This is a genomic window from Halomonas sp. GT (assembly GCF_002082565.1).
GTDB lineage: Bacteria > Pseudomonadota > Gammaproteobacteria > Pseudomonadales > Halomonadaceae > Vreelandella.
The window spans coordinates 1,951,774-2,008,863 of record NZ_CP020562.1; the positions used below are offsets into that span (position 1 = coordinate 1,951,774).

Here is a 57,090-nt window from a genome sequence, read left to right on the forward strand (position 1 = left end):
TAATCGGTTCTTCCGAACAAACAAGCCCTCCTTCTTCGCGACGTACACAGAAAGGTGAGAGTTGTGCTTGGCCGTTAGCAAGGTTGTAACGAATATCAAGAGGGGCTTCTAAACGTAGGTTGCCAAACTCGGAGTCAATTTCCAGTGGTGTTAGTTGGCCCTGATACTGCTGAGCTTGCTGATCAAAACGACCATCTAGTGTTAAAAGCGCACGGCTTAGCATGTTATCGGCTTGGCCGTCGACACTAACAGAGAGTGCATGTTGAGATAGGCGACCGTTAAGCTCAAGGGTAATACTTGAAAATGCCTGCCCACCTGCATTGACTTGCTGCAAACCGAGGTTAATGTCTAGCGATGGATCTTCTATTCCTTCGATATTACTGGTTAGTGATAACGCTTCAATACGGTTTTCGGCAAACCGCAAATCGCGGCCAGTAACGTTGGCTTCTACACTCGGTTGGCTAATGCTACCTCTAGCAAGAATATTGCCTGTTAATGTACCCGCTAAGTCTGGATGCAGCGTCTGTAATTGTCGCAATGCAATCTCGGTATCTAGCGACATTGCTTGCTCACTAACTTGACCAGAGGCCGTTAATCGGTTGTCTCCCTGAGTGAAAAGTAGTTCTTGGATATCCACTTCAAGCGCACTGTTAGCCTCTAAGGAGGCTTGTAGCGCCAAGGGATACTCCTGGAGCTCCCCAGTAATATCGAGGACTGGCAGACTGACTTCCCACAGGTCGCCGGTTTGACGCACACTAGCGGTAATGTCGCCATTGAGATTGCCGTTGAGCTGTTCGACAAAGTGTGAGGGATCGAATTGATCCAGCCTGATGGTGGTATCAACGCGAAGTGACGAAGCCCAATTCACTTCCCCTTCACTGCTAAGCGAACTGTCATTAATCGTTAGGGTTAGCGGCGTCCAGCGGAACGATGAAAGATCTCCGTCGCCACTTAGTCGAATATCGGTGGCCGGCACTTGAGGGCCTTGAGCGTTTAAGGAAAGCGTTGTCTGGTACGCTTCCAAATTGCCGCTAACAACGATGTCTATATCTTCCGCAATATAGGGTTCTAGCGTTGCCTCGTCACTACTAGGTTGCGTGAGTGGCCACTGTAGTCGGTTACTCTGCAGTCGTATATCGAAGGGTAGCGTCGGTGCCAGTGCATCGACTTGAGCCTCCAGTGTTGCATTAACGACACCAGATGCCCCTAAACTGGCTGTCAGCTCATCTAGGGATCCCGACAGCTCCAAAACAAGCTCTTCCCCACTTAGCTCAGTAAATATCTCAGGTAAAAACAAGGTTGACGTTAATCGAGCATCTATCGGATAACTGCCTGATAAGGTGGCGTTGGCTGTTAAGTTTGCCTCGGCATCTGGCGTGAGCAACTCTAATGACCGGAGAGCAATTTGGTTGCTTTCGGCACTTGCAACGATGGCTAATCGTTCGACTTGGTAATCAACGGCTCCGCTGACAGTGACGTCAGTCACGGTGAAGGATGCTAAGTCGATATCAATGGGAAGCATTATTTCAGGTAGCTCAATTCGCTCCCGTGCTGTTAACGCCTCTACCGCTTGATCAGGTTCTGCTATGACCTGTTGGGTAGCCATAACAGCACCATCTATGCCAGATGCCTTTAACGGCGTCTGAATACCTTCTGTCAGTTGAATGCCTGCAGAGGGAGGTAAATACAGTGTTGGACGCATGAGCGTGGTGGGCGCGATACTGACAAGATGCTGCTGCGCGGTGATCGCGGTTGAAAACGATTCCCAGCCGACGCGAGTTCCATCAGCTAGCTGCAGTTGAACGTTATTGAACTCAACCGAACGTAGCTCAACAGGAAAAGGAAGTTGGATGCTAGGCATCCCATCTGATTCTGGTGATTCAGGGCCCGGATCAGCGCTTTCCCCTAAACGTATATCTGCACCCTCTACATGAAATTTATCCAAGCAAAGCTTGCCTGAAAGCACGCAATCCTCAGCCCAGGCTAGCTCTAGCCTGTCGACGTTGACGCGTGTTTCACCGAGCGATAGTTGAAAACCGCGCAATGCAAACTGGTCAAGCAGTGCGCCTTCTTGGTGTTCATACGTAAAGAGCCCCCGTTGCTCGCCTTGAGAAAACAGTTGTCCTGTTCCCCAAGGGGAGAGAGCAACGCCTAGTAGCAGAGCGACCAAACCAAATAGCCAGAGTGGCAGCACAATGGCTAACCGTACAAGACTCCACAAAAACAACCCGATGCGATGTTTAACTGAGAGCGGTTGACGCTTGATAGATGCCGCTGTTACAACCTTAGCCAAAATGCTCTCCTAAAATTCCGGTCCGATGGAAAAATGCAGGCGCCAATCGTCTTCATCGTCAAATGGGTGTGCTACATCAAGTCGGATAGGACCCACAGGGGAAATCCAGCGTACGCCAACCCCTGCGCCCGTTTTTAATTCTTCTGGCCCCCAATTATCGAAGGCATCTCCAGTATCGACAAAAGTGGCTCCCCACCAGTCGCCAGAGACTCGACGCTGATACTCTAGGGTCGAGGTCAACATTTGCTGGCCGCCACGTAAGCGCCCTTCTTCATTTCGTGGGGATAGGCTTTCGTAAGAGTAACCCCGAACGCTTCGGTCGCCCCCTGCAAAAAATCGCAACGAGGGTGGTAGCTTATCGAAATTATCCGTTTCGATAGCACCAATGCTTAGCCTTGCAGAGAAGCGGTTGTCATCGCCGATGGTGCGAATCCATTCAGTATCGCCTGTTACGCGTGCGAATTGGGCGTCTGAACCCCAAAGAGTGTCTGAGTACTCAATCGATAATTGTTGCCTATCTCCCCAAAGCGGAAACCGCTGGGGGCGCGTTCTTGTTCGAGACCACTGAATGCCTGGATAAAACAGTAATACTTCATCTGACACTCCCCCTTGGGTGAAGTCTTCGTAAGTAGTGCGGAAGTAAAGTGTTTGCACCCAGCGGTTTTCAAACTCCCATCGACGAGCAATTTCTACGGTGCCTTCTAACGATTGGGTATCACCGTCATCCAGGTTACGCACACCATATTGAAGGCGGTAGCTGTCACGTAGGGGATCTTCTAATGGAATATTGTAGGTTCCGGTGAAGCGCTGGTCGGGTGCTGAAACATACAGATCATGATTTAAACTATGACCAAAACGATTGATCCATGGCTGCTTCCAGCCAAATCGCATGCGTGGTCCCACGTCAGTTGCAAAACCAACCCCGACTTCAAACTGATGACGATCAGCAGGCTCTACACTGACGTCAATAGGCAGGCTGGTATCATCTCGCTTAGTTATACTAAGTGCGCTGGCAAACGCTGCGCTGGAAAGTCTGGGACGCTGGGGTTGTGATGCCGTTGCTTCATCCCACCATGGCGATCCACCTGTTGGAGGCGATAGTGTCAGTTCGCGAGCTGTCTCTAAACGTGGTCGAACCGTCACAGAGCTGAACCATCCTGTTTCAGCTAAACGTTGATTATAACGGGCTACCGATTCCGCTAGATAAGGCTCCCCTGCCGAAAAGGTCTGCATTTGAAGTAAACGCTCAGGTTCAATATGACTGCCTACAATAGTCGTATTGCCAAATTGATAGCGCGGGCCACTGTCAAAATCCATATAGAGTCGAGCGCTTTCAAGATATGGCCTTATTTCCATTCTGCGATCAGTAAACCCCCAGTCAAAATAACCACGCTCCAGGGCTAAGCCTGAAAACTGGTTGCGCAGGCGATCCCATGGGGCATGGCGTAATGTATCGCCTTCCTTCAAGGGAAATGCATCGAGGGCCTCCTGAAATGGAGGATCATTGCTCGCTTCACCAGCGATATTGACAGAAAGCACATCGATTTTGACTTGCGAGCCGGGTTCAATGCGAAGTGTGATGGGGGAACTATCAACGTCAACCGTAATGTCAGGTTCGTAATAGCCAAAAACGCGCATGGCTTCTCGCGTACGTTTCCTTACCTCACCTTCTAACCTGACATCGGTGTACTGCTCTTCGTCAATATTTTGTAGGTAAGCATCAATATTGGCCTCAACTTCACTGCTAACACCATTGATAGAAGCATTGAGTGCCCATAAAGGAGCTGACCACGTTATAAGAAGTGGTAAAACCACACCACAAGTCGCTTTTTTAACGGTAGGCCATCGCCGTTTTCTTTCCATGCAATTCATCCCTAACCAAATCAGCGACTCGGTGGCTTTTTTACTCATTGCCCTGTGCTGCCGGCAATCCTTAACGGTGTATTTCTAGCGGAGCATCTCCATCTGAGCACTGAATGCCAGTTGGGCTTGCCGCACCTGACGGATATCACTTTCTAAGGTGTTTAACCGTTGTATCCATTGCTGCTCGAGCGCTTCTAACGCTTCCTGAGTAGCTGGGGTATCAGTACTGCTTAGTGTTTCGAGAGTTGAGTTTACCTCAGTAAAGCGCTGATCAACCTCTTCTTGCCATGCCGTAACTTTTGTTGCCAATTCGCTGCTTTCATTTTCTAGCTGAGCAACCTCATCTAACCGACTTGCCGTCGCAGATAAACGTTGTGACAGCATTTCTTCGAGGTAAGTTACTTCTTCTGCTAAATTTTGCCGCCCAGACATGCCCGCTTGCTCTAGTGAATCAAGTGATGTGCGTATTGCAGCAAGCTGCTGGTCACGCAACGCTGCTTGTTCTTCCAACTGACTAATACGGTCAGCAATGCTGCTCAGTGCATCACCATTAACGAGCTCTTCGTTTGACGTCAAGAGCCCGTATAGCTCTTCACGTGTGCTTGTCACCGTAACGGCTAATTGCTCTTGCTCTTGGAACAGTGTTGTCATCTGTGCTTGTACAAAGGCTATCGCATCTTGTGCATCCGTGTCACCTGAGTCGAGCCTTGCATGAAGATTGGACACTTCTCCACTAACGCGATGCACCTCATCTAATAAGCGCTCTCTTTCATACCAAAGGCCCACCGCTGCAGCGCCCAGCGAAATGATAATAAGCACCATGATTAGCCATAAGGGCCATAGTGTTGGCCCCTTGCGGTGACGCAAGTGTTGTGCGGTCAAGCTTTGGTCCACATCGGGAACAATGCGAGAAGACGCAGTGCTGTTGGGCATGTTTTTTCCTCAATACGTTGTAGGATCGGCTCGACGTCCGATTCCTCTATACCGTAAGCCACAGCTAGCCACGAAGGCTGGGTCATAAATATTTCGTCCATCCAACACCAACTTAGCGTTCAACAACGAGGCTAAACGATGCCAGTCAGGGTTCCAATAAATTTTCCACTCGGTCACCAGCATCAGTGCGTCGGCTCCTTCGCATGCCAGGTAGGGGTCACTGGTAAACGTGGTTAGATCGTCTCGGTCACCTACGGCGTTGAGCAGCGCCGGTGTTGCGGCTGGATCATGAAGATTCACCTTAACGCCTTGTGCCCATAAGGCGGCAAGGAGTGTCAGCACTGGCGCGTGATCAATTCGTGTGGTTCCAGGTTTAAAAGCAGCCCCCCAAATCGCAATCGTTTTACCTGTTAAATCACCTTCAAAGAACGTCCATAGCTTCCTGAATAAGGTCTCTTTTTTCTGCTCATTAATATCCATCACTTGCTCTAGTAACGCAGAATTACGACCACTGGCTGACTGAACGTCAGCTAAGCGCATTAGGTCGCGAGAGAAATTAGGGCCACCAAAGCCGCAGCCAGGATATAAATATTCATAGCCAATTCGTGTATCAGCGCCCATGCCCTGGCGTACATGTTCAACGTCAACTCCGAGTGTGTCTGCAAGCCCTGCAATCTCGTTCATATAGCTAATACGTGTTGCCAACATGCCATTAATAGCTAGCTTAGTCAGCTCGGCAGCTCTACATGGCATACGCTGGAACACATCATTGCGGCGATTAAAGGCACGTAAAAGCTCACGCGCCACCTGTTCGCCTGTTGCATCGTCACAGCCGAGTAGCCAGCGTGAAGGACGTGTGAAGGAGAGCCAAGCCCGCCCTTCTTCCAGGGTGTCGGGTAAGGCAACGCTACTGTGTTGAGTTCCCATAAGCGCGTGTAGCTGTTCTGTTTCACCCACTGGGAATGTTGAATTATTAATTAATACAGCACCACTGTGATGCTCAAATATAGGTGATTCAAGTAGCGCTTTGGCCGCCTGCCGCTGATCGGGTGATAGAGCCAGCCAAACCACATCAGGTGAATGAGCCTGCGCTGGCGCTTCAATAATTCGCAGTGTTCCGCTAGCTAACGCTTGCTCAATATGGGGCATTAATTCAGGTTCGCCACGCAGCCAGTCAGCTTTTAAAAGCTGTGACCATGGCGCGCTTTCATGCAGCAGCCACTCAACATGGTGCCCAACCCAGGCTAACGCAGCGGCGGCGGTGGCGGCACTTAGTTCACTTCCATGGAGTAATACTCGCATTCATCACGCTCCCTGAGAAAATAAAAGTCGCGAAAATAGGGGGTTAAGAGTCACGTCGCGTTCCTTTTCATGCGTTCCTTTCCAGGAGTGGTTAGAATGACATAATACTGGACGACTAGTTGGATGCCACCATCATGCCAACTTACCGACAACGGGAGTTAAAATATGCAAGCGATATCTCAGGATAGCACTACTCAACGCAACCACGACAATGTGGACGCAGCGGAAGTTGCGAAATTTGAAGCACTTGCTAGTCGTTGGTGGAACTCGAAGGGAGAGTTCAAGCCGCTGCACGATATTAACCCCTTGCGCCTTGACTTTATTGATGCTCGGGCAGGCTTAGCAGGGAAAAAAGTGCTTGATGTCGGTTGTGGTGGAGGGATTTTAAGCGAATCGATGGCCCATCGCGGTGCTGATGTTACTGGCATTGACCTTGGAGACGCGCCTCTCAATGTTGCTCGACTTCATGCAACAGAAAGCGGTGTATCCGTGGACTATCGATTGATAAGTGTTGAATCCCTCGCAGTAGAGCAGCCGGGGCATTATGACGTCGTAACTTGTATGGAAATGCTTGAGCATGTGCCGGATCCAGCATCGGTCATTCGTGCTTGCAGTGAGCTGGTCCGCCCTGGGGGCTACGTTTTTTTCTCGACCCTAAATCGCACCCCTAAATCGTATGCTTTTGCGATTTTAGGTGCTGAATACGTGCTTAAGCTATTACCGCGCGGCACTCATGATTATGCAAAATTTATACGCCCTTCTGAGATGGCCGCATGGGCAAGAGCCTCAGATCTTGAGATTAACGAACAAACGGGGCTGACCTACAATCCGTTGACTCGTCACTACCGCTTGGTAGCAAATGATGTATCGGTCAATTACATGATGTATTGCCGAAAAGCGAGCCAGTAAATGTCACCGACAACACCTGAAGCTATACTGTTTGATTTAGACGGAACTCTCGTCGATACAGCCCCAGACCTTGCTGAGGCAACGAATGCACTGAGGCGACACCATGGGCTTACACCACTAAATTATAGGCAAATACGTGGTCAGGTTTCTAACGGTGGCAGTGCTTTGGTTACCCTAGCGATTGGCATTGAAAGTGGTTCTAAAGAGCATGACACGGCGCGACAATATTTGTTAGATACCTATGAACAAGCCGTCGCTGTTCACAGCCGGTTATTTGAACCCCTTGATCAATGGCTAGCCCGCTGGCATTCCGAATCACGCCTGTGGGGAATCGTAACGAACAAGCCAAGACGTTATACCCTTCCGCTGCTTGATGCACTGGCGCTAACACCAGGAGCGCTTTTGTGTGCGGATGATCTGGCGGTAAAAAAACCAGCTCCGGAACCTCTTTGGGAAGCTGCGCGCAGGCTTAACGTGGCGCCATACGCTTGTTGGTACGTCGGGGATCATATCCGTGATATTCAGGCGGCAAAAGCCGCGGGAATGACGGCGGTCGCCGTTGGCTACGGGTATATCAGTGAAGAGGACGATTATCAGCAATGGCCAGCTGACCTATGGTTTGAAACGTGCAAAGACTTAGTCGATGCTCTAACTGCTTTTCACCGATAGCGTTATTAGATAACCACTACTTGATGAAAATACCTAGAACATCGACAAGCGTCGCGTCAACACACTAGGGACAGGCTATGCTCATGCACGTGGTGGTTGAGCATCAAATTTCTGGCCACTGATGCCTGTACTGTCTGGCCCCATAAGCCATAAGTAGGTAGGCATGATTTCTTCAGGGGTACGTAGCGTCAATGGATCTTCACCTGGATAGGCAGTGCGACGCATTTGGGTACGTGTTGCCCCTGGGTTTAACGTATTAACTCGAAGAGTTGACTGGTTTTCAAGTTCGTCAGCAAGCACTTCCACAAAACCTTCGGTGGCGAACTTTGAAACCGAATATGCCCCCCAGTAGGCCCGGCCTTTTCTTCCGACGCTTGATGAGGTGAAAATCACAGACGCGTCTGTTGACTGCTTAAGCAGGGGTAACAACGCCTGGGTCATCCAAATAGGCCCATTGATATTGACCTGCATTACCTGTTCCCATAATTCTGGATTGTATTGCTCAAAAGGCGTAATCCTGCCTAGCAAGCCAGCGTTATGAAGCAATCCATCTAAGCGGCCAAATTCTTTGTCCAGTGTTTCAGCCATATCGTGAAAATCTTTGAGCGTTGCGCCCTCAAAATTAAGCGGAAAAATGGCCGGCTGAGGCCCTCCCTCTGCTTCAATTTCATCGTAGACGCGCTCAAGCTTAGCAATAGTTCGGCCAAGCAGTATCACAGTTGCCCCATGGCGGGCGTAGGTAAGTGCAGCAGCACGTCCAATTCCATCACCCGCACCGGTTACCAACACGACGCGGTTTTCCAAAAGATTGGACGCTGGTTGATAGTCGATTTTGCAGCTCATGAGGTTTCCTTGATGCAAAAGTATAAACAGACGTTATCCTGCAGACTGGCGCAAAAAGTCGTTTGCAAGTCCTGCAGCGCTACTCTGCGGATAGTCATCACGTACTTGTTCTAGCAATTCGCGACTGCGTTCGGCCTCGCCCTGCCGCGCTTTTACTAATCCTAGCTTATAAAGCGCATCAGGTACTTTACTGCTACCACTGTACTGCTCAATAACGCGGCTAAATGATTCATCAGCCGCGCCAAGTTCGCCTTCAGCAGCATAAAGCTCACCCAGCCAGTAGTATCCGTTCGCGGTCAGACTGCTGTCAGGATGATCAGTGACAAAAGCGTTAAACGCATTGATCGCATCTTCAAATTGACGTGCTTGGACGTGGGCAAACGCTGCTTGATAATCTGCCTGAGCGTCTTCACTTACGTTTCGAGCAGAAGGTGCGTTAGCAACTTGCTCTGCTGCCTCGGGCTCAACTGCCGGGGTAGATTGTTCAATTTGACTAGGACCGCTATTCATCAAACGATCTTCAATGTCCAGGTATTGCTGCTGTGATTGCCGGCGAAGTTGCTCTAGCTGGTGCCGAAGCTCTTCGATTTGACCACGTAGCTGCTGAATCTCTTGCTGATGTTCTTGCACTTGGTTAAAGAGCACCAAGTTCCCACCAGATGATTCCTGGCGTTGCGTTTGCTGATAAAAACCACTCGACCCGCTTGATAAGTCTTGAACGAGGGGCTGCTGACCAAAGGCCGTCAAGGGCAATACGGACAGCGGGAGCACTATGGCTCCCGCACCGCACAGCCTCTCAAAATAGCGTTTGAGACTGTGATTCATGATGACTCCAATCATTACTTAGTTAGCGTACCTACGCCGAATAACAGTACTTAATTCAAGGTGCTTGATACATGGCACTTAATATTCAGCACTTAGGTACGCAACTGCCATCAGTAGTTAAAGACGACGCGACGGTTTTGAGAGTAGGCACTTTCACCCTGTCCGCTAGCTGCCGGACGCTCTTCACCATAGCTCACTACGCTCATTTGTGAGGGAGATACGCCTTGAATATTTAAGAACCGTTGTACAGCACCGGCACGACGCTCACCAAGGGCCATGTTGTATTCGCGTGTGCCACGTTCGTCGGTGTGGCCATGCAGAACAACTTGAGCGCTGGGGTTAGCACGCAAATAGCGAGCGTGAGCCATGACGACTGATTCGTACTCGCCCTTGATCGTGTCGCGGTCAAAGTCAAAATAGATAGTACGGACTTCTGGAATGCGAGAGTCAGCTTGTTGACCAGCGCCCGCGCCTGAACCAGACGTAGAGCCGTACTGGCCACCAGTGCCAGCACCTGAGGTGCTAGTTCCTGTGCTGCTGCCATCCTGGCTCCCATAAGAGTCACCGTCCTGGGTTCCGCCGGTGCTGGAACAGCCAGCGATAACTACGATAGATAGCGCTACTGCCAATGAGCGAGCCAACGGTTTAAGTTGCATAATCAGACTCCTTGCCTGAAAACAAAAAATTAAAACTTTTCGTCAATCAATTTAAAAAAGGTGACCACGCGGGATCGCGGACATCACCCTGCGCTGCGGGTAATCTAAATGACGAGCGGCCATCCGCTGAAACGGCACTTAACACCCCATTACTACCCTGCTGGGTAGCGAAGATTACCATGGTCCCGTTCGGCGCAACACTAGGAGATTCATCTCTTGTTGTTTCACTTATGACAACAAGGCGTCCTCCATCACGATCCTGCCGCGCAACTTGGTATCCCCGGCTGGATCGGTGAATCAAAAAGATCTGCTCACCGTCAGGGGAATAGCGCGCACGAGCATTGTAGTTACCGGTAAACGTGATGCGATTTGCTTCACCACTACCTAGCGAGTACTCATAAATTTGCGGTCCTCCGCTACGGTCAGAGGTAAATAACAGGCTACGACCATCGGGTGCCCAAGCGGGCTCGGTATCAATGCTACTATTTTGTGTGATCCGTTCTACTGAGCGATTATTGATATCCAAGATATAAATTTCTGGCTGTCCGTCTTTGGACAATGACATCGCGATGCGGCGGCCATCTGGCGACCATGTCGGGGCACCATTGATACCGTCGAAAGAAGTTGCCTGTATCCGTTGTCCAGTTGAAACATCTTGAATATAGATAGCAGGACGCTCTGTTTCAAAAGATACGTACGCCAGCTTTCGACCATCGGGAGACCATGCAGGTGACATGATTGGTTGGTCGGAGGTAAGCACTTGTTGGCTGTTACGCCCATCCGCATCGGCCACATACAGACCAAATTGCATATTGTCGCCCAAACCTTGAGCGGTTACGTACGCAATTTGAGTTGAGAAAGCCCCTCGGATATCGGTAATTTCTTCAAAAATTTGGTCGCTAATATAATGAGCAGCACCACGCAAATCATTTGCACTCGCAGTGACCGTTTCACCAATCATGCGGCGCTGCCCACTGATATCCATTAACTCAAATTGAATCTGATAACCGCTATCTGTCTGTTGCGCTCGGCCTACCACTAAATATCGCACGTCCAGCGAACGCCAAGTGCCAAATTCAACGTCATCAGCCTGGTTTGGCCTATCAAACATGGCACTGCGTTCCAAAGGCGCAAAAAAACCACTGCGTTCGAGATTGTCCTGGATAATTTGAGCAACATCTTCAGGCATGCTCTCGCCACCTGCAAAGGGGACAATACCAATCGGTAAGGCTTGGTCGCTCCCTCGCGTTATTTCGATCGTTAGGTTTGCATTTGCAGTTGCATAACTACTGACAAATAGCAGTACGCAAAACAGCCACACTTTGCTTATGGTTTGCATCAGCGAACATCCCCCGGGGTAAATCGCAGATTAAATTGACGTAAGTTACGCTGCTGCTCTGCGGGCAAATCCCTCAGCTCGCTGAAAGGAGCAGCGTGTTCAACAGCCTGCATTGCAGACCGGTCAAAGGCACTATCACCGCTGGATGAGGCGATAGTCGTTAAAAGTACCTCCCCTGATGGGCCAAGCCTTACTTGAATCGTAGCACTCATCGCGTCACTGGCGCCTGCTGGAATTAACCATGCCTGCTCTACCGCACGACGCACAATATTAATAAAACTATTCGCAGCTTGCTGTGCCTGCTGTGCGTTAGCAGCAGCCTGGGCTTCTCCCTCAAGCTGACGCTGCATGGCCGCCTCGGCTTCGCGTTGGCGTTGTGCTTCTGCCTCGGCTTCGCGCTGGCGTTGTGCTTCTGCCTCGGCTTCGCGCTGGCGTTGTGCTTCTGCCTCGGCTTCGCGCTGGCGTTGTGCTTCTGCCTCGGCTTCGCGCTGGCGCTGGGCTTCTGCCTCGGCTTCGCGCTGGCGCTGGGCTTCTGCCTCGGCTTCGCGCTGGCGTTGTGCTTCTGCCTCGGCTTCGCGCTGGCGTTGTGCTTCTGCCTCGGCTTCGCGCTGGCGTTGTGCTTCTGCCTCGGCTTCGCGCTGGCGTTGTGCTTCTGCCTCGGCTTCGCGCTGGCGTTGTGCTTCTGCCTCGGCTTCGCGCTGGCGTTGTGCTTCTGCCTCGGCTTCGCGCTGGCGTTGTGCTTCTGCCTCGGCTTCGCGCTGGCGCTGGGCTTCTGCCTCGGCTTCGCGTTGAGCGTCTTCCCGAGCTTGAGCTTCTACCTCTTGTTGTTCGGCTAGGCGCTGGGCTTCTTCTGCCCTTCGCTGCGCTTCAGCTTCGGCCTGAGCTTGAGCCTCTTGCAGCTCGCGTGCTTGCTCTTCTGCCTGCGCTTGAGCTTCTTCTCTAGCAGCGGCTTCATCTGCCTGCTGCTGCAATGCTTCTTGCTCACTTGCATCAGGCTCCGGTTCCGGCGCTGGTTCAGCCTCATCGGGGTCGGTTGAGCTATTAAGGGCTGCTTGCTGCTCAGTTGTTTGCTGGGCTTGATCAGTAAATGTCTCAGTGCTGACGAAAGTGGCTTGGACAATAGAGGATGAGTCTGGCTCTGCCGTTGAGCTTGGCAGACTGACCAAACTGAAAAACACAACCAATAGATGCACCATAACCGCCAGAACGGTTGGCCACGTATAGCCAACATCCTGAGGATCACGGGGTGGTTTGATTGCCGTTTGCGCGCTACGTTTAACCATCGTTTGGCGGCTCAGATAACAGACCTACATTAGCGACACCCGAGCGTTGCAGTGTGCTCATCAATAAGACTATTTGTCCGTACGGAACATTACGATCGCCGCGTACCATGACAGGCGTGCCGGGACGACGCTGTAGTATCGCCATTACCCTTTCTGACATTTGTTCAAGAGAAACAGACGTTGAGTCTTCACCAAGCGTAATGAAGTAGCCGCCGTCTCGGTCGACAGAAATAATGATAGGATCACTTTCGTCCTGGCTTTCGATAGGCTCTGATGTGACTTGAGGCAGATCGACTTGTACCCCCTGAGTCAGCATTGGTGCGGTAATCATAAAGATCACCAGCAAGACCAGCATGACATCAATAAATGGCACTACGTTGATTTCAGCCATCGGCTTTTTATTGCCGCTACGGTTAAACGGGCCTTGCATAGCGTACTCCCTTAGCTAGCACTGGACTTGCTTTCACGGCCTTGCAAATTACGGTGCAAGATAGCGTGAAACTCCTCGGCAAAGTCTTCGTACTTGCCCAACAAACGAGCGGCGTCATTCGATAGACGGTTATAGAAAATTACCGCGGGTATCGCGGCAAACAAGCCCATAGCTGTTGCAATTAATGCTTCAGCAATCCAAGGGGCAACGGTTGCCAATGTTGCTTGTTGTGTCATAGAAAGGGATTGGAAAGAACCCATAATCCCCCAAACCGTGCCGAATAAGCCAATATAGGGGCTCGCTGATGCCACGGTGGCTAGAAATACCAAGTGCTGGGTTAGGCGATCCTCTTCCCGAGACCAGGCGACGCGCATACTCCGTTGTACACCTTCTAAGATTGTGTCGGGGTTCCGTGTTTTTGGCATTAGGCGATTAAATTCGCGAAAACCCGCCTGGAAAATATGCTCTGCGCCATAGTGTGGGTCATCAGCGGGAATTTCTCGGTACAACTCGTTTAAATCGACACCCGACCAAAAGGATTCTTCAAATTGGTTGTATTCCTGTTTTGCCCTGCGAAGGGCAATGCTGCGTTGGAAAATAACCACCCATGAGAGGATTGACCCCACCACTAGCAGCAACATCACCAGCTGTACAACCGTGCTGGCACTCATTATCAAGTGGGGAATGGACATGGTGTTATCGTTCACAGTTACCCTCATCAAGCTGTTAACGTCGGAAGTTCCGAACAGTGGTGGTATTTAAAGGTAATGAAGTACAGACGCTACATCGCGCTAACTACTCCATAGGTTTATATATGCCATAGATTTATGCGTGTTTTCAGCGTTCACCTAAAACTAATCAAACAAGCGCTTCCAGTGTTTTTGGCCACGGTTTTGGCCGCATCTTATGCGCACACAAGCAGGCTATCTCGACTGTAGCAGCGCATAAGAGTTCCTCATCTCGCTGTACCTGCTGCAAAAAAGTCATGCGGCATCGACCAACGCTATCAACATTTGTACTGACGATAAGCGAGTCATCTAAGCGTGCTGGCTTACTGTAGTGACAGGCCAAGCGATATACCACTAGCTGGGTGCCATCGTCTAGTAAAGAGTGTTGATTAAGGCCTAGTGTACGTAACCACTCGCTACGGGCTCGCTCCATAAACTTCAAATAGTTAACGTAGTAGACGATCCCACCAGCGTCAGTATCTTCCATATAAACGCGCACCGGCATCGTGAACCCATTGCTCATGGGCGTCGTTCTCCTTCTGGATCAATAGCATGCTCATGAGGCGTTTTATTGAAATGTAACCACGCTTGCCGCGTCACTACGCGCCCTCTAGGTGTGCGCATCATTAACCCTTGCTGAATTAAGTAAGGTTCGATGACATCTTCAATGGTGCCGCGCTCTTCGCTGATAGCCACCGAAATCGAATCTACCCCGACAGGGCCGCCATCAAATTTATCGATCATTGCCAGCAAAAGGCGCCGATCCATATGATCCAGCCCATGGTGGTCGACATTTAGCATATTAAGGGCTGCATCGGCGAGCGTTACATCAACGATGCCATTGCCCTTTATTTCCGCATAATCACGCACACGACGCAGCAGTCTATTTGCAATACGCGGGGTACCTCTGGAGCGCTTAGCAACTTCCACTGCGCCTTCATGGCTTGTTTCAACACCTAGCAAGCGTGCTGAGCGAGTAACAATTTCAGTAAGCTCTTCAAGGTTGTAAAACTCCAGGCGCTGCACAATGCCAAAGCGATCTCGTAATGGAGAGGTTAGCAAGCCTGCACGGGTTGTTGCACCTACCAAGGTAAAGCGAGGCAAATCTAGCTTTATTGAGCGGGCAGCGGGCCCTTCACCGATCATTATATCTAGCTGGAAATCCTCCATTGCCGGATAAAGCACTTCTTCTACCATGGGTGACAGTCGGTGTATTTCATCAATAAACAGCACATCACCTGGCTCTAGGTTCGTCAGCATGGCTGCTAAATCACCTGCACGCTCAAGCACTGGGCCAGACGTTGATTTCAGCCCTACCCCCATCTCGGTAGCAATAATATTCGCAAGCGTTGTTTTACCAAGCCCTGGGGGCCCAAATACCAAGGTATGATCTAGGCTTTCCTGACGCAGCTTTGCGGCCCCCATGAAAATTTCAAGCTGCTCGCGCACCCGCGGTTGCCCAATATAATCCTTTAGATGTTTGGGGCGAATAGCATGATCAATACGCCCTTCCCCTTGCTCGGGCTCAGCCGCGATTAGTCGGTCATGTTCTAACATAAAGTGCGCACTATCAGTCGTTCCATGAAATAACCCACATTGTTACCCTGTCATGCGTTTTGTCAGCGCGGCTTTAATAATCGCCTCTGTTGACTGCTTTGGATCAATGTCAGCCAGCATTTTTGAGGCTTCAGTGAGTTTATAGCCCAAGCTCACCAGAGCAGCCTCCGCATCTGCCAACGTGTCACGGGGGGTAGGTTCACCATTGGCCGCTTCTAACGCGAGGGGCGCATCCGCCGCGTTCTCCCACTCAGGGAAACGGTCACGCATTTCAATAATTAACCGCTCGGCGGTTTTTTTACCAACGCCCGGGAGTTTCGTCAGTGCTTTGCTATCGTCGTCACGGACGCAGCGCATAAAGGCGGCTTCGTCCATTCCAGAAAGGATGGCTAGCGCTAGTTTTGGCCCTACGCCGTTGACTTTGATTAGAGCACGAAAAAGTGCGCGCTCTTGTTCACGGCCAAAGCCGTAGAGCAAATGGGCGTCATCACGAATCGTAAGATGCGTATACATGGATACGCTCTCTCCTACCGCTGGAAGTGCCACTAGGGTATTCATAGAGGCTTCAAGCTCGTAACCGACACCATGCACATCAACCACAATCCAAGGGGGGTGTTTTTCTAACAAAAAACCATTAATACGACCGATCATGTGTATGCTCGCAATAATAAAAAGCTGTCATTTACTATAAAGATACTCTGTACAAATGACCAGTAAGCAGCTAAAGCCGCCACCGCCCTGTGCTGCGCTGGCGACGTCCCTTAGAGGGTGCAGCAAGCAAGCCATGTCCTGCATACGCATGGGTAAGTGCGATAGCTAGTGCATCCGCAGCATCAGCCTGTGGCGTCGAAGAAAGCTTCAGAATAGCAGTGACCATATGCTGCACCTGACTTTTCTCCGCACCTCCCTGGCCAGTAACAGCTTGCTTGATCTGCCTTGCTGCGTACTCTGCAATGTTCAAACCGTGATTCGCGATGCAGACGAGAGCCGTGCCCCGCGCTTGACCAAGCTTCAGCGCTGAATCGGGGTTTTTAGCCATAAAAACTCGCTCAATGGCAACTGCATCGGGCCGATGCAGCCCCACTACTTCACTTAAACCTGCATAAATTTGCGCCAAACGCTGCTCTAAAGGGCCATCGGTCGTCCTAATGCAGCCACTGGCGACATAATGAGGCTTAACACCCATTAAATCGATGACACCATAGCCCGTAATACGCGAACCTGGGTCGATACCCAAAATCCTAATTACAGGAGCGGGCTTTTTTTCATCCATGGCACCTGTCCTATTGGTAGCGAGCGGTTCAAACAAAAACACCGACGCCTAAACGTCGGTGCTGAACTACTTGTTTCCGAGCTTCCCGTTGCTGAACGACAAAGCAGCGCTGAGCGATTATTCGCTGGCGGTCTCTGCTTTCGCTTTTTGGCGCAGACGGATGTTTAAGTCTTTCAACTGATCTGAGCTGACTTCACCTGGTGCATCCGTCATTAAACAGCCGGCACTTTGGGTTTTCGGGAAGGCAATTACTTCACGAATTGTCTTAGCTCCAGCCATCAGCATCACTAAACGATCTAAACCGAACGCTAAGCCGCCATGGGGAGGCGCGCCGTATTGCAGTGCATCCAGCAGGAAGCCAAATTTTTCTTGTGCTTCCTCTTGACCAATGCCCAAAATTTCAAAGACAGTGCTTTGCATGGTTTGATCGTGAATACGAATGGAACCACCCCCTAGCTCGGTTCCGTTAAGCACCATATCGTAAGCACGTGACAAGGCCTTTGCTGGATCAGTTTTTAGCGCTTCTGGCGAGCAAGAAGGTGCGGTAAACGGGTGATGTAATGGGCTGAGGCGACCGTTGTCGTCCGCTTCAAACATCGGGAAATCGACAACCCATAACGGCGCCCACGCCTGGGTGTAAAGCTCAAGGTCGGCACCTAACTTGACGCGCAATGCACCAATGGCCTCATTGACGATGCGCGCTTTATCCGCACCAAAGAAAATGATATCGCCATCTTCAGCGCCTACGCGATCAAGCAGCTCTTCAACCACATTTTCCATGAACTTAACAATGGGGGATTGAAGACCTTCAAGCCCTTTGGCGCGCTCATTGACTTTAATCCACGCCAGTCCTTTTGCACCGTAAATGCCAACAAATTTAGTATATTCGTCGATTTCTTTACGAGACAGTTTGGCGCCGCCCGGCACTTTCAACGCCGCAACGCGACCATCCTCCGCACTTGCAGGGCCTGAGAAGACCTTGAAATCAACCTGCTGCATCAAGTCATCGACATCGGTCAATTCTAACGGAATGCGCAGATCGGGCTTATCAGAGCCAAAGCGATCCATTGCTTCTTGCCAAGTCATCCGTGGGAACTCAGGAAGCTCAACGCTTAGCACTTCCTGGAAGAGTTGACGAATCATGGCTTCGGTAATACCCATGATGTCGTCTTCTTCAACAAAAGACGCCTCGATATCGATTTGCGTAAACTCAGGCTGGCGATCAGCCCGCAGATCTTCATCACGGAAGCATTTAGCAATCTGGTAGTAGCGATCAAAACCGGCCACCATTAACAGCTGCTTAAATAGCTGAGGCGACTGAGGTAGTGCAAAGAAGCTACCGGCATGTGTTCGGCTAGGAACGAGGTAGTCGCGGGCACCTTCCGGCGTTGCGCGAGTCAATACCGGCGTTTCAATATCCAGGAAACCTTGATTTTCCAAATAGGCGCGAACGTTATGAGAAATACGCGAACGCAAGCGTAGCTTTTCAATCATATCCGGACGACGAAGATCAATATAGCGGTGCTTCAAGCGAACTTCTTCACCTACTTTATTATGCTCATCTAGCTGAAAAGGGGGTGTGGCAGCGGTGTTGAGCACCTCCACCTCTTTAGCTAATACCTCAATCATGCCTGTTGGCATGTTGGGGTTTTGCGTTCCTTCGGGGCGCAACCGAACACGGCCAGTAATACGAAGCACGTACTCACTGCGAGCACGGTCAGCATTAGCAAATGCCTCGGCGGTATCTGGGTCGACAACGAACTGAGCGATGCCATCGCGATCGCGCATATCCAAAAAGATGACCCCACCATGATCACGGCGGCGATGAACCCAACCGCAGACAGTGACCGTTTGTTCCACCAAAGTTTCGTTAAGCTGGCCGCAATAATGGCTGCGCATGTCTAATCCTGTTCTGTTACGTGGCAATGAGATTGTCGTGGGCCGTTCTGACCCTGACAACCGCGGCTAAGCCGCGGCGCCCTTTTTCGTTGATGCGCTACTGGTATCGCTTGTGGCACCAGTGCTAGAAGTAGATTGGCCTTCTGCTGCCAAGTTTTTCTTACTTCCTGTTTTAAAATCGGTTTCATACCAACCGCCACCAGCAAGGCGGAAACCAGCAGCTGAGACCAAGCGTTCAAGACTGGCTCGCTGGCACGCGGGGCAATCCTTCAGTGGATCTGCGCTAATTTTCTGCAATTTTTCCATGCGATGACCGCAGGCCTTGCACTCGTACTCATAGATGGGCATGTTGATAACTCCTGAAAAGCTCAACTCCGACAGGCTAAGTTTGTATAAACTAGTGGCAAATCCAACGCTTGCCAGGCAAAGAATATGTGGCCTGCTGGGATAAATTCCAAGACTGCGGTTGATAGAGCAACACATTATACCCTTTTGTGCCCCCTGCTGAGCAAGGCCAAGTGCCTTTCGGCAGATAATGGAGAAAAGAAAAATGCCCAATGCGGTAATGCTGGATGCCGAGAGCTTAGGCGCGGATATCAATCTAACAGCAATTCGAGACCTTGTTAGTCATTTAGAGGTGTATCAGCAAAGCACTGCCGAACAGGCAAGTGAGCGCTTGTCAGATGCGGACATAGCGATCGTCAACAAGGTTGTAATGAACGCAGAAACACTATCAGCCTTGCCTAAACTCAAGCTTATATGTGTGTTGGCTACTGGGCTTAACAATATTGATCTCGACACAGCTAAAGCCCAAAACATTATTGTAAAGAACGTCACCGCCTACGGAACAGCTAGCGTTTCTCAGCACACATTAATGTTAATGCTGACACTGGCAAACCGATTGCCACGTTACCAAGCCGATATCGCTCGCGGCGAATGGCAGCGCAGCGATTTCTTTTGCTTACAAGCTCACTCAACATTGCAGCTTTCCAATAAGCATCTGGTGATGGTGGGGCAAGGTGAGCTTGGCTCAGAAGTGGCACGTTTAGCTGAAGCGTTTGGGATGAAGGTTACATTTGCTGCTCGTCCTGGCAATGAATCAAACGACAAGCGGCCCTCTCTCGACGATTTATTACCGACGGCAGATATTATTAGCTTGCATTGCCCGCTTAACGAAACAACTAAGCACCTTATTAATCGCACACGATTGGCAAACGCTAAGTCATCACTGCTACTCGTCAATTGTGCTCGGGGCGGCATCATCGATGAAGAGGCTGCGCTTGAGGCGCTTCGTGCTGGCAAGATTGGAGGGTTAGCGGTTGATGTGCTCCCCACTGAGCCGCCGAAAGAAGGACATCCTCTATTAACCTCGTTAGCAGAAGGTGAGGCACTTAATTTGATCGTGACCCCACACAATGCTTGGATTACACCTGAGGCTCGTCAGAACATCGTGGCACTCACTGCAGATAATATTAAGCAATGGCAAACTGAAACAAACGTATTAAGCGCCGATTAGTAGGTCGCAAAATGATCGGGAGCGCGGTGGCCATCCAGCACTTCAATAGTGACATGGGTTACCTGCGCTCCTTTCGGGCCCTGCCATAACCATTCAGTAAGCGAAGCTACGGCAGTTGAATTACCGCATAGCACCACTTCTACCCGCCCATCAGCTAAATTTTTTGCGTAACCTGTTAGCCCTCGTTGAAGCGCTTGTTCGTGTGTTGAACGCCGAAACCATACTCCCTGCACTTTCCCCGTTACATAGGCACGCACACAACAAGTCGACATAAACTGTCCTCTCAGTGTTTGTAAAAATAGTACTTACAAGATAGTGCTTATAGGATTCAGCTTGTACATTTCTCAAGCTGAATCCTGTTGATACTCGCGCTTTTTAAACACGCTCTCTTCAGAATTATCTATCCATCTTTTTTTAACAACTTTCGTTTTATACCAATTCGCGCTTCACTAGCACTGCACTATTGCGTGGCACTAATGGCCGTCCACGACGGAGTAGCAAGGAGCGAGTAAAAGCAGCGCCAAATAGTAAAATTAGCGAACTGTAATATACCCATAACAAAATCATCACAACAGACCCCGCTGCGCCATAGGTCGACGCTGTGGCGGTATAAGCCAAATAAACAGCAATAACGCTGCGCCCAATTGTAAACAGCACAGCGGTTACTACCGCGCCAATCAGCACATCTTGCCAACGGAGAACAACATCAGGCAATACTTTGAAAATAGTCGCGAATAATAACGCCACCATCGCCAGTGAAATTAATGATTCAAGCGATGTAGTTAATAAGCTGGCATAGGGTAATAAATTGCCAGCTCCGTGGAGCATACCCCGTAAGATAACCCCCAACACTAACGATACCAGTAGGATGAAGCCAATAGACAAAACAACCGTTAAGGAAAGTAAACGATTCTTTATAAAGATAAGGGCGCTATTGGAGGTGGGCTTTGCAGTGACGCCCCATATGGTATTGAGCGAAAATTGCATCTGAGCAAACACGGTCGTGGCCCCAACCAACAAGGCTACAAAACCAAGTATTGTTGGCAAGATACCTGACTCTTCGATACGTGATTGGGCAACGGCCTGCTCAATCGCAAGTGCAGCGTCAGCGCCTAACGTGTCCTGAAGCTGAGCAACAATTTGGCCTTGAGCAGCATCTTCACCCAGCACAACACCTATCACTGTTACCGCGATAATAACGGTAGGCGCCAAAGAGAATAGCGTGTAAAACGCTAACGATCCTGCATAGCTGAAGGCATTTCGCTCAAGCCATAACGCCGTTGCATCTTGAACCACATTCCACCAAAAAGTGATCGTTTTTTTCAGCATATTCATTCCCTTAACAGAAGAGTGTCCCTATCAAGCACTAGCGCAAGATACATCTTACAATCATACCGAACTAAAACGTTGAGCGCAGGCGGAGACACATTGCGCACCTTAACTGCCCACTTCATAATGATCCCCCTTTTCTTTCCTACTTTCTCACCTACGACCAAGGAAGCGTTATGAATTCGGATGCTGTCAAATCTGATACGGCTTACGACTTTGATTGCTTGGTGTTTATTGGTCGTTTTCAGCCTCCCCACCTTGGCCACCTTGCCATTATCCGAGAGGCGTTAAAACAGGCCCGTCAAGTCATCGTATTAGTTGGCTCTGCTTGGCAGGCACGTTCTTTGCGCAACCCGTGGAAGTTTGATGAGCGACAAGCAATGATTCGTTCTGGGTTTGATGAGCAAGACAATCAACGCCTGGAAATTACTCCTCTACTTGATGCGCTTTACAACGATGATGTGTGGGTACGTGATGTACAGCGAAAAGTGCGTGATTTGACCTCCCCTGCAAACGCTCGCTTACCTCGTATCGGTTTGATTGGCGCAAGCAGGGGGCAATCAAGCTATTATTTGTCGCTATTCCCTCAATGGGAATCCGTCAGTGTTCCGCTTGTTGAGGGAATTTCAGCGAGTCAAATACGTGAACGGCTGTTTCGCTCCCCAGGCTCTACCGATGACTATTTGAGCACAGGCGCTTACCACGATTTACCACCTGAAGTCGTCAAAAGCGTTGATAAGTTTTGCAAAGGTATTGCTTATCATTGCCTGCTTGAAGAGCAGCAACTACTCGATCAATATAAGCAGGCTTGGGCACAAGCCCCCTACCCGCCAATTTTTGTGACCGTTAATGCGGTTGTTGTCCAATCGGGCCATATTTTGTTAGTGAAGCGCACGGCTGCGCCAGGTAAAGGACTTTTTGCATTACCCGGAGGTTTCATTAACCCCCATGAGCGTCTATTGGATGCTTGTTTAAGGGAGCTTCGTGAGCGTTTAAGACTTAAAGTACCCGAGCCCGTTTTAAAGGGTTCGTTACGCGGACAACGTTTGTTTGATGAACCTCATCGCAGTTGGCGTGGACGAACGCTAGCCGAAGCTTTTTATTTTGCTCTCAGGCCTGATCAGCAGTTGCCCCGCTTGAAGCCAGTCAAAGGCGGTGACCATGCCCGCTGGGTCGCGCTTGCTGACCTAGAGCCTGAAAGTTTATTTGAAGATCACTTTTTTATTATTCAAAACTTCCTTGGATTACCGGCAGATTTAGGCACATTTTAAAATCTAGGTTATTTTCTAACTTTCCTGCATTTTCTGCAGGCTATGCCTGCAGAAAATCGCGAGGCAACTTCATCATTTGACGCCAAAGACGCTCTACACCGGGCTTATGGACTAACGAGCATCGGTAAAGTCTAATTTCTAGAGGAATATCCCAGTTTTCGTCGCCAGCCCTGACTAATTTGCCGGTTTTGAGCTCTTCACGAATACAAAAATCAGGAATCCAAGCAACGCCGACCCCTTGAAGTACCATGCCTTTTAATCCTTCTGCCATGGCCGTTTCATAAACCGTGCGCAGTTTCAGTCGTAATGGATCGTTTTTGAGCAGCATGCGTACGCTTCGCCCCAGAAATGCACCCTGCGTATAAGCTAAATAGGGAATTGAGCTGTCATTTTGAATCGAGAAAAGCGGTTTGCCGTCTTCATCAGGCAGTGAAACTGGCAACATTTTCACTTGGCCAATAGAGAAAGAGGGAAAAACTTCTGCGTCCAGCTGCATAGTGGCAAAGGGGTCATAATATGCCAACATCAGATCACAGTTACCTTCGCGCAAAACATGGATAGCCTCTCCAACGTTCATAGCGACCAATCGAGTAGGCAGTTCACCCAAGCCTTTTTGCAATCGAGAAATCCAGGGCGGGTAAAAGCTTAAAGCGAGTGAATGAGCCGCGACAATATCAAGCGCTTCATTCGCAATAGAAACTCCTCGGAGATGGCTTAATGACTCGTTCAATTGCTCCACTAGGTTGCGTGCGGTGATCAAAAACAACTGGCCCTCTGAGGTGAGGCCAATCGGTGTTGTGGAACGATCTACTAAGATGACCCCTACCGCTTGTTCAAGTGCACGAATACGGCGGCTGAAGGCAGGCTGAGTAACATGGCGCTGCCTGGCAGATGCCGAAAAACTTCGTGTATTCGCTAACGCAACGAAATCCTCGAGCCATTTTGTTTCTAAATTCACCCAAAACTCCTTGTGCCTAATCGTTGTTAGCGGCGTGCAGGGTTATTATTGATTACTGAATAGGTGCGGTTAAATATGCCGCACGGGAAATCACTTTCTTCCACATTGGGCGCTGGCTAATTTCATCAATTGTAACGCGTCTACACTGAGCAAAGTCTTGCTCCAGCATGGCATGTACTTGATTAGCAAACGCTGTGCTAGGTATGAAAGCTGTTATTTCAAAGTTAAGCCTAAAAGACCGATTATCCAGGTTTATTGTGCCGACGGTTGCAGCATTGCTGTCAATAAGCATGACCTTTTGGTGTAAAAACCCAGGAAGATAACGGTATATTTTCACGCCTGCCCTCAACATATCAGGCAGAAATGAAAATGCAGATAGAAAAACCAGTAGATGATCAGGGCGCTCAGGAATCATGACTCGCACATCTACTCCCCGCATGGCAGCCAGTCTGAGTGCATCCTGTACTCCTTGATCTGGTACGAAGTATGGGCTAGTTACCCAGAATCTTTCATTAGCACTATGAATTAACTGCTGGATTAAAAGGCTAGCTGTGTCCTGTTTATCGGCCGGGCCGGATGGCACAATAACGACATGGTGATCATCTTGCGGATGGCTTTCCGCATGCCAATTTAGGGTAATGACCTCCCCCGTTGCCCAATGCCAATCTTCCCAAAAAGCCTCCTGTAGACCTAAAACACACGGTCCACTAAGCGCTAAATGGGTATCACGCCAGGGGCCATGACGTGGATTTTGCCCAAGGTATTCTACACCAACATTAAAACCACCTACCCAGCCCTGCTTACCATCCACGACTGCTATTTTGCGATGATTGCGAAAATTAAGCTGAAAGCGATGTTTGAAACCACGAGAAGAACGAAATGCTTTTACTTCTATGCCTTCTTTCATCATCTCATTTAAAAAGCCGTCGTTGAGTTTTCGACTACCCACTTCATCGTATAGAAAATATATACGCACACCTCGTTGTGCAGCTTTAATCAAATGATGCTGCAAACGTTTGCCTAAAGCATCGTTACGCACAATGAAAAACTGCAGCAGCAGATAATCTTTTGCCTGATCAATACCTTCAAAAAGGCTTGTGAAGGTAGCTTCACCATCAATCAACAAGTCGGCACTATTGCCTTTTGTCAACGGCATCATTGCCAACTGCTCAACTGCCTGAATATCGGTGCTTGTCGGCGATGAAAGATGCGGCTTAATGTTGTGTCGATAGCGTACCAGTACTCGGCGTAGTACGTTATCTCGTGCCCCTCTTGCTGTTACATAGCCATAAAAACGTGGGCGACCGAAAAACCAATACGCAGGCAGCGCCACATAAGGAAACGTTAATAGTGAAATAATCCAGGCGACAGCCCCCTGAGACGTTCTGCTCGACATAAGCGCCATGACCGCTGACACAATACCTAATAGATGTATCAACATAATGCCGGTCCCTAGCAACCATGAGGTCATTGCCTATTCCTCGCTATGAAGTGAGCTGTTTATCAGATTATTTCACTGCTAATGCACAAAAGCCCCGCGTGAGACGGGGCTTATTTGTCACTGATTGCGGTTGTACGCCATCAGTATGCTACGCCTTTTGAGCGATGATCTCCTTCCATTTGGCAGGACCTGTCTGGTGGACGGAGGTTCCTTGACTGTCGACAGCGACAGTGACCGGCATATCTTCCACTTCAAATTCGTAGATCGCTTCCATTCCTAGATCTTCAAAACCAACGACACGTGACTTCTTAATTGCCTGGGCAACAAGGTAGGCAGAGCCACCAACTGCCATCAAATAAACTGCTTGGTTATCTCGAATAGCATCAATAGCGGTCTGTCCACGCTCCGCTTTACCAACCATGCCAAGCAAGCCTGTCTCTTCAAGCATTGTGCGGGTAAATTTATCCATTCGAGTGGCAGTGGTCGGCCCAGCGGGGCCAACAACTTCGTCACCTACAGGATCAACAGGACCCACGTAGTAAATAAAGCGGCCTCTCATATCAACCGGTAACGGCTCGCCTTTGGCGATCATATCCACCATACGTTTATGCGCTGCGTCACGGCCTGTTAATAGCTTACCATTAAGCAATAGCGTATCGCCCGGCTGCCACGTTTTTACTTCTTCAGGAGTAACCGTATCAAGATTAACGCGTTTAACGTTGTCACCAGCTTCCCGAGTAATTTCTGGCCAATCTTCAAGTGTAGGAGCAGGTAGTGCCACTGGACCACTGCCATCGAGCGTGAAATGGGCATGACGCGTGGCTGCGCAGTTGGGAATAATTGCCACAGGCTTATTGGCCGCATGAGTTGGGTAGTCTTTAACCTTGATATCCAGCACGGTGGTTAAGCCGCCTAACCCTTGAGCACCAATACCGCTCTTATTCACTTTATCGAACAGTTCCAGGCGCAGCTCTTCGGCGCGATTGCTGGGCCCGCGTGCCTGCAGCTCTTGAATATCAATAGGGTCGAGTAGCGCTTCTTTGGCAATCATCATCGCTTTTTCAGCGGTACCGCCGATACCAATACCCAGCATACCCGGAGGACACCAACCTGCGCCCATTTTAGGTAACTGCTCCATCACCCAGTCCACAACACTATCGGATGGGTTTAGCATCGCAAACTTAGATTTGGCTTCGCTACCACCGCCCTTTGCGGCTACATGGATATCAACCTTATCGCCAGGCACAATCGAATGGTGAATAATCGCGGGTGTATTGTCTTTAGTATTGGCTCGCTTACCGTCGGGATCAGCGAGAACAGAAGCACGCAGCACGTTATCAGGCAACTGATACGCGCGGCGCACGCCTTCATTAATCATGTCATCAAGACTTAGCTCGGCGTCCCAGGTAACGTTCATACCAACGTGAACGAACACCGTCACAATGCCCGTATCTTGGCAAATTGGGCGATGTCCAGTAGCACACATTCTTGAGTTAATTAAGATTTGTGCAATCGCATCTTTCGCAGCGGGATTCTCTTCACGCTCGTAAGCGGCTGACATTGCATCAATGAAATCTTTAGGGTGGTAGTAAGAGATGTACTGCAGAGCATCGGCAACGCTCTGAATGACGTCGTCCTGGCGAATCACGGTCATGGACAAACAGCTCCTCGGTTATCGTCTTGGCTGCGGCCTTTATATCGGCCGTCTAGATGTAGGGTAAGTATACCGTATTGCCCTTTATGCGGCAGCCACAACCACGGTTAACCTACCTCTGGTTACTAGGGCATTAGTCTGATGTTGATTCTGATAGATAGGATAACGGTATAAGTTATTGGGCTAAAGATTGGCATGTCGGACATAAATATAAACGGCGAGAACCGACCATAATGCGTTCGATAACCGAACCACAGCGGTGGCAGGAAAGGCCAGCGCGTTCAAATACGCTAAAACGCCATTGTCGGCGTGGCTCACCAGCGGCAATAGCCTGTTTAATCCATGCCTTGCGATTAGTAACTCCCGCTTCTAAATACGCCTGATGGGTCGTTTCCACGATCATAGTGGCGAGCAGGTCTAACTGATTTTCCGTTAAGTCAACGGGGCGCTTCTTAGGGTGCACGTTAGATAAAAAAAGAATTTCTGACCGCAAGTAATTTCCTAACCCTGCGACAAGCCCTTGATCAAGCAACAACGCACCAAGGCTTCTGCGCATGAACACGGGATCAGTCAGACGTTGTTTCACATCATTAGGAGATATATTTTGACTTAATAAATCAGGCCCAAGGCGCGACAAGAAAGGATGGTGGTTTAGCTCGCTCTCATGCCACAGCGAAATATCAGATGCACTGTAAAGACTGGCCACCCTGCCCTCAGCAACCAGCCGAACACGTAACGATCTTTTCGTGCTTGGCAGCTTATTTTCGCTATGCAGCTTCCATACGCCATAAAGCTGATTGTGAGAATACAGCACACGATGGTCTGCAAAACGGATGAGCATGGCTTTGCCCCACGTGTCGACTGCCTGAACCCGCTGACCAATTAATGAAGCCGTTTGTACGGCGAGTTCAGGAAATGCAAACCACGCATCGTCAAGATGTTTGCCACCTATCTGCTTCTCAATTCTATCTGCTGCACGGCGGATTTCAGGGCCTTCAGGCATCGTTTACCCCAGCGCCAGCTGTTTTTCTTGCATTTTATGAAGCTGATCACGAAGCCTCGCCGCTTCTTCAAATTCCAGGTTTTGCGCAGCTTCAAACATGGCGTCTTCTAGCTTACTAATGGCCTCCAACAGATCTTGTTTGCTCATCGTGGCCACATCATATTCAGCAGCACTCTCCGCGACTTTCCGCTCGTTACCACGGCGACGGCTACTCTTCTTGCCTGGTGCCTGGGCGGCCTCAAGAATATCTGCTACAGAGCGCGTCACGGTAGTTGGCGTGATACCGTGCTCTTCGTTATGGGCGGTTTGCTTGGCGCGGCGACGTTCGGTTTCATCAATTGCTTTTCGCATTGAATCGGTGATTTTGTCACCGTATAGAATAGCTTTACCATGGGCATTACGGGCTGCACGACCAATAGTTTGAATCAGTGAGCGCTCAGCGCGTAAAAAACCTTCTTTATCCGCATCCAAGATGGCAACAAGCGACACTTCAGGAATATCTAAGCCTTCTCTAAGTAAGTTGATCCCCACTAAAACATCGAACTTACCAAGACGCAGGTCGCGGATAATTTCTACGCGCTCAACGGTATCAATATCCGAATGTAAATAACGCACGCGGATACCGTGCTCATCAAAGTATTCGGTCAAATCTTCTGCCATGCGTTTGGTTAGCGTCGTCACCAGAACACGCTCACCTACGGCGGTGCGTAAGCCAATTTCAGAGAGCAGGTCATCAACCTGAGTACTGGCGGGGCGAACTTCTATCTCCGGGTCTAATAATCCCGTTGGGCGCACCACCTGTTCGACAATTTGACTGGCATGCTCTGCTTCATACTTACCTGGCGTTGCCGATACAAAGATGGTTTGTGGCGAAATAGATTCCCACTCTTCAAATTTCATTGGGCGGTTATCTAGCGCTGAGGGTAGCCGAAAGCCATATTCAACCAGGGTCTCTTTTCTAGAACGGTCGCCCTTATACATACCGCCAACCTGGGGAACACTCACATGAGACTCATCAATAAACAGCAACGCGTCATCCGGCAGATAGTCAAAGAACGTTGGGGGTGGCTCGCCAGGCGCGCGTCCTGAAAGATAGCGTGAGTAGTTCTCAATGCCATTGCAGTAGCCAAGCTCTAGCATCATTTCAATATCGTAAAGGGTTCGTTGCTCTAAGCGCTGCGCTTCAACTAAACGCTCATGCTTACGCATCCACTCAAGGCGCTCCTTGAGCTCCTCCTTGATCGCATCAATAGCGCCTAAAATAGTTTCTCGTGGAGTGACATAGTGAGATTTAGGATAAATGGTCATGCGAGGCACATGGGTACGCACCTCGCCAGTTAATGGATCAAATAGGCGAATAGAATCAACCTCGTTGTCAAACAACTCGACCCTCACCGCTTCCTCGTCAGAGTCCGCAGGAAAAATATCAATGACATCACCACGTACCCGATAAGTACCTCGACGAAAATCCATATCGTTGCGGGTATATTGCAGCTCGGCTAAGCGGCGTAAAAATGCACGCTGGTCAATTAGCTCACCACGGGTAAAGTGCAGCCGCATCTTGAGATACTGATCCGGATCACCGAGACCATAAATTGCCGATACCGAGACAACGATGAGCGCATCACGGCGTTCCAGCAGCGCTTTCGTAGCAGATAAGCGCATTTGCTCGATATGGTCATTTATCGAGGCATCTTTCTCAATAAAGGTATCTGAGGAAGGGACATAGGCTTCTGGCTGATAATAATCGTAGTAAGAGACGAAATACTCGACAGCGTTATCCGGAAAAAACGATTTGAACTCACCATATAGCTGGGCAGCTAGCGTCTTATTGGGCGCCATTACAATTGTTGGTCGCTGCTGCTGCTGCACAACATTTGCCATTGTGAACGTTTTACCCGAGCCAGTTACCCCTAATAAGGTCTGATGGGCAAGCCCCGACTCAAGCCCACTAATCAGACTGCGTATCGCGGCGGGCTGATCACCAGCAGGCTTAAATTTGGACTGCAGCCGGAATTCCTTGCTCATCATTACTCCTTAAAAGGAAGTGTACTACTCAATAAACGTAGAAATTTCTACCGTCGCCTGGGTCATCAAGCGCTGTATCGGGCAACGGTGGCTAATGTCTTCTAGCTTTGCCCGCTGTTCAGGATCATCAATGCCGTGGAAAGTCATCGTCACAGCTAACTTATAGACACCTTTTCGTTCCTCACTATCATCGCGCTGGACCTTAACGGTGATGCCTTCCAGCGGCCACTCTTTGCGCCTGGCATACATTTGCACGGTAATCGCTTTGCAGGTACCTAGGGCAACATCAAAGTAATCATGCGGGTCTGGTGCACTACCGTCTCCTCCGACTACCGGCGGTACGTCCCCATAGAGGTCTTCCAAACCATCGACTTCAATACGCTGACGAAAGGTATGGTTACGCTCACTAATAATCGTGATTGGCTTATGCATCAGGAAACCTTTATACCGAGGTTTAACTTCTCGACCGCTTTTATAAGCGCTTCACGCTTAGCTCGCCCTTCTACTTCTGCTCCGTGGCGCCCTACCTCAGCACTATCGACGCCATCCAGCATCATCAGCGCCGTGGTAATCTTATTCACCTGATCTACTGTTGTGACACCTTGGAACGTTAATGATTGATATGCCATTCATTGCCCTTTTCTACGCTGAATTGAAGTGAGTACGCTATTGAAAACTATGCAAAACTGATACAGGCAAAGAAGTCTAGCACGCGCCAGAGCCCTTGCAATCTACCCGCAGTGCCCGCACCTTTGACACAAATGCGATTACGTTACGTTTACCCTGTCTTCCCTTATGGAGTCTATATGGCGACTGTCTCTTCGTTACTCAAGATGAATGGCTGCGTCCGTTTGCCTCACCTCGCCGCCTTAGATGTCAAAGGTGCAGATGCTGAGAAATTCCTGCAAGGGCAAACAAGCGCACAAGTTAGTTTAGCCAATGGCTTTTTTGCGCCTCTTACCTGCTTTTGCACACCAAAGGGAAGAATGCTGGCCAATGCTCAATTACTGAAAATCAGCAACGACCATTATAGGCTACTGTTGAGCACCTCATTGATCGATATGCTCGCCAGTCATTTAGCCAAATTTGCCGCTTTTTATCGCGTCGAATTGCAGGCTAAGTCATCGATGCTAATCGTAGGCGCCAGCGAAAGTGCCAACAAGGTTGCTCAAGCGTTTGGTTTAGCGCTTCCTGATCAACCTTATACCCATCACAGCAATAACCAAGCGACAGCCCTATGCCAGCCAGATCACGGGCGTTGGCTAATCAGTATAGAAAATTCTGCTGAACAGAATGCCATTGAAATAAATGATGATGAAGATGCGTTTAATACGTGGCAATTAGCAGATATCCGCAGTGGTTTGGCTTGGTTAACAGCCCCACAGCAAGATCACTTCCTCCCACAAATGTTGAACTGGGAAGCGCTGGGGGGAATTAGCTTTAAAAAAGGTTGCTATACAGGACAAGAAGTCGTCGCACGGGCGCATTTCCGGGGCCAAGTGAAAAAACGCTTAGTGCGCGTTACTGCCAGTGTTAACAGCTTACCCCAGGTCGGTGACACGCTAGTGGATGGGCAGGATAAAACCGTAGGTGAAATCGTTAGCAGCGCATTTAGTGGCGACCAGCAAATTGAGATGCTCGCCGTTGCAAATACTAAAGCGATTGAAGCGCTCTCGCCCCTTTATTGGCAAGGACATCCGATAGCTCTCTGCGACCTGCCCTATACCGTTGAGCGCCTGGATCCTGAACAGCTGTCCAGCAGCCTAACTGGCTAACGGGCGTTGAAATGTGGCAGCTGAAATAACCGAATAGCATTTGCACTGCTTAGTGCCGCTATTGTTTCAAATGACTGATGCCGGAGTGCTGCCACCACGCCAGCTACCTTTGCCACCCTGCATGGTTCATTACGTTGCCCCTGATAGCCGCTAAGCGGCATATCGGGGCTGTCAGTCTCTAACACAAAGCCATCGTCAGGTAAGCGTGACACCACGTTACGAAGTCTTAGTGCCCGCTCGTAGGTAATCGCCCCTCCCAACCCCAAGGTATAGCCTAGATCGAGAAACTTAGCGGCCTGCTCATAAGAGCCTGAAAAAGCATGGATAAGCCCACCATTGGGAAGCGCCAGCTGGCGTAGGCGTTTACTTACTTGATCATTCGCTTTTACGCAGTGCACCACAACAGGTAAAGCGAACTGTTTTGCTAAACCTAGCTGCGCATCGAAAAAGGCCCACTGTTTATCTAGCGACTCCGTAAAACGGCCATCGATACCGCACTCACCTACTGCCACAACGCGTTTTTCGGCCTTCTGTTCGGCGAAAAGCTGCTCCAAGGCGACTAAATCTTGGTTAGTGTGTTCATCAATGAAGTAAGGGTGAAGACCAACACAACTACTTACCTCCTTACGCGCACTAAGCGCCAGCACATTAGGCCATAAGGAACGCGTCGTTGCTGGCACTACAAAGTGTTCGACACCCACCGCCTTGGCATTTTCGATGACCGCATCGCGATCATCTTCAAACGCCTCAAAATCCAGGTGGCAGTGGGCATCAATCAACATAGCAAGGAAATCAACATAGCAAGGATGGCTCGATCAGTGCTCACGAGTGGGCTGGAAGCGAATATCCGGCCAACGCTCTTGGGTCATCTGCAGGTTGACCCGCGTTGGTGCGATATAGGTCAGGTAGCCGCCACCATCGATAGCAAGGTTGGAACTCGCTTTACGCTTAAACTCTTCCAACATCTTAGCGTCTTCGCAATAGACCCAGCGTGCGGTTTGTACATTGACCCCTTCATATAGACAGTCAACTTTGTATTCCTCCTTTAAGCGGTGGGCAACAACGTCAAACTGCAGCGTACCGACAGCACCAAGAATCAGGTCGTTGTTATCCATCGGCATAAAGACCTGCGTAGCGCCCTCTTCAGAGAGCTGCTGGAGCCCTTTTTGCAGCGCTTTCATTTTTAACGGATCTTTTAAACGAACACGCTTGAACAACTCTGGCGCAAAGTGAGGAATGCCGGTAAAACGCATATCTTCACCAACGGTGAAAGTATCACCAATCTGAATCGTGCCGTGATTGTGCAGGCCAATAATATCGCCTGGCCAGGCTTCCTCTACCTGAGAACGGTCTGACGCCATAAACGTTAGGGCATCGGCAATTTTCACATCCTTGCCTATCCGCACGTGGCGCATCTTCATATTCTTTTCGTACTTACCGGAACAGACACGCAAAAAGGCAATACGGTCACGATGGTTCGGATCCATATTCGCCTGAATTTTAAAAACGAACCCAGTAAAGCGATCATCTTGGGCGGTTACTTCGCGGATATCTGTCTCGCGAGGCTGGGGTGGTGGCGCGTACTCAACAAACCCATCCATCATTTCTCGTACGCCAAAGTTACCCATTGCGGTACCAAAGTACACGGGCGACAGCTCACCACGGCGATAGGCATCAAGATCAAACTCATGGGAAGCACCGCGAACCAACTCAACTTCCATGCGTAACTCTTCCGCCTGCTCTTCGCCCAGTACAGCGTCAACTTCTGGGTTATCTAAGCCCTCTATACGCTTGTCGTCTGGAATACGGCTGCCTTGCCCCTGGGTATACAGATGAATGACATCATTATAGAGGTGATACACGCCCTTAAAGTGCCGCCCCATGCCAATCGGCCATGTCATCGGCGCACACTGGATGTTTAGTACGGTCTCTACCTCATCCATGACTTCGATGGGGTCGCGGATATCGCGGTCCATCTTGTTGATGAACGTTAAAATGGGTGTCGTGCGCAAACGACAGACTTCCATCAGTTTGATGGTTCGATCCTCAACGCCTTTCGCGCCATCAATTACCATTAACGCAGAATCCACCGCAGTTAACGTACGGTAAGTATCTTCGGAAAAGTCTTCGTGCCCTGGCGTATCCAGCAAGTTCACGATACGCCCACCATAAGGGAACTGCATCACAGACGTCGTGACCGATATCCCGCGCTCTTGCTCCATCTTCATCCAGTCTGATGTGGCATGGCGATCATTACGCTTGCTCTTAACAGAGCCTGCTAACTGAATAGCATTTCCGAATAACAGCATTTTTTCGGTAATGGTGGTTTTACCAGCGTCGGGGTGCGAAATAATCGCAAACGTACGGCGTAGTTCTGCTTCGCGCGCTAATTTGGCGTCAGACATGGAGTTCTCTAAAAAAGGTACAACGTTATGACTGGGGTGGCGCCTTAAATATCGGCGTTTACATGGATATATGGTAACGCAACTAGGCCGTTGCGGCATACCATGGATAGCAAAGGGGGATCATGAAGGTAACCACTAGCGTCGTAAAAAAGAAAAGCGACGGCAACCACTAGAAAAATAGTTAGAGGAAATCTTAAAAAAGCGCCGAACTTGTCGGCGCTATACTCGTGCTGATTTTTGTTTGGCTAGGCGTAAGTATTAACTTGCGTGCCCACGCTGCCCTCTTGAGCAAGGTCTGGCTGGGCGCCCATGTTAGCAGAGGCAAGCACTTCAGATACTTGCTGTGCCTGCATATCAAGAGACTGCTTAAAAATCTGCATCTGGGCTTGTTCAGCAGATTGCGCTTGATTCATATAGAGTGCGGTGCTCACTGCGTTGCTTACGGCAACATCCATCTTTCACCTCACGATTGAGACATGTTTTACCAAGATAGCAAACATCATGCTTTACTACCAAGCGCCTCTCCCATTAAACACCTAGACAACCACTCACTGCTTTAGAAACGGTCAGCCCTAAAAGGCGCCATATCAATCTCAGTCGGCTTACCTTCTATCATATCCGCCAGTAATTGCCCGGTAGCAGGACCTAGGGTAAATCCTTGATGGCCATGTCCAAAAGCTAACCACAAACCACGATGTTTGGGAGCCGGCCCTATAACAGGCTTCATATCAGGCAAACATGGCCGCGCACCTTTCCAAGCAGAGGCGTCGCGACGCTCACCAAGGGGGAAGATCGTGCGCGCAACCTTTTCTGCAGCAGCCAACTGTTGCTCATCTGCTGGCGACTCAAGTCGGTCAAGCTCAGCCCCGGTGGTCAACCGAACGCCTGCATTCATGGGGGCAAGCAAGTAACCAACCTCTGCATCCATTAACCAGTAATGTAGCTTTTTAGAAGGCTGTGTGGCGTAGTGCATGTGATAACCACGCTTAACAAACGTCGGGAAATGATAGCCTAAGCCTTTCAGCCAGCTACCTGCCCATGGCCCCAGTGCAACGGCAACATTATCTGCTTCTAGGCACTCAGCAGCTGTATCAACCTGCCAGCGCTCTCCTTGCTGCTTCACACCCTGAATATCTGTTTGCAAAATACGCCCACCTTGCTGGACAAAAGCATCTGCATAAGCGGCAACCAGCCCACCTGGATCAGCAACTGTCCAAGGGTCAAGCCAGTGAATAGCACCAATAATATCGCTACCTAAATCGGGCTCTTTGGCCACCAGTGCATCACGGCCCAAAACGTCAAACTGAACACCAAAATTATCACGGGCGTCTTGCGCTTCTTTTACGCGTTTATCTAGCTCTTCAGGCGTGCGATAAATTTCCAACCAGCCTTCCCGGCGAACCAAATGCTCAGCATTTGCCGCTTCAATCATCGGGCCGTGAGTCTTCAAGCAGAGCTGTATCAATGACGCATACTCAGGCACTATTTTTTTATAGTGTCTGCTGGAAGAGTTATGCCAGTAGCTCAACAACGGTGAAGCAGCATTAATCATGCCTGCAGGCCGATAACGAATATCAACACGCTTATTTGGCAGCACGCTCAGGATGGTTTTCATATCCCGCGGAAAAGCATAAGGACGAACCGCTTCGCGCTGGATAATACCGGCATTGCCGAAAGAGGTTTCACGACCAGGTTGGCGGCGATCAACCAGTGTTACTTGATGACCACGCTGCTGCAGGTGCCATGCAATGCTGACACCGACCATACCTGCCCCTAACACCACCGTTTGACGTGCCATTGTGTTGCGCTCCCTAAAAGAAAATACTGACTACAGCTCAGATGATTGTTTTCAACCAGTAACTCGCTAAAAAATATCACTAACCAAACAGCATTAACATAGCTTAAAAAACTGTTTTAAGGATAATAATTAGTGATAAATATCGAATTAAAAAATAATATAGGAGACTTCACTATCTGGATCGCTAATACCATCAAAATGCACTAGCGCTTCTCACTAAAGACCTTTTAAAACGGTTTATCAAGCGTGAGCGTACACACCTATTACGATGAAATCGCGATAAGAAACCTAGGAAAAATTCACAAGAATTTCAGAAAGTGAGTAATTTTTCTGATGGGAATTGAACCATAGGCAAAACCTAGAAAAGGCATTGCATAGCCAATAAGATGAAAGACGTTTAAAACACGAGCGACCAAAAACGCAAAAAAGCCGAACGTAGGTCAGCTTGGTTTCAAATAGAATAATTAACAACTAAGGAAGGTAAAAAAAGAAAGGAACTTTTTGAAGATAACATCAAGGTTAATGGGGTGGATGATGGGGATCGAACCCACGACCACCGGAGCCACAATCCGGGGCTCTACCACTGAGCTACATCCACCACAACCTAAAACTGTAATTGCATATAATTAATACGTGTCATCAAATGGGGTGGATGATGGGGATCGAACCCACGACCACCGGAGCCACAATCCGGGGCTCTACCACTGAGCTACATCCACCATTGATGAAGTACTGATTTACATGCCTTACCGAATGTGTCCATTAAAAGGCTTTTAATGGCACGCCCAGCAGGACTCGAACCCGCAACCTACGGCTTAGAAGGCCGTTGCTCTATCCGGTTGAGCTATGGGCGCACATAAAGCATTCTAAGAGACTGAATACTGATGAGCACTTGACCACAACCAATGTTCGGAAAAGCAAGTTACCACCTTCCGCGCTAGGTATGTGGTCGGGATGGAGGGATTCGAACCCCCGACATCCTGCTCCCAAAGCAGGCGCGCTACCAGACTGCGCTACATCCCGATTTCTTACCTTAGACGCTGCTGCATGTCCCGTCTCAAGCGAGGCATATATTACTATTTCTGAGTTTAAAGTCAACACCTAAAGTGATTGATTCGTTAGAAGCTTTGCCTTGTCGCCCTAGCATGCGAAAATCAGCCCTTCTCGAAAGCCAGTGACCTCCTGCGCTCAGCCCCGAATTCCAGGTGCTGAGTTATAGATAGCGGGGTTTTACGTATCGGTGTTCAAGTACAAAGGTTCAGGTACGATGCTCACGCACCGAACCACCCTACTTTAAACATCACGGCCTAGACATAGTCACTCAGCTTCGTTTCTAACCTTCACAGGGATCCTAATACATGACCGCCCAACTTATCGATGGCAAGGCCATCGCCGCTAATGTCCGCCAGCAAGTTGCCGAGAAAATCAGCGCGCGCCAGCAAGCTGGCGCGCGGGCACCTGGACTAGCTGTTGTTGTGGTCGGGGAAGACCCAGCCTCCCATGTTTATGTCAGCAACAAACACCGCGCCTGTGAGCAGGCAGGCATCCTCTCTTTTCAACATGCGCTACCTGCTGATACGCAGCAGCATGAACTTGAAGCGCTGGTCGATCAGCTAAATGACGATGCAACGGTTGACGGCATTCTTGTTCAGCTACCATTGCCAAAGCATTTAGACTCTCGCCCTATTCTTGAGCGCATTCGCCCAGATAAGGACGTCGACGGCTTTCACCCATATAACATTGGTCGCCTAGCGCAACGTATGCCCTCGCTTAGGCCCTGCACACCTAAAGGTATTATGACTATGCTTGCCCATAGCGGCATTGCCGTGCGGGGTTTAGATGCCACTGTAGTCGGCGCGTCCAACATTGTCGGTCGCCCAATGGCTTTGGAGCTTATGTTAGCAGGCTGTACCACAACGGTATGCCACCGCTTCACTCTACAGCTTGAGTCACACGTGCGCCGCGCTGACTTGGTTGTTGTGGCTGTCGGCAAACCCGGCATTGTCAAAGGGGAGTGGATCAAGCCGGGCGCCATCGTGATTGATGTTGGCATTAATCGCCAAGAAGACGGCACGCTCACTGGTGACGTTGATTTCAAAGCTGCGGCAGAGCGCGCCAGTTTCATTACACCCGTGCCTGGCGGCGTTGGGCCGATGACCGTTGCCACACTACTTGAAAACACGCTAGAAGCCGCTGAACGGCACGACAAAGGCTTAGAGCAGTAGTGTTACACACACCACTGCAGTTAACGATTTTTTAGGGAGTAAACACGAGTGCAACGTATTGGAATCATCGGCGCGATGGCGCAGGAAGTGGTTATACTGGCAGGACAGCTAGAAGGCGCTCAACGCTACGAGCATGCTGGCTTCGTTTTTTATACGGGCACACGTTACGGATTGGAAATTATTGTGCTGCAGTCGGGGATAGGCAAAGTCAACGCGGCGGTAGGCACAGCGATTCTACTTGAACGGCACCAGCCTGATGCAATCATTAATACCGGTTCCGCAGGCGGCTTCGCGACTGATCTTACTATTGGTGATGTGATTATTTCGGATGAAGTTCGCCATCATGATGTTGATGCAGTGGTCTTTGGCTATGAGATTGGTCAGGTACCTGGAATGCCAGCAGCCTACCAAGCAGACAAACAACTTCGTGATATCGCCCGCAATGCTATTGCAGCATTAGGTGAAGTCAATGTACGTGAGGGGCTCATCGCCACAGGCGATGCCTTTATGGCCGACCCTGTTCGTGTCGCGACTACCCGTGAACAGTTTCCTACTATGCTAGCCGTTGAAATGGAAGGCGCCGCTATTGCACAAACATGTCATCTCTATGACTGCCCATTTGTCGTCATTCGCGCGCTTTCTGATATACCTGGCAGTGGAGACAACCACCTGTCATTCGAGCAATTTTTAGACATCGCGGCTGACCATTCATCACGGATGGTAGATCAGATGCTGATCGAGCTTGGTAAGACCAAGAAATAGACGTTAGCAAATAGCGCTTAAAGCGTCATAAAAACGGAGCCAGTCGGCTCCGTTTTTTTTATCAGCGATACAACTATTCGAGCTACGCTTTCAGCTTCCATGCCAAGCTCTCACCTGCCATCAACGGGATAATATGCTGACCAGCTGTATAGGGATAATGTGCTGGCAGACTCCAGGAACGACGCTCCAATGTCACGCTATCAGCATTAGTTGGTAATCCATAAAAACGCGGTCCGTTTAGGCTGGCAAACGCTTCTAGCTTGTCCAAGGCATCCATTTCCTCAAATGCTGCTGCATAGAGTTCAATGGCAGCAGGCGCTGTATATGCCCCTGCGCAGCCGCAGCTGGACTCTTTATCGCCTTGGGCATGAGGTGCACTATCGGTGCCCAAAAAGAATTTAGGACTACCACTGGTCGCTGCTTTTAACAACGCTTGGCGATGCTGCTCACGCTTTAGTATGGGCAAGCAGTAATAATGCGGACGAATACCACCCGCCAGCATTTTGTTGCGATTAAACAGCAGGTGGTGGGCCGTAATCGTAGCGGCAATGTTATCAGGTGCAGTTGCGACAAACTCTGCAGCCTGCTGGGTCGTAATATGCTCAAACACTACCTTAAGATTAGGATGTCTAGCCAAAAGTGGTTTCATAACCTGCTCAATAAACACCGCCTCTCGATCAAAAATATCAATTTCATGATCGGTCACTTCACCATGCACCAACAGCGGCATACCAACGTTTGCTAGCATCGCAATAGTGTCATCGCAATGCGCAATGTCGGTGACACCTGATGCAGAGTTAGTGGTAGCGCCCGCGGGATAAAGCTTCACGGCTTTTACGACACCACTTTCAGCAGCGCGCTCAATTTCTTCAGGGGGTGTCGTGTCTGTTAAATAGAGCGTCATCAAAGGTTCAAAAGCACTCCCTTCGGGCAACGCTGCTAAAATCCTCTGCCGATACGCTTGTGCTTGAGCGGTAGTGGTTACCGGCGGCTTTAGATTAGGCATTATAATCGCACGCCCCATTTGGGCGGCGGTATGACCTACCACAGCGCTTAGCGCCTCATCATCACGTAAGTGAAGATGCCAATCATCGGGGCGAATCAACGTAATAGCGTCCACGGCAAGTCCTGTGCAGAAATGGATTAAGTCAAAGGGTCAGAACAGTATACCCAATCCAGGTAACGGATAAATCTCCCCTATCCATCCCACAGCCGTTCTCAAGTGTCGTATCATGGCGTCACTTCGTAAGATCAAGGACTCAGTTTTTTATGCAGAATGTGCGTCGCTATGCGGACATTATCGCCAGTATTGAAGGATTACTATGGCTTGGTCTTGCCTGGTCGATATCCTTTTCAATGTATTTTGGGAGTACCGAACCGACGCTAGCTGTCCTATTCGTTGTTGGTGCACTCGTGCTATTCGGTTGGGCGCACCGCCCAATGCGTTACCTGTTGAAACGCTACCATGTGCGTAAGCGCCGCACTGACATGTGGATTCATACGCTAGCACTGCCACTCTTGCTCGCCATGTTTTTCCATATCATGTTAGAGGCTGTGCTGGGCAGTGCCTGGCTACCTCCTAAAATGCTGCTATTCAACTTGCTTGCCTCGGCGGGATGGCTAACGTTCGTTATGACGTTATTTATAAAATATGTTATTCACAATGTGAAAGCATCGAGCAAATAAGCACGCTATGCCTACCGCCCTGCCTCTCCCGCTTTCGACGCCAAACCGTAACCTCGTTCGATTAACGATCGTTAGAGGCATTACCTGGACTGGTTTTTTACTGGCCATTATCGTTGGCATTGAGCTGCTCGCTTTCGATTTACCCGTGACCGCAGTCGTCAGTGTTGTGATTGCCATGGGGGTTCTAAATATCGCCACATGGTGGCGTTTAGGAAGACCCAAAGCGGTTAATCATTTCGAATATCTTGCCCACTTACTGGCCGATATTGCAGGCTTAACGCTGCTATTTTATTTTTCTGGTGGTTCAACAAACCCCTTTATTACCTACTATTTAGTGCCTGTCACTATCGCCGCCGCAACTCTCCCCTGGCGGCATGCCTGGATCATCGCCGCTTGTTCAATGGCAGGTTACACCTACCTGATGTTTTTTTATCACCCGATACCTCAGCTGGGCCACATTAACAGCGACGGCCCACTGAGCCTTCACGTATTGGGTATGTGGCTTAATTTCGGTCTCTCAGCCGGTCTGGTCACGTTTTTTATCTACAAAATGGCCCACGCCCTGCGTAATCGAGATAAAGCACTATCTCGCACTCGAGAGGCGGCGCTGCGCAATGAACAGGTGTTAGCAGTTGCTACCCAGGCCGCTGGCACGGCCCATGAGCTTGGTACGCCGCTATCAACGATGGCCGTGCTGCTAAATGAAATGTACCAGGACGCACCGAATGACTCCCCCTTGCAACAAGATTTAGCCATTCTTCGTCAGCAGGTAGACGTGTGTAAATCGCGCTTACAACACCTAGTTACGACGGCTGACCGTCGACGCATGGCAGAACCTGAAGTACTCGACGCTGAACTATGGTTAGCCGCAGTTGTGCAACGCTGGCTCGTTATCAGGCCAGATGTTAGCCATTTTTTTGATGTTGCCGAGAGACGAGGCCGCCCTTGGTTGGCCGTTGATGCCACATTAGATCAAGCGCTGACCAATTTGCTGAATAATGCCGCCGACGCTAACCCAGAGCAAATTGCTATTCGATTGGATTGGCAAGATGAAAGTGTGGTTATCGATATACGCGACCATGGACCCGGTATCGCTATGTCGATTGCTGACCAGCTAGGCGACACGTTTATTTCTACCAAAAGCAAAGGCATGGGGATCGGACTGTTTTTAACCCATGCCACCATTAATCGTTTCGGTGGTGGAGTAAGCCTGTACAATCATCCTGAAGGCGGTACGTTAACGGAAGTGACGCTGCCTCTTTGTTCCGCCCCTGATAAGTAACAGCGACGCAGAGCATTCGCCAGAAAATCGAGGACATCATGCAGACGCAAGACCAACGCCTTTTAATCGTCGACGATGATGAAATGTTTTGTCACGTGTTGAGCAGAGCGCTTACACGTCGTGGTTTTGAGGTGCAAGTTGCCCACGATGCTGATCAAGCAATGACACTGATCACCCAGTTCATGCCAACGATGGCAACACTCGATCTTAAACTTGAACATAGTTCCGGACTTAAGCTACTGCCCGACATGCTGGCAAGCGCACCGAATTGCCGCATTGTGGTACTAACGGGATATTCCAGCATCGCAACAGCGGTAGAAGCCATCAAGCTTGGCGCCGTTAACTACCTATGCAAACCAGCAGATGCTGACGATGTTATTGCAGCTTTCGATCATCAGGATGGCGATCCAAATATTGAGCTAGCCGACAATCCCCCCTCCATCAACCGTATAACGTGGGAGCACATTCAAAAAGTGTTGCAAGAGCATGATGGCAACATTTCAGCCACGGCTAGGGCACTCGGCATGCACCGGCGAACATTACAACGTAAATTACAGAAGCGCCCGGTACGCCGGTAATCCTCCACTCTTTGCGCAACAATGACGCAAAGAGTGGCCCTTAGCTCAATATTATTGGGCAGTCCATCCTAGATCAATGTTCCAACTGGCCCCCGTGACAGCGCCAGCTGCATCGGAAGCTAAGTAAGCAACTAGTTGAGCAACCTCAGAAGGTTCGATCAAGCGCTTAACCGCTGCATTTTTCAGCATGATTTTCTCAATCACCTCTTGCTCATCCATCCCATGTAGTTTGGCTTGGTCGGCGATCTGATTATCTACAAGCGGTGTTTTCACATAGGCGGGGCAAATAGTATTAGCGGTAATTCCCTGCTCGCCACCTTCTAAAGCAGCAGTTTTCGTCAGCCCGATCATGCCGTGCTTAGCACTGATATAAGCGGCTTTGCCTGGCGAAGCCACCTGCGCATGAACAGACGCAATATTAATCACACGTCCCCAGCCTTTTTGACGCATATGTGGCCATGCTGCTTGGGTAAGCAAAAAAGGTGCTGTCAGCATTAGATCAATAATTTGACGCCACTTATCTTCAGGGAACGTCTCAATGGAAGCGACGTGCTGTATACCCGCATTATTAACCAAAATATCGACGCCACCGAAGCGTTTAACCGCGTCAGCAATCGCCCCACGGCACGCGTCGGGGTCGGTTAAATCCCCTTGATAAAACGCTGCGCCAGCCGCATCAGCCACTTCTTTTCCAGCAGGGTTAAAGTCAACTGCTAACACTTGAAAACCCTGTTCACAGAAATGCTTCACCACCGCTTCACCAATACCGCTGCTGGTGCCAGTGACGACAGCAACACGGGGAGTAACAGCTTTTTCAGAGGACATAAACGTTCCTTTTGCTGAGATTATTCAGAGTAAAAATGTCAAAAAACAGTGTAGATAGAGGTAGATGTTTCTGCCTAACCAACCTGTGAAGAAGCTTTATCAGTCACCATTAGCTGCATCATCATGCGCTGAGCTAATCGCGCAGCTTCCTGCATACTTTCCAGGTCACTTAAATCCTCCAGAATGACGCGCTTATAAAGCTCACTACCGTTGGGCAACTGTTCATATGAAAGCGAATAGTGACCAGAAGGAAGGTTGAGACGCAATACACTCCTCAGTGGATCATGCTGATCCTGACGTGGCACAGCAACTAACCACATTGCACAAGGTGTTATTAACGCACCGACCAGTAGCGACGCATGCTCCTCTACCCAAGGCTGGAAGCACAGCGCATCAATACCCAGATGAGGGTTATAATGACTCGCCTGCTTCATTGAACGCAGATGCACATCTCGATAATCCAGCGCTAATTCAGCTAAGCGTTCGTATTCTTGAGCAGTTAAGGTTCGCATACGTTCTTCCGATTATTAAACATTCGCCTATAACACGGCTTAATGAAACGTGTAGTGTAGCGCTATTGGCCAAACTCAATGAGCTACGCCACAATAGGCCACTCATTTTTAATAGACCTTTATCCTAAAGGAGTTTCTACGATGTTTGTGGTAATTTTTGGCCGCATGTCATGCCCTTTCTGCGTACGCGCAAAGCATCTAGCTGAACATTTAGAGAGTAACGGAAAGATAGAAGGCTACCGCTACGTGGATATGCCTTCAGAGGGCGTTACCAAGGAAGATATTGCAAAAACGGCTGGCAAGCCTATTCATACGGTTCCCCAAGTGTTTGTTGATCAACAGCACATAGGCGGCTTTACTGAGTTTGACCATTTTGTGCGCCAACGGCAGCTTCTGGCTTCTTAACTCCGGCGTTAAAATTGACGTTTACACCCGTTGAACAACCAAATCTTCGCTTGCCTATACTGAAGTAGCACAGTTTATGTGACGTTCGATTAGGCAGCGAGGGTACCCCAATGCAGCGAGAGGAGTTTGTCCAACAGCTTTGGCTGGACTACGTACATACACACCCAGACCTTGGCGGACTGAGATTGTGGCCACCAAATACGTCAGCCGAGTATTTGACCTTGGTCACCCTAAATTATGGCCCCTTTGCTACTAGCGAACTCAACGCCAGTCTTGCGCATATGGGCTACCGCTCAGTTGGCCATTATGCTATGGCTGATAAAGGCCTTTTGGTGCATTTACTTGCACCTAACGACAATAGCAGTTGGCTGGTACTAGCAGAGTTGCAGCTTGGTACGCTTTCAAAAGCACCCCGCGAAGCACTAACGCAGCTTGTGCTGCAAAGTCATCCGGCCGATTGCAAAGGGCAAAATTTGCTATGCCGAGGACGCCCATGGCCAATGCCCTCTTGGGCACTTTATCAGCAACTGCAACAGGCACACCCCCTCGCTGCCTGGCTAGCAATCATGGGCCCCAGATTACATCATGCAGGTTTCGACTGCTCAACGATTGGCGAACCACTAGACACCTTGCATAATCAGCTTGAAGCATGTGGCATGCCCAGTTTTGACGGGCAACAAAATGGCGTATTTTCCGTTTCGCCACTAGTTGAACATCGATTTTATCCTGCAATGCCACAAAAAATCGTTTTCAACTCAGGCGATGAGCATCGTCTTTGTTTGGGGGGGCTAGCACTTGTGCAAAAACATGTCGGCGACGACCATGAGCGTATCTCTGAAATACTGCTACCTTTTCACACTCGCTGTGAAATGGCGTGAGCTGATTAGCTCACGCCCGTTAGGAGTATTCGTCTAGGGGTTATTCAACGTCAAATGTCATTTCTGGAACGTGGTCAGGCACAATCAGCTTGCCCGCTGTTTTTTCAACAATTTCTTCCACACTGACACCCGGAGCACGCTCTTTGAGAATAAAAGCTCCGTCTTTAATTTCCAGATAAGCGAGATCGGTCAATACGCGATTGATGCAACCTGCCCCCGTGAGAGGCAACGTGCACTTTTCTAGTAACTTGGACTCACCGTGTTTCGAGGCGTGCGTCATGGTACAGATAATATTTTCTGCGCCAGCGACCAAATCCATCGCGCCACCCATCCCTTTGATGAGTTTGCCTGGCACCATCCATGAAGCAATATTTCCCTCTTGGTCCACTTCAAAGGCCCCCAATACGGTCAGATCCACATGACCGCCACGAATCATGGCGAATGATTCTGCTGAAGAGAAAATAGCAGCTCCTGGACGAGCGGTAACCGTCTGCTTACCGGCGTTGATCATATCAGCATCAACTTCTTCCTCAGTGGGGAAGCGCCCCATTCCCAACAGACCATTTTCGGACTGCAGCATGACATCAATGCCGTCAGGCACATAATTAGCAACCAACGTGGGAATGCCAATACCTAAATTGACGTAAAAGCCATCTTCAAGTTCACGCGCAACGCGCTGTGCCATTTGCTCACGTGTTAAAGCCATGGTGTATACCTCTTATTGAGTGAAAATGTCTAAACCAGAGAGCGATCAGCTACGTACCGTGCGTTTTTCGATGCGCTTCTCGAATGAGCCCTGAATAATGCGATCCACATAGATACCGGGGGTATGGATCTGGCTTGGCTCCAATTCGCCTGGTTCAACAATTTCCTCAACTTCTACAACCGTTATCTTTCCAGCAGTAGCTGCCATCGGGTTGAAGTTCTGTGCCGTATGCCGATACATGACGTTGCCATACCGATCTGCTTTCCAGCCTTTAACAATCGCAAAGTCGCCGGTAATGGCTTCTTCTAAAATATAATGGCGGCCATTAAATTCACGTACCTCCTTACCTTCACCAATAGGCGTGCCGTAGCCTGTAGCGGTATAAAAGGCGGGGATACCCGCACCACCAGCGCGCATCTTCTCGGCTAGCGTGCCTTGGGGTGTTAGCACAACTTCAATTTCATCGTTAAGCATTTGCTGTTCAAACATTGCATTCTCGCCAACATAGGAAGCGAGAATTTTACGAATCTGACGATCTTCGAGCAGCACACCTAGCCCAAAACCATCAACACCGCAATTGTTAGACACTACCGTTAGATCAGTGACAGCCCGACGTTTAATCTCAGCGATCAAATTTTCAGGGATGCCGCAAAGGCCAAAACCGCCAGCAATAACGGTCATGCCACTTTCAATGCCTTCCATTGCTTCCTCATAGGAAGATACACGCTTATCAAATCCTGCCATTGTTATGCCTCGCATTATTATCGGTGGTACGTTGCACGCGTCGTTATGATGCGGTTGGATCTGTACAGCCAGTGTTGTACCAGATGATATATTTGTTAAGTTTGTTTTTCTTATCAATTTATATAAACAACTTATTAAAGGGTCAGTATGACCGTCAAGCAACTTCGCGCTTTTCTTGCGGTAGCCCAAACCCTAAGCTTTACCCAAGCCTGCGAGCGCCTGCACCTGTCTCAGCCGGCACTCAGCTTGGCCATCAAAGGGCTTGAAGATTCGCTGGGGGGAAAACTGTTGATACGCAGTACCCGTAGCGTCCGACTCACACCTGAGGGTGACACCCTTCTCCCACTGGCTAAGCATTTACTTGCTCAGTGGGATAATACCGAAGAGCGACTGCGCCAGCGCTTCACGCTCCAGCTTGGCCGTTTAAGCGTAGCAGCCATGCCTTCTTTTGCGTGTAATTTGCTGCCCAGGGCCCTGGTTACCTTCCGTCGGCAATACCCCAAGATCAATATTACTGTTCATGATGTTATCAACGAAGAAGTCATCGACATGGTGCGCTCTCGCCAAGTTGAAATCGGCATTGCCTTTTTACCCGAAGGAACCGGCAGCTTAACGTTTACACCACTCTTTGAAGATCAGTTTATCGCTGTTGTACCACCCCAATCAGACTTGGCCCAAGCCAACACACTGAGCTGGGCCACATTGTTACAACAGGATTTTATTACACTGCAACGCCCATCAATGGTGCGCAGATTATTAGAACAGGGGCTTGCCAAACAACACATTGACTTACCGGTCGCTTTTGAAAGCCATCAGCTCTCAACTGTTGGTAGAATGGTGGCAGATGGCTTAGGTGTAAGTGCCGTGCCTTCAATGTGCATTCAGCAAATGCATCAACTAGGCGCTCGTTGCGTTCCCTTAACTTCCCCAGGGATTGCCTGCCGAGTTGGTATACTGACGCATCATGAATTATCCGTCGCGGCGCAGGCACTGAGCAAAGTGCTAATCGAAGGTATCAACACACCGACACTGACGACCTAGCCCAACCCGTTAAGTATGCAAAGGTTTCGTAATATACTGGGCAGCGTGGACGTGATCCTTTAGCATTTACGTGGAGTTACTTATAACTTGGTCACCTAACGCTAGAATTGCACCATTAGTGTCATCATACGTAAAAGGAACTGTGGTATGTCTACTGCCAAAGGAGTCGTCAGTCTGTTGTTGCTGACGCTAACGACGCTGTTTTGGGGCGTGCCGCTCATTTTGTTAACACTGTTAAAAGTCATCACCCCAGGTCGACATCAAAAACAGAAGATTCTTAATGGACTATGCAGGGTTGCACTCAATTGGATTGGCGCAAATCTGTGGTGGATGCGCCGGTGGATCAAACCTGATGTCAATATCAGCATTCCTGACTCCCTCAGCCCACATCAGTGGTGGCTGGTTATCTCAAACCACCGTAGCTGGACAGATATCTTCATTCTTTTTATGGCATTGCATCGCCGTATTCCAATGCCACGGTTCTTTTTGAAACATCAGTTAATTTGGATTCCTATCGTCGGACTGGCATTTTGGGCGTTAGAATTCCCTTTTATGCGGCGTTTCAGTCGTGAGCAACTTGCTAAAAACCCCAAGCTCGCCACTATTGACCGCGAATCTACAGAGCGCGTTTGCCAACAAGCCAGAAATGCCCCCATCGCAATATTTAATTTTGTCGAGGGGACACGCTTTACCGTGGCAAAGCGTGAAAAACAGCAAAGTCCATTTCGGCATTTATTAAGGCCCAAAGCTGGCGGTGTTTCACAGGTGCTTAGCCTGCTTGGCGACAAACTGGATGGCATTTTGGATGTAACCATCAGCTATGAAAACCCAGCGCCAACTTTCTGGGGTTTTCTATGCGGAAAAGAAGCTTGCATCACACTTAACGCAAGGCAGCTCGCTATCCCCCAATGGATGAACGAAGCCAACTATCACGAAGAACAGCAGCACAAGGAACGTTTCCACGCATGGATCAATTCACTCTGGCAGGAAAAAGACGCCTTGCTAGCCAAGCAAACCAACCACGACTAGCTCGGTGGTTAGCGGTCTGTGTGCTAACAACGTTGTTAGTGGGATGTGCTGGCTCTCCCTCTTCAAATGATCAAAATAACCCTATGCCCAGTAGCACTGCCGGCCAAATTAATGGTGAATGGGTAGAGGTACAGCGCGGCGATACGCTGGGGAAACTTGCGAACCGAGCAAACGTTCCACTGGAGCGTCTTGAACGCTTCAACCCTGGCACAAATGCGCAACGCTTAAACGTTGGACAACGTCTATTAATACCTACCCAGCAAGAGCGAGCGCCCTCTGGTGGGCCCTATCGCTACCAGATCCGGCCTGGCGATACTTACTCAAGTATTGCGCGTCACTTTGGCACCACCTCAGGACGTATACAGAGTGCCAATCCGGGCACCTCTCCTACGGCGCTTCGAGTTGGCCAAATTGTCAGTGTACCGCTTAGCGGCAGCACGCCCTCAAGCAGTGCTAGCACTAGCCAGCCAACGTCGGCTCCGACGCCAAGCGCAAGCCTGCCTGCATCTGCGCGCCGCTGGCCTTGGCCCTTAGAAGACTATCGCATTGTGCGCCGCTTTGGTGCCGATAGCCGTGGTACGCTACAACCTATGCTACTGGCCACTCAGGCAGGTGCTAAAGCCCAAGCAGTCGCGCCAGGTGAAGTACGGTTTGCCGATGGAATGCGGCAGCTTGGCGAAGTTGTCATTATCCATCATGCGGATAACTTACAAACCGTCTACGCACTTTGCGAACGCATCTTAGTCCGTGTCGGCCAGCAAGTGAGTACAGGCGACCCACTTTGTGATGTCGGCCAAAGCAGTGCTTCACAACGCTACGACCTGCTTTTCGACCTGCGGCAAGGAGGAAAGCCTATCGACCCCCGACAAGTATTAAGATGAAGTAAAAAGCCCCTGATTTTTTCAGGGGCTTTTTCATGAACAGTGATTGTATTAGCCGCGATAATAGCCTGGCTTCACAAATGGAGTAGCTGTCACAACCATCGGCAGCTGTTTACCTCTCACCAGCGCATAAACAGTGGTCTCAGGCGCTTCCCATTCACGCCCCACGTACCCCATGGCAATTGGCTTACCAACACTTGGCCCAAAGCCACCGGAAGTTACAACACCGATTTCATTGCCTTTTGCATCAACTAAAAGCGCTCCTTCTCTTACTGGTGCACGCCCTTCTGCCACTAACCCTACCCGCTTACGCGCATGATCTTTCGCGGCCACTTGGTGCAGAATAAGATCCGCTCCAGGAAAACCTGCTGGACGCTCACCGCCATGTCGACGAGGCTTACCAATCGCCCAAATAAGGCCAGCTTCTACAGGCGTCGTCGTCATATCCATATCGTGCCCGTACAAACACAGTCCAGCTTCTAAACGAAGCGAGTCGCGCGCACCCAGACCAATCGCTTCGACTTCGGGTTCTGCTAACAGTTGCTCTGCAAATGTCTGACAGGTGTCTGAGGCCACTGATATTTCAAAGCCATCTTCACCCGTATAACCACTACGACTAATCCATACTTCCTGACCGGCCATTGTGAAGCGGCCATGCTGCATAAACGTTAGCTCACACGCATCTGGACACAATCGTTTCATGACAGCCTTCGCTTGGGGCCCCTGCAGCGCCAGCAAGCCACGATCAAGCACCTCAATATGATGGGTAGCAGCAAGATTAGTGCGCAAATGAGCAAGGTCCTGATCTTTACAGGCAGCGTTAACGACCAGATAAAAGTGATCACCTGCATTGACTGCCATTAGATCATCGATAATACCGCCATCAGTCCCGGTAAATAGCCCATACCGCTGCTCACCTTTGCTTAAACCCACTAGGTCGGCTGGTATGAGTGATTCAAGCGCCTCGGCAACATCGTCGCCCGACACCGCTATTTGGCCCATATGAGAAACATCAAACAGCCCACATTGCTGACGCGTGTGCTCATGCTCTTTTTTGACACCCAGTGGGTATTGCACCGGCATCTCATAACCTGCAAAAGGAACCATTTTAGCCCCTAGCGAAAGATGCAATTCATGGAGAGGCGTCTGTTTAAGGTCGGTCATGGGGTTTCCTTGGTCGAGAAAGAGAAACGGGAAGCCATGTCTGGCTTCCCGGCTCTATTACATCTTATCGGCCCACATTACGTTGAGCAGGGCTTACTTATCATGATCAAGCGCTTCACCTGGCAACACTTCTTTGCCAGCAAAGTAGTCACGAGTAAGTTTAAATACTACCGGAGAAAGCAGCGCTAGGGCGATCAAGTTCGGAATAGCCATCATGGCGTTAAAGGTGTCGGCCATCAGCCAAATAAAACCTAGCTGCGCGATAGCGCCCAGCGGGATTGCCAGCACGAATAACACGCGATATAGCATAATCGAACGTGTACCGAACAGGAACTGACAGCACTTCTCGCCATAAAAAGACCAGCCAAGAATCGTGGTGAACGCAAACACAGCCAGGGCAACTGCAACGATCTGGTTACCAAAACCGGGCAATGCAGCATCGAAAGAAAGAGCCGTCAGCGATGCGCCCGCCTCACCATCAATCCATACCGTGGAGGTCAAAATAACCAGTGCAGTAATGGTACAAACGATGATGGTATCAATGAAAGTGCCCAGCATGGCGATGAGACCTTGGCGAACCGGGTTTTTGGTCTGCGCTGCTGCGTGTGCAATTGGCGCACTACCTAAACCTGCTTCGTTAGAGAAAATACCGCGTGCTACACCAAACCGAATAGCAGCCATCACTGCCGCGCCAGCAAAGCCACCCGCAGCTGCCATCGGATTAAAGGCGTAATAGAAAATCAAACCAAACGCTTCACCAATTTGGCTTGCGTTAACAATCAGTACTAATAGTCCAGCAACCACGTAAGCAATACCCATGATGGGCACTAGCTTACCAGCCACTTTGGCTATGCGCTTAATGCCGCCCAGGATAACAGCCCCCGCCAGCACCATGATGATCACACCGGTTAGCCAATGCGGAACACCAAAGGTGGAGTCCATGGCATCCGCCACAGAGTTAGACTGTACGGTATTACCGATTCCGAAAGCCGCTACCGCCCCAAAGAATGAGAACAACCCTCCTAACCAGAGCCATTTCTTACCGAGGCCATTTTTTATATAGAACATCGGGCCACCGACGTGGTAACCAGTGCTGTCGGTTTCACGGTAACGCACAGCAAGAACAGCTTCAGCAAATTTAGTCGCCATCCCCACTAACGCAGTGATCCACATCCAAAACACCGCGCCTGGACCACCAAGTGCAATTGCCGTTGCCACACCCGCGATATTACCTGTGCCAATCGTCGCGGATAGCGCCGTCATTAATGCATCAAAGGGCGAAATCTCTCCGTCTTTTTCAGCAGACACTTGATCAGTGTCTGCTTTGCCAGGCTTAGGGGCGCGACCTTGCCACATTAGCTTGAAACCCACACCGAGCTTTCTAATCGGCATCAGTTTCAAGCCAATCTGTAAGTAAATACCCACACCTAGCAGTAGGACCAACATTATCGGGCCCCAAACGACACCGTTAATTGCCCCTAGGAGGTTAGTTAATGTTTCCACGCGTTTCTCCTTACCCTGTTGATTAGCTCGTTTATTATGGGTACCGGGCAGTCAGGCTGCCTTGTTTATTGCTGCTGTCGCATCAAGCGTTTCCACCATAGCGCGTCTCACGCTTTGAAAAAACGCATGATTGGCATGTTTTACACCATTTTCCTAGTTCACATCCATTGTAATGTCGCAACTCAGCAGAGAAAGCATCTGTTTTTAAAAATCCTAGCAGATGTAACGTATCAGGAAACTCAGAGATGCTTTTCTGCCACCATGAGGCGTTGAAGAAATTTGTTTCCGATTGGAAACACGTTAACATGTGTCATATATCGCCCCAGCCAGAGCTGGCCGATAGTCGCCAAGGCGAACGACAGGCGTTAGTATGTTCCTGTCCAGACAACTGTTTCATAAAGGGAATCATCATGAGCAATCTTCCTGCCAATCTTCGTTATGCCGAAAGCCACGAATGGGTTCTTGACCATCAAGATGGAACCGTCACGATCGGCATTACGGATCATGCCCAAGAAGCGTTGGGTGACGTTGTTTTCGTTGAGCTGCCAGAAGTCGGTCAAACACTCAACAAAGGCCAAGAATTTGGCGTTATCGAGTCTGTTAAGGCTGCTTCTGACCTCTACTCGCCGGTTAACGGTGACGTTATCGAAGTCAACGAGGCGCTTGAAGATTCGCCTGAGACCGTCAATGAAGCACCTTATGAAGGTGGCTGGATCATGAAGGTGCGCCTGACAGACACGGCCCTTGAAGGGTTGTTAGACGCAGATGCTTATCAGGCAACACTTAGTTCAGACGATTAATTAGTCGGAAAGCCTGCGTACAGCAGGCTTTCTAGTTTCACCCTGCGCGGTTTTCTCATTACGTTCGGAACCCTCCCATGCCATTTGAAACACGCCGTTTGGCCGAACTGGCCGACCATGATGCTTTTATCAAACGCCACAATGGGCCTAGCCCCGCTGATGTCGACACCATGTTAAAAGCGCTCAATATGCAGCGCATGGAAGATCTTATTGAGCAAACCGTGCCAAGCGATATCCGCCTTGGCCGTGAGTTAGCCCTGGACGACCCACGCAGCGAAGCAGAAGCTTTAGACTATTTAAGCCAGCTGGCGCGCCAGAATCGAGTAGCTAAAAGCTATATCGGGCAAGGCTATTACGGCACTCACATGCCGGCGGTCATTCAGCGTAACGTGCTAGAAAATCCGGGCTGGTACACCGCTTACACGCCTTATCAGCCTGAAATTTCTCAAGGTCGACTAGAAGGCCTGCTTAACTTCCAGCAAGTCATTATGGATTTAACCGGCATGGAGCTTGCCAATGCTTCATTGCTGGATGAAGCGACCGCCGCCGCGGAAGCGATGGCACTGTGTAAGCGCAGCAATAAGAAAAGTAAGTCAACCACCTTCTTTGTTGCCGATGATTTATTTCCGCAAACGTTAGACGTTATTAAAACTCGCGCGGAGTTTTTTGGCTTTGAGCTTATCAGTGGCCCAGCTGAAACGCTGGCAGACCACGATGTGTTTGGCGCCCTAGTGCAATACCCTTCCGCCAGTGGCAACATCACCGACATTTCTCCCCTATTAAGTGCTGCCAAAGAACGTGGCATCATGACGTGCGTTGCCACGGATCTATTAAGCTTAGTATTGCTGAAAGAGCCAGGAGCAATGGGCGCTGATATCGTCGTCGGTAACTCCCAGCGTTTTGGTGTCCCCATGGGTTTTGGTGGCCCACATGCTGCCTTCTTTGCCACCTCCGACAAACTAAAACGCTCTATTCCTGGCCGCATTATTGGTGTGTCTAAAGATAGCCGCGGTAACACTGCATTGCGTATGGCCATGCAAACCCGCGAGCAGCATATCCGCCGCGAGAAAGCGACTTCCAATATTTGTACTGCGCAGGCCTTGCTAGCAAATATTGCTGGCTTCTACGCCACCTACCATGGTGCAGAAGGTCTTCGCAAAATTGCAGGCCGCGTGCATCGCCTCACTACTTTATTAGCGGAAGGCCTTAAGCAAGGTGGGGTAACGTTAGCGAACGACAGCTGGTTTGATACACTCCGCCTAACTCAAATAGATGCGGGTAAAATTCATGGCCGCGCCATGACCCATGATATCAACCTTCATTACTTCGCCAATGGCGATGTGGGCATCAGCCTGGATGAAACGACAACGGCTCACGACGTCGCGACGCTGTTTGATGTTTTGTTAGGCGATGAGCACGGCTTGTCTGTCGCAACGCTCGATGGGCAGGTCATTAGTGACGCCATCAGCGGCATTCCCTCGAAGTATCGGCGTGAAAGCAGCTTTTTGGAACACCCCACGTTTACCCGTTATCGCAGCGAAACAGAGATGCTGCGTTACTTGAAACGCCTAGAGAACAAGGACCTTTCCTTGGCTCATGCCATGATCCCGTTGGGTTCGTGCACCATGAAGCTAAACGCTACTAGTGAAATGATTCCGATCTCCTGGCCTGCGTTTGCTCACCTCCACCCATTCGCCCCTCGCGATCAAGTGGCCGGCTATCATCAAATGATTGATGAGCTAGCCGCCTTCTTAGTGGAAGTGACGGGTTATGACCATATCTCCATGCAACCTAACTCAGGTGCCCAGGGTGAATATGCGGGGCTGCTAGCCATTCGTCGTTATCAGGCAGCACAAGGAGAAGCTCATCGTGATGTGTGCTTAATCCCCAGCTCTGCCCACGGCACGAACCCAGCGTCTGCAGCCATGCTAAGCATGGACGTTGTCGTGGTTGAGTGTGACGCCAACGGCAACATTGACTTGGATGACCTAACGCGTAAAGCCGAGCAGCACAGTGATCGCCTCTCCGCAGTAATGATCACCTATCCCTCTACCCACGGTGTATTTGAATCCCATGTTCGCAAGGTTTGCGAGGTAGTACATCAGCATGGCGGCCAAGTGTATGTGGATGGAGCCAACATGAATGCTCAAGTGGGTTTGACGCGGCCCGGCGACTTCGGTGGTGATGTCTCGCACCTCAATCTGCACAAAACATTTTGTATACCCCACGGTGGTGGCGGCCCGGGGATGGGGCCCATTGGTGTTAAAGCCCACCTTGCCCCCTTCGTTTCCAATCACGTGGTTACGCCTATTAATGGTGTCAACCCAGAAAACGGTGCTGTCTCCGCCGCTGCATTTGGTAGCGCGTCAATTCTGCCCATCTCTTGGGCTTACATTAAGATGATGGGGGCACGTGGGCTTCGAGAAGCCACCGAACTAGCTATTCTTAATGCTAACTATATCGCCAAGCGATTAGAGAGTGCTTATCCCATTCTGTACCGTGGCAAAAACGGCAATGTTGCCCACGAATGCATCATTGATATTCGCCCGCTCAAGAGTGCTTCCGGTATCAGTGAAGAAGATATTGCTAAGCGCCTGATGGACTACGGCTTCCATGCGCCGACTATGTCGTTCCCTGTGCCAGGCACATTAATGATCGAGCCCACAGAATCTGAGTCGCTCTACGAAATTGACCGATTCTGCGATGCCATGATCGCGATTCGAGATGAAATTGCACGCGTTGAAGAGGGTGAATGGCCGCTGGATAACAACCCGTTGGTAAATGCTCCTCATACACAAGCGGACTTGATGGATAACGAGTGGCAACGTCCTTATGACCGCAAGCTGGGCGCCTTCCCAACAGAAGCTGTTGCTGCGTCGAAGTATTGGCCTGCGGTTAACCGTGTTGATAACGTATTCGGTGATCGGCAGCTCATCTGCTCTTGCCCTAGCATTGATGAATATCGCCGCTAATACTCAACACATACGCTCTTAAGCAGACAAGGTATCCTTGTCTCTTAAACGCCCTTGGCGCTCGTTATTCGGGCACCAGGGGCGTTTTTTCTTGCTGGCGTTGGTGATGAAAACCATCCAATAGCTTTTCATAACGTTTCGGCAAGACTGAGTCTCGTCGGCGCAGCAGATAAAGCACTTCGTTAATTCCTTGGGGGAGTGCCAGCGCTTTAACTTGTCGCTGCCAGGGAGACGTTTCTAACACCAAGCGTGAGACAACGGTAAAACCCAGTCCGCGCGCGACCGCATCCAGCACCATGCTGACTTCGTTAGTAAAACCCTGATGACGAAAATGCGTCATAGATCGAAACTCGTCTGGATAGTTGGCGCGCAGCAATGCATTAGCATGATTAATGCCGTCGTAGTAATTAAGAAAACCAATGCCCATCAGGTCGGTTAGCGTGCTGCCAGCAAAATCAGCAGGCACCACTAAGCATAATGGCTCTTTATGCCATACCGTGCAGGTCAGTTCGGTATGGTTGACCTGCTCAGTCACGATGCCAATATCGTAGCGGCCTTCAAGCAGGTCATTAACAATTTCGTGATTAAAAGCAAAACTGTAATTGACTGTTAAATTGGGGTGCATCTGCTGCTGGCCAAGAATAAAAGGATAAAACATCAGCCCGACACTTCCTGGGGATGCAATCCGGCATTCACCGCTATCCAGTGAATCATCATCTAAACCATGGCGAAACTGTTCATGCTCGGCAAATAGCTTCAACGCATAATCATAAGCCCTTCGCCCAGACTCCGTTAGCGTAAAACTTCTCCCCTTTCTCTCTATCAGCGGTTTATCTAAATAACTTTCTAACTTGCGGATATGCTGGCTGACGCCAGGCTGCGTCATCTCCAAACGGCGCGCAGTTCGTGTGAAACTCCCCGTTTCCACTAACGTTATAAACGTCCGAAAATACTGGGCATTAAACATAATAAAGCGCCATCTTGACTTGCCACCGTGTGCTCTCAACGAAAGCACAGGGTAGCACAATACGACTATTAAACGGACGCTAAGGCCAGGCACTACCCTTATTGCTTGAATTCAGTTAGCAGAGGCCGTGATAGTATGTGGTTTTGTTAA

At 49.8% G+C, this 57,090-nt stretch carries 55 protein-coding genes and 4 tRNA genes (1 of these 59 only partly in view); 17 read left to right on the forward strand and 42 right to left on the reverse strand.

The genetic code is table 11. The features are described 5' to 3' along the window. The 4 genes from tamB to B6A39_RS09135 form a co-directional block, all read right to left on the reverse strand. A protein-coding gene (tamB, locus tag B6A39_RS09120) for an autotransporter assembly complex protein TamB (protein WP_232318763.1) crosses the window boundary here: on the reverse strand, positions 1 to 2,293 show its 5' portion. It extends 1,715 nt beyond the left edge of the window; the window shows 2,293 of its 4,008 coding nt (coding positions 1–2,293); the start codon lies at positions 2,291 to 2,293; the stop codon falls past the left edge of the window. Between the two features lie 9 nt (positions 2,294 to 2,302). Next, positions 2,303 to 4,156, reverse strand: a complete 1,854-nt coding sequence (gene tamA / locus B6A39_RS09125) for an autotransporter assembly complex protein TamA (protein ID WP_083007884.1) — start codon at positions 4,154 to 4,156, stop codon at positions 2,303 to 2,305. Between the two features lie 84 nt (positions 4,157 to 4,240). Further along, positions 4,241 to 5,089: a hypothetical protein gene (locus B6A39_RS09130; protein ID WP_083004335.1), complete on the reverse strand. Its 849-nt coding sequence runs from the start codon at positions 5,087 to 5,089 to the stop codon at positions 4,241 to 4,243. Between the two features lie 9 nt (positions 5,090 to 5,098). Further along, complete coding sequence (locus tag B6A39_RS09135; RefSeq protein ID WP_083004340.1) at positions 5,099 to 6,391, reverse strand: nucleotide sugar dehydrogenase; 1,293 nt, start codon at positions 6,389 to 6,391, stop codon at positions 5,099 to 5,101. A 165-nt stretch (positions 6,392 to 6,556) separates the two neighbouring features. On the opposite strand from B6A39_RS09135, the gene ubiG reads away from it, so the two are divergent. Both ubiG and B6A39_RS09145 read left to right on the forward strand, forming a co-directional pair. After that, on the forward strand, positions 6,557 to 7,300 hold the full coding sequence (ubiG, locus tag B6A39_RS09140; protein WP_083004345.1) for a bifunctional 2-polyprenyl-6-hydroxyphenol methylase/3-demethylubiquinol 3-O-methyltransferase UbiG: 744 nt from the start codon (positions 6,557 to 6,559) through the stop codon (positions 7,298 to 7,300). Then, positions 7,301 to 7,969 carry an HAD-IA family hydrolase gene (locus B6A39_RS09145; protein WP_083004348.1) on the forward strand — a complete coding sequence of 223 codons (669 nt, stop codon included), beginning with the start codon at positions 7,301 to 7,303 and terminating at the stop codon, positions 7,967 to 7,969. An 81-nt stretch (positions 7,970 to 8,050) separates the two neighbouring features. Here B6A39_RS09145 and B6A39_RS09150 read toward each other — a convergent pair whose 3' ends face one another. From B6A39_RS09150 to B6A39_RS09210, 13 genes are all read right to left on the reverse strand, one after another. Continuing rightward, entirely contained in the window at positions 8,051 to 8,812 is a 762-nt protein-coding gene (locus tag B6A39_RS09150; RefSeq protein ID WP_083004351.1) for a YciK family oxidoreductase, read from the reverse strand. Positions 8,813 to 8,845: 33 nt separating this feature from the next. Then, a complete protein-coding gene (ybgF, locus tag B6A39_RS09155; protein WP_083004354.1) occupies positions 8,846 to 9,637 on the reverse strand; it encodes a tol-pal system protein YbgF in 792 nt (263 codons plus the stop codon). Positions 9,638 to 9,747: 110 nt separating this feature from the next. After that, the gene (pal, locus tag B6A39_RS09160; RefSeq protein ID WP_083004358.1) at positions 9,748 to 10,293 is read right to left on the reverse strand and encodes a peptidoglycan-associated lipoprotein Pal; all 546 of its coding nucleotides are present in this window, start codon (positions 10,291 to 10,293) and stop codon (positions 9,748 to 9,750) included. Between the two features lie 46 nt (positions 10,294 to 10,339). Then, on the reverse strand, positions 10,340 to 11,632 hold the full coding sequence (tolB, locus tag B6A39_RS09165; protein ID WP_083004361.1) for a Tol-Pal system beta propeller repeat protein TolB: 1,293 nt from the start codon (positions 11,630 to 11,632) through the stop codon (positions 10,340 to 10,342). Beyond that, positions 11,632 to 12,915, reverse strand: a complete 1,284-nt coding sequence (tolA, locus tag B6A39_RS09170; protein ID WP_083004364.1) for a cell envelope integrity protein TolA — start codon at positions 12,913 to 12,915, stop codon at positions 11,632 to 11,634. The genes tolB and tolA overlap by 1 nt, the downstream gene beginning before the upstream one ends. Then, positions 12,908 to 13,345: a protein TolR gene (gene tolR, locus B6A39_RS09175; protein ID WP_083004367.1), complete on the reverse strand. Its 438-nt coding sequence runs from the start codon at positions 13,343 to 13,345 to the stop codon at positions 12,908 to 12,910. The genes tolA and tolR overlap by 8 nt, the downstream gene beginning before the upstream one ends. 11 nt (positions 13,346 to 13,356) lie before the next feature. Beyond that, a complete protein-coding gene (gene tolQ, locus B6A39_RS09180; RefSeq protein WP_232222375.1) occupies positions 13,357 to 14,037 on the reverse strand; it encodes a protein TolQ in 681 nt (226 codons plus the stop codon). Positions 14,038 to 14,203: 166 nt separating this feature from the next. Next, entirely contained in the window at positions 14,204 to 14,596 is a 393-nt protein-coding gene (gene ybgC, locus B6A39_RS09185; RefSeq protein WP_083004369.1) for a tol-pal system-associated acyl-CoA thioesterase, read from the reverse strand. Next, positions 14,593 to 15,630 carry a Holliday junction branch migration DNA helicase RuvB gene (gene ruvB, locus B6A39_RS09190; protein ID WP_083004373.1) on the reverse strand — a complete coding sequence of 346 codons (1,038 nt, stop codon included), beginning with the start codon at positions 15,628 to 15,630 and terminating at the stop codon, positions 14,593 to 14,595. Before ruvB ends, ybgC begins: the two co-directional genes overlap by 4 nt. 42 nt (positions 15,631 to 15,672) lie before the next feature. Then, positions 15,673 to 16,281, reverse strand: a complete 609-nt coding sequence (gene ruvA / locus B6A39_RS09195) for a Holliday junction branch migration protein RuvA (protein WP_083004376.1) — start codon at positions 16,279 to 16,281, stop codon at positions 15,673 to 15,675. 70 nt (positions 16,282 to 16,351) lie between these two features. Then, positions 16,352 to 16,903 carry a crossover junction endodeoxyribonuclease RuvC gene (ruvC, locus tag B6A39_RS09200; protein WP_083004380.1) on the reverse strand — a complete coding sequence of 184 codons (552 nt, stop codon included), beginning with the start codon at positions 16,901 to 16,903 and terminating at the stop codon, positions 16,352 to 16,354. Positions 16,904 to 17,020: 117 nt separating this feature from the next. After that, a complete protein-coding gene (aspS, locus tag B6A39_RS09205; protein ID WP_083004383.1) occupies positions 17,021 to 18,802 on the reverse strand; it encodes an aspartate--tRNA ligase in 1,782 nt (593 codons plus the stop codon). Positions 18,803 to 18,868: 66 nt separating this feature from the next. Then, on the reverse strand, positions 18,869 to 19,150 hold the full coding sequence (locus tag B6A39_RS09210; protein ID WP_038484338.1) for an FmdB family zinc ribbon protein: 282 nt from the start codon (positions 19,148 to 19,150) through the stop codon (positions 18,869 to 18,871). Positions 19,151 to 19,352: 202 nt separating this feature from the next. Here B6A39_RS09210 and B6A39_RS09215 point away from each other — a divergent pair, with 202 nt between their 5' ends. Next, positions 19,353 to 20,318, forward strand: coding sequence for a D-2-hydroxyacid dehydrogenase (locus B6A39_RS09215; RefSeq protein WP_083004386.1), 966 nt, complete (start codon positions 19,353 to 19,355; stop codon positions 20,316 to 20,318). Here the strand turns inward: B6A39_RS09215 and yccX are convergent. Further along, positions 20,315 to 20,590, reverse strand: a complete 276-nt coding sequence (yccX, locus tag B6A39_RS09220; RefSeq protein ID WP_083004390.1) for an acylphosphatase — start codon at positions 20,588 to 20,590, stop codon at positions 20,315 to 20,317. The genes B6A39_RS09215 and yccX overlap by 4 nt on opposite strands. Before the next feature lie 157 nt (positions 20,591 to 20,747). Further along, the gene (locus B6A39_RS09225) at positions 20,748 to 21,647 is read right to left on the reverse strand and encodes a YihY/virulence factor BrkB family protein (RefSeq protein WP_083004393.1); all 900 of its coding nucleotides are present in this window, start codon (positions 21,645 to 21,647) and stop codon (positions 20,748 to 20,750) included. 176 nt (positions 21,648 to 21,823) lie between these two features. Between B6A39_RS09225 and B6A39_RS09230 the strand changes: the two genes are divergently transcribed. Next, a complete protein-coding gene (locus B6A39_RS09230; RefSeq protein WP_083004396.1) occupies positions 21,824 to 22,918 on the forward strand; it encodes a bifunctional nicotinamide-nucleotide adenylyltransferase/Nudix hydroxylase in 1,095 nt (364 codons plus the stop codon). 40 nt (positions 22,919 to 22,958) lie between these two features. On the opposite strand, the gene B6A39_RS09235 is transcribed toward B6A39_RS09230, so the two are convergent. The 7 genes from B6A39_RS09235 to B6A39_RS09265 form a co-directional block, all read right to left on the reverse strand. Continuing rightward, complete coding sequence (locus B6A39_RS09235) at positions 22,959 to 23,876, reverse strand: LysR substrate-binding domain-containing protein (RefSeq protein ID WP_083004399.1); 918 nt, start codon at positions 23,874 to 23,876, stop codon at positions 22,959 to 22,961. Positions 23,877 to 23,928: 52 nt separating this feature from the next. After that, a complete protein-coding gene (cls, locus tag B6A39_RS09240) occupies positions 23,929 to 25,347 on the reverse strand; it encodes a cardiolipin synthase (RefSeq protein WP_083004402.1) in 1,419 nt (472 codons plus the stop codon). A gap of 118 nt (positions 25,348 to 25,465) precedes the next feature. After that, complete coding sequence (locus tag B6A39_RS09245; protein ID WP_083004406.1) at positions 25,466 to 26,971, reverse strand: fumarate hydratase; 1,506 nt, start codon at positions 26,969 to 26,971, stop codon at positions 25,466 to 25,468. 175 nt (positions 26,972 to 27,146) lie between these two features. Then, positions 27,147 to 27,974 carry an endonuclease VIII gene (nei, locus tag B6A39_RS09250; RefSeq protein ID WP_083004409.1) on the reverse strand — a complete coding sequence of 276 codons (828 nt, stop codon included), beginning with the start codon at positions 27,972 to 27,974 and terminating at the stop codon, positions 27,147 to 27,149. Between the two features lie 3 nt (positions 27,975 to 27,977). After that, positions 27,978 to 30,002 carry an excinuclease ABC subunit UvrB gene (gene uvrB / locus B6A39_RS09255; protein ID WP_083004412.1) on the reverse strand — a complete coding sequence of 675 codons (2,025 nt, stop codon included), beginning with the start codon at positions 30,000 to 30,002 and terminating at the stop codon, positions 27,978 to 27,980. A gap of 24 nt (positions 30,003 to 30,026) precedes the next feature. Next, a complete protein-coding gene (locus tag B6A39_RS09260; RefSeq protein ID WP_083004417.1) occupies positions 30,027 to 30,434 on the reverse strand; it encodes an OsmC family protein in 408 nt (135 codons plus the stop codon). Next, complete coding sequence (locus B6A39_RS09265) at positions 30,434 to 30,631, reverse strand: hypothetical protein (RefSeq protein WP_038484371.1); 198 nt, start codon at positions 30,629 to 30,631, stop codon at positions 30,434 to 30,436. Before B6A39_RS09265 ends, B6A39_RS09260 begins: the two co-directional genes overlap by 1 nt. Positions 30,632 to 30,808: 177 nt before the next feature. Here B6A39_RS09265 and ygfZ point away from each other — a divergent pair, with 177 nt between their 5' ends. Then, complete coding sequence (ygfZ, locus tag B6A39_RS09270; protein WP_083004421.1) at positions 30,809 to 31,777, forward strand: CAF17-like 4Fe-4S cluster assembly/insertion protein YgfZ; 969 nt, start codon at positions 30,809 to 30,811, stop codon at positions 31,775 to 31,777. On the opposite strand, the gene B6A39_RS09275 is transcribed toward ygfZ, so the two are convergent. The 8 genes from B6A39_RS09275 to B6A39_RS09310 all read right to left on the reverse strand — a co-directional run bounded on the left by B6A39_RS09275 (position 31,774) and on the right by B6A39_RS09310 (position 37,003). Beyond that, positions 31,774 to 32,559 (reverse strand): TatD family hydrolase, encoded by a 786-nt coding sequence (locus B6A39_RS09275; RefSeq protein ID WP_083004426.1) that lies wholly within the window; start codon positions 32,557 to 32,559, stop codon positions 31,774 to 31,776. The genes ygfZ and B6A39_RS09275 overlap by 4 nt on opposite strands. A 33-nt stretch (positions 32,560 to 32,592) precedes the next feature. Then, a complete protein-coding gene (locus B6A39_RS09280) occupies positions 32,593 to 34,182 on the reverse strand; it encodes a peptide chain release factor 3 (RefSeq protein ID WP_038484380.1) in 1,590 nt (529 codons plus the stop codon). A gap of 245 nt (positions 34,183 to 34,427) precedes the next feature. Beyond that, complete coding sequence (locus tag B6A39_RS09285) at positions 34,428 to 34,637, reverse strand: putative motility protein (protein ID WP_030072901.1); 210 nt, start codon at positions 34,635 to 34,637, stop codon at positions 34,428 to 34,430. A gap of 101 nt (positions 34,638 to 34,738) precedes the next feature. After that, a complete protein-coding gene (locus B6A39_RS09290) occupies positions 34,739 to 35,980 on the reverse strand; it encodes an NAD(P)/FAD-dependent oxidoreductase (RefSeq protein WP_083004429.1) in 1,242 nt (413 codons plus the stop codon). Positions 35,981 to 36,503: 523 nt separating this feature from the next. Beyond that, positions 36,504 to 36,578: transfer RNA gene (locus B6A39_RS09295), tRNA-His, on the reverse strand. Between the two features lie 46 nt (positions 36,579 to 36,624). Continuing rightward, positions 36,625 to 36,699: transfer RNA gene (locus B6A39_RS09300), tRNA-His, on the reverse strand. Between the two features lie 58 nt (positions 36,700 to 36,757). Continuing rightward, a tRNA-Arg gene (locus tag B6A39_RS09305) sits at positions 36,758 to 36,834 on the reverse strand. 92 nt (positions 36,835 to 36,926) lie between these two features. Beyond that, a tRNA-Pro gene (locus tag B6A39_RS09310) sits at positions 36,927 to 37,003 on the reverse strand. A gap of 335 nt (positions 37,004 to 37,338) precedes the next feature. On the opposite strand from B6A39_RS09310, the gene folD reads away from it, so the two are divergent. Next, a complete protein-coding gene (folD, locus tag B6A39_RS09315) occupies positions 37,339 to 38,205 on the forward strand; it encodes a bifunctional methylenetetrahydrofolate dehydrogenase/methenyltetrahydrofolate cyclohydrolase FolD (RefSeq protein WP_083004434.1) in 867 nt (288 codons plus the stop codon). A 48-nt stretch (positions 38,206 to 38,253) separates the two neighbouring features. After that, positions 38,254 to 38,967 carry a 5'-methylthioadenosine/S-adenosylhomocysteine nucleosidase gene (gene mtnN / locus B6A39_RS09320; RefSeq protein ID WP_083004438.1) on the forward strand — a complete coding sequence of 238 codons (714 nt, stop codon included), beginning with the start codon at positions 38,254 to 38,256 and terminating at the stop codon, positions 38,965 to 38,967. Between the two features lie 82 nt (positions 38,968 to 39,049). Here the strand turns inward: mtnN and pyrC are convergent, their stop codons facing one another. Next, on the reverse strand, positions 39,050 to 40,087 hold the full coding sequence (gene pyrC, locus B6A39_RS09325; protein ID WP_083004441.1) for a dihydroorotase: 1,038 nt from the start codon (positions 40,085 to 40,087) through the stop codon (positions 39,050 to 39,052). A gap of 149 nt (positions 40,088 to 40,236) precedes the next feature. Between pyrC and B6A39_RS09330 the strand changes: the two genes are divergently transcribed. The 3 genes from B6A39_RS09330 to B6A39_RS09340 are packed head-to-tail and all read left to right on the forward strand — an operon-like array spanning position 40,237 to position 42,513. Beyond that, positions 40,237 to 40,653, forward strand: coding sequence for a hypothetical protein (locus tag B6A39_RS09330; RefSeq protein ID WP_083004445.1), 417 nt, complete (start codon positions 40,237 to 40,239; stop codon positions 40,651 to 40,653). A 7-nt stretch (positions 40,654 to 40,660) separates the two neighbouring features. Continuing rightward, positions 40,661 to 41,935, forward strand: a complete 1,275-nt coding sequence (locus B6A39_RS09335; RefSeq protein ID WP_083004449.1) for an ATP-binding protein — start codon at positions 40,661 to 40,663, stop codon at positions 41,933 to 41,935. 38 nt (positions 41,936 to 41,973) lie between these two features. After that, on the forward strand, positions 41,974 to 42,513 hold the full coding sequence (locus B6A39_RS09340) for a response regulator transcription factor (RefSeq protein ID WP_083004453.1): 540 nt from the start codon (positions 41,974 to 41,976) through the stop codon (positions 42,511 to 42,513). A 51-nt stretch (positions 42,514 to 42,564) separates the two neighbouring features. Here B6A39_RS09340 and B6A39_RS09345 read toward each other — a convergent pair whose 3' ends face one another. Together B6A39_RS09345 and hybE are read right to left on the reverse strand one after the other, a co-directional pair. After that, positions 42,565 to 43,338 (reverse strand): 3-hydroxybutyrate dehydrogenase, encoded by a 774-nt coding sequence (locus tag B6A39_RS09345; protein WP_083004458.1) that lies wholly within the window; start codon positions 43,336 to 43,338, stop codon positions 42,565 to 42,567. A gap of 74 nt (positions 43,339 to 43,412) precedes the next feature. Continuing rightward, complete coding sequence (gene hybE, locus B6A39_RS09350) at positions 43,413 to 43,850, reverse strand: [NiFe]-hydrogenase assembly chaperone HybE (RefSeq protein WP_083004462.1); 438 nt, start codon at positions 43,848 to 43,850, stop codon at positions 43,413 to 43,415. A 141-nt stretch (positions 43,851 to 43,991) separates the two neighbouring features. On the opposite strand from hybE, the gene B6A39_RS09355 reads away from it, so the two are divergent. Together B6A39_RS09355 and B6A39_RS09360 are read left to right on the forward strand one after the other, a co-directional pair. After that, positions 43,992 to 44,255, forward strand: a complete 264-nt coding sequence (locus B6A39_RS09355) for a GrxA family glutaredoxin (protein ID WP_083004465.1) — start codon at positions 43,992 to 43,994, stop codon at positions 44,253 to 44,255. A gap of 110 nt (positions 44,256 to 44,365) precedes the next feature. Further along, positions 44,366 to 45,133 carry a DUF1338 family protein gene (locus B6A39_RS09360; RefSeq protein ID WP_083004469.1) on the forward strand — a complete coding sequence of 256 codons (768 nt, stop codon included), beginning with the start codon at positions 44,366 to 44,368 and terminating at the stop codon, positions 45,131 to 45,133. Between the two features lie 40 nt (positions 45,134 to 45,173). Here B6A39_RS09360 and B6A39_RS09365 read toward each other — a convergent pair whose 3' ends face one another. Next, complete coding sequence (locus tag B6A39_RS09365) at positions 45,174 to 45,839, reverse strand: CoA transferase subunit B (protein ID WP_083004472.1); 666 nt, start codon at positions 45,837 to 45,839, stop codon at positions 45,174 to 45,176. 45 nt (positions 45,840 to 45,884) lie between these two features. Next, positions 45,885 to 46,583: a CoA transferase subunit A gene (locus B6A39_RS09370; RefSeq protein ID WP_009724478.1), complete on the reverse strand. Its 699-nt coding sequence runs from the start codon at positions 46,581 to 46,583 to the stop codon at positions 45,885 to 45,887. 147 nt (positions 46,584 to 46,730) lie between these two features. On the opposite strand from B6A39_RS09370, the gene B6A39_RS09375 reads away from it, so the two are divergent. The 3 genes from B6A39_RS09375 (at position 46,731) to B6A39_RS09385 (ending at position 49,534) form a co-directional block, all read left to right on the forward strand. Further along, entirely contained in the window at positions 46,731 to 47,624 is an 894-nt protein-coding gene (locus B6A39_RS09375) for a LysR family transcriptional regulator (protein WP_083004476.1), read from the forward strand. 147 nt (positions 47,625 to 47,771) lie between these two features. Continuing rightward, on the forward strand, positions 47,772 to 48,653 hold the full coding sequence (locus B6A39_RS09380) for an acyltransferase (protein ID WP_083004479.1): 882 nt from the start codon (positions 47,772 to 47,774) through the stop codon (positions 48,651 to 48,653). Between the two features lie 83 nt (positions 48,654 to 48,736). Beyond that, positions 48,737 to 49,534 (forward strand): LysM peptidoglycan-binding domain-containing protein, encoded by a 798-nt coding sequence (locus B6A39_RS09385; RefSeq protein WP_083004482.1) that lies wholly within the window; start codon positions 48,737 to 48,739, stop codon positions 49,532 to 49,534. A 51-nt stretch (positions 49,535 to 49,585) separates the two neighbouring features. Here B6A39_RS09385 and gcvT read toward each other — a convergent pair whose 3' ends face one another. Beyond that, positions 49,586 to 50,698 (reverse strand): glycine cleavage system aminomethyltransferase GcvT, encoded by a 1,113-nt coding sequence (gene gcvT, locus B6A39_RS09390; protein ID WP_083004486.1) that lies wholly within the window; start codon positions 50,696 to 50,698, stop codon positions 49,586 to 49,588. Between the two features lie 93 nt (positions 50,699 to 50,791). Beyond that, on the reverse strand, positions 50,792 to 52,201 hold the full coding sequence (locus tag B6A39_RS09395) for an alanine/glycine:cation symporter family protein (protein WP_083004490.1): 1,410 nt from the start codon (positions 52,199 to 52,201) through the stop codon (positions 50,792 to 50,794). A gap of 410 nt (positions 52,202 to 52,611) precedes the next feature. Between B6A39_RS09395 and gcvH the strand changes: the two genes are divergently transcribed. Together gcvH and gcvP are read left to right on the forward strand one after the other, a co-directional pair. Beyond that, a complete protein-coding gene (gcvH, locus tag B6A39_RS09400; protein WP_083004493.1) occupies positions 52,612 to 53,001 on the forward strand; it encodes a glycine cleavage system protein GcvH in 390 nt (129 codons plus the stop codon). A gap of 77 nt (positions 53,002 to 53,078) precedes the next feature. After that, entirely contained in the window at positions 53,079 to 55,973 is a 2,895-nt protein-coding gene (gene gcvP / locus B6A39_RS09405; RefSeq protein WP_083004496.1) for an aminomethyl-transferring glycine dehydrogenase, read from the forward strand. Positions 55,974 to 56,037: 64 nt separating this feature from the next. Here the strand turns inward: gcvP and B6A39_RS09410 are convergent, their stop codons facing one another. Next, entirely contained in the window at positions 56,038 to 56,940 is a 903-nt protein-coding gene (locus B6A39_RS09410) for a LysR family transcriptional regulator (protein WP_083004500.1), read from the reverse strand. Positions 56,941 to 57,090 lie beyond the last annotated feature (150 nt).

Excerpts from the sequence above, each read along its gene's own strand:
- tamA (WP_083007884.1), bottom strand. The coding sequence starts at position 4,156 with ATGGAAAGAAAACGGCGATGGCCTACCGTTAAAAAAGCGACTTGTGGT.
- B6A39_RS09130 (WP_083004335.1), bottom strand. The coding sequence starts at position 5,089 with ATGCCCAACAGCACTGCGTCTTCTCGCATTGTTCCCGATGTGGACCAA.
- B6A39_RS09135 (WP_083004340.1), bottom strand. The coding sequence starts at position 6,391 with ATGCGAGTATTACTCCATGGAAGTGAACTAAGTGCCGCCACCGCCGCC.
- ubiG (WP_083004345.1), top strand. The coding sequence starts at position 6,557 with ATGCAAGCGATATCTCAGGATAGCACTACTCAACGCAACCACGACAAT.
- B6A39_RS09145 (WP_083004348.1), top strand. The coding sequence starts at position 7,301 with ATGTCACCGACAACACCTGAAGCTATACTGTTTGATTTAGACGGAACT.
- B6A39_RS09150 (WP_083004351.1), bottom strand. The coding sequence starts at position 8,812 with ATGAGCTGCAAAATCGACTATCAACCAGCGTCCAATCTTTTGGAAAAC.
- ybgF (WP_083004354.1), bottom strand. The coding sequence starts at position 9,637 with ATGAATCACAGTCTCAAACGCTATTTTGAGAGGCTGTGCGGTGCGGGA.
- pal (WP_083004358.1), bottom strand. The coding sequence starts at position 10,293 with ATGCAACTTAAACCGTTGGCTCGCTCATTGGCAGTAGCGCTATCTATC.
- tolB (WP_083004361.1), bottom strand. The coding sequence starts at position 11,632 with ATGCAAACCATAAGCAAAGTGTGGCTGTTTTGCGTACTGCTATTTGTC.
- tolA (WP_083004364.1), bottom strand. The coding sequence starts at position 12,915 with ATGGTTAAACGTAGCGCGCAAACGGCAATCAAACCACCCCGTGATCCT.
- tolR (WP_083004367.1), bottom strand. The coding sequence starts at position 13,345 with ATGCAAGGCCCGTTTAACCGTAGCGGCAATAAAAAGCCGATGGCTGAA.
- tolQ (WP_232222375.1), bottom strand. The coding sequence starts at position 14,037 with ATGTCCATTCCCCACTTGATAATGAGTGCCAGCACGGTTGTACAGCTG.
- ybgC (WP_083004369.1), bottom strand. The coding sequence starts at position 14,596 with ATGAGCAATGGGTTCACGATGCCGGTGCGCGTTTATATGGAAGATACT.
- ruvB (WP_083004373.1), bottom strand. The coding sequence starts at position 15,630 with ATGTTAGAACATGACCGACTAATCGCGGCTGAGCCCGAGCAAGGGGAA.
- ruvA (WP_083004376.1), bottom strand. The coding sequence starts at position 16,281 with ATGATCGGTCGTATTAATGGTTTTTTGTTAGAAAAACACCCCCCTTGG.
- ruvC (WP_083004380.1), bottom strand. The coding sequence starts at position 16,903 with ATGGATGAAAAAAAGCCCGCTCCTGTAATTAGGATTTTGGGTATCGAC.
- aspS (WP_083004383.1), bottom strand. The coding sequence starts at position 18,802 with ATGCGCAGCCATTATTGCGGCCAGCTTAACGAAACTTTGGTGGAACAA.
- B6A39_RS09210 (WP_038484338.1), bottom strand. The coding sequence starts at position 19,150 with ATGCCCATCTATGAGTACGAGTGCAAGGCCTGCGGTCATCGCATGGAA.
- B6A39_RS09215 (WP_083004386.1), top strand. The coding sequence starts at position 19,353 with ATGCCCAATGCGGTAATGCTGGATGCCGAGAGCTTAGGCGCGGATATC.
- yccX (WP_083004390.1), bottom strand. The coding sequence starts at position 20,590 with ATGTCGACTTGTTGTGTGCGTGCCTATGTAACGGGGAAAGTGCAGGGA.
- B6A39_RS09225 (WP_083004393.1), bottom strand. The coding sequence starts at position 21,647 with ATGCTGAAAAAAACGATCACTTTTTGGTGGAATGTGGTTCAAGATGCA.
- B6A39_RS09230 (WP_083004396.1), top strand. The coding sequence starts at position 21,824 with ATGAATTCGGATGCTGTCAAATCTGATACGGCTTACGACTTTGATTGC.
- cls (WP_083004402.1), bottom strand. The coding sequence starts at position 25,347 with ATGACCTCATGGTTGCTAGGGACCGGCATTATGTTGATACATCTATTA.
- B6A39_RS09245 (WP_083004406.1), bottom strand. The coding sequence starts at position 26,971 with ATGACCGTGATTCGCCAGGACGACGTCATTCAGAGCGTTGCCGATGCT.
- nei (WP_083004409.1), bottom strand. The coding sequence starts at position 27,974 with ATGCCTGAAGGCCCTGAAATCCGCCGTGCAGCAGATAGAATTGAGAAG.
- uvrB (WP_083004412.1), bottom strand. The coding sequence starts at position 30,002 with ATGAGCAAGGAATTCCGGCTGCAGTCCAAATTTAAGCCTGCTGGTGAT.
- B6A39_RS09260 (WP_083004417.1), bottom strand. The coding sequence starts at position 30,434 with ATGCATAAGCCAATCACGATTATTAGTGAGCGTAACCATACCTTTCGT.
- B6A39_RS09265 (WP_038484371.1), bottom strand. The coding sequence starts at position 30,631 with ATGGCATATCAATCATTAACGTTCCAAGGTGTCACAACAGTAGATCAG.
- ygfZ (WP_083004421.1), top strand. The coding sequence starts at position 30,809 with ATGGCGACTGTCTCTTCGTTACTCAAGATGAATGGCTGCGTCCGTTTG.
- B6A39_RS09275 (WP_083004426.1), bottom strand. The coding sequence starts at position 32,559 with ATGTTGATTGATGCCCACTGCCACCTGGATTTTGAGGCGTTTGAAGAT.
- B6A39_RS09280 (WP_038484380.1), bottom strand. The coding sequence starts at position 34,182 with ATGTCTGACGCCAAATTAGCGCGCGAAGCAGAACTACGCCGTACGTTT.
- B6A39_RS09285 (WP_030072901.1), bottom strand. The coding sequence starts at position 34,637 with ATGGATGTTGCCGTAAGCAACGCAGTGAGCACCGCACTCTATATGAAT.
- B6A39_RS09290 (WP_083004429.1), bottom strand. The coding sequence starts at position 35,980 with ATGGCACGTCAAACGGTGGTGTTAGGGGCAGGTATGGTCGGTGTCAGC.
- folD (WP_083004434.1), top strand. The coding sequence starts at position 37,339 with ATGACCGCCCAACTTATCGATGGCAAGGCCATCGCCGCTAATGTCCGC.
- B6A39_RS09330 (WP_083004445.1), top strand. The coding sequence starts at position 40,237 with ATGCAGAATGTGCGTCGCTATGCGGACATTATCGCCAGTATTGAAGGA.
- B6A39_RS09335 (WP_083004449.1), top strand. The coding sequence starts at position 40,661 with ATGCCTACCGCCCTGCCTCTCCCGCTTTCGACGCCAAACCGTAACCTC.
- B6A39_RS09340 (WP_083004453.1), top strand. The coding sequence starts at position 41,974 with ATGCAGACGCAAGACCAACGCCTTTTAATCGTCGACGATGATGAAATG.
- B6A39_RS09345 (WP_083004458.1), bottom strand. The coding sequence starts at position 43,338 with ATGTCCTCTGAAAAAGCTGTTACTCCCCGTGTTGCTGTCGTCACTGGC.
- hybE (WP_083004462.1), bottom strand. The coding sequence starts at position 43,850 with ATGCGAACCTTAACTGCTCAAGAATACGAACGCTTAGCTGAATTAGCG.
- B6A39_RS09355 (WP_083004465.1), top strand. The coding sequence starts at position 43,992 with ATGTTTGTGGTAATTTTTGGCCGCATGTCATGCCCTTTCTGCGTACGC.
- B6A39_RS09360 (WP_083004469.1), top strand. The coding sequence starts at position 44,366 with ATGCAGCGAGAGGAGTTTGTCCAACAGCTTTGGCTGGACTACGTACAT.
- B6A39_RS09365 (WP_083004472.1), bottom strand. The coding sequence starts at position 45,839 with ATGGCTTTAACACGTGAGCAAATGGCACAGCGCGTTGCGCGTGAACTT.
- B6A39_RS09370 (WP_009724478.1), bottom strand. The coding sequence starts at position 46,583 with ATGGCAGGATTTGATAAGCGTGTATCTTCCTATGAGGAAGCAATGGAA.
- B6A39_RS09375 (WP_083004476.1), top strand. The coding sequence starts at position 46,731 with ATGACCGTCAAGCAACTTCGCGCTTTTCTTGCGGTAGCCCAAACCCTA.
- B6A39_RS09380 (WP_083004479.1), top strand. The coding sequence starts at position 47,772 with ATGTCTACTGCCAAAGGAGTCGTCAGTCTGTTGTTGCTGACGCTAACG.
- B6A39_RS09385 (WP_083004482.1), top strand. The coding sequence starts at position 48,737 with ATGCCCAGTAGCACTGCCGGCCAAATTAATGGTGAATGGGTAGAGGTA.
- gcvT (WP_083004486.1), bottom strand. The coding sequence starts at position 50,698 with ATGACCGACCTTAAACAGACGCCTCTCCATGAATTGCATCTTTCGCTA.
- gcvH (WP_083004493.1), top strand. The coding sequence starts at position 52,612 with ATGAGCAATCTTCCTGCCAATCTTCGTTATGCCGAAAGCCACGAATGG.
- gcvP (WP_083004496.1), top strand. The coding sequence starts at position 53,079 with ATGCCATTTGAAACACGCCGTTTGGCCGAACTGGCCGACCATGATGCT.
- B6A39_RS09410 (WP_083004500.1), bottom strand. The coding sequence starts at position 56,940 with ATGTTTAATGCCCAGTATTTTCGGACGTTTATAACGTTAGTGGAAACG.